Raw genomic sequence first — 57,061 nt, forward strand, 5'->3', positions numbered from 1 at the left:
CTTCGATGGCGTTAGACACCACTCAGAATGAAGGCCTTCTCCTCAACTACGTGTCACCAACCTGCTGACCGAGTACAGCTAGGCGAGCGCGCGCGGGCCAAGCAGGCTCTTCACCTCGCCGAAGAATCCGGCGGTCGTGTCGATGCGATGCGGCAGCTCGAAGACCCGAGCGGTGTCGTCGCGCACGAGGCGCAGTCTCACCTCGGTGTCACCGCGGTGACGATTCAGCACGGCATCGAGCTCGGCCACGACGTCGACGGTCGCCCGTTGCTCCCGGACGGACAGCACGATGGGCCCGGAATCGGTGCTCACGCCGAAGTCGGGGGTGCGCAGCAGGTTCGCCTGCAGTGTGATGCCATCATCGCGGTGGTTCACCCTGCCGGTGACGACGACGATCGTGTCGGCCACGAGCCCCTGCGCGAACTCTTGATACGACTTGCCCAAGAACATCACGGTCAGCTCGCCGCCGAAGTCCTCCAGCGTGATCATGCCGTACGGATTGCCCGACTGGCGGGCCACACGGTGCTGCACGCTCGTGATCAGGCCCGCGACCGTGACTTTTTCGCCGTCGTCTGGCGGGTTGTCGTTGAGTTCAGCGATACCGACTCCGGCGTGCTTGGCGAGCGCCACTTCGAGGCCGGCCAAGGGATGATCGGAGACATACAGGCCCAGCATCTCGCGCTCGAAGGCCAGCTTGTCTTTCTTCGCCCACTCCGGCCGCTCGGGAACGGCGGCTGCGGTCGTCTCGCCCTCGTCGAAGAGGCTGTCGAAGTCGAAGCCGATGTCTCCCTTGTCTTCCGCGCGCTTGTCTTTGACCGCCGACTCCACGGCCGCCTCGTGGATCTCCATGAGGGCACGACGGGTATCACCGAGTGAGTCGAAAGCGCCGGCCTTGATCAGCGACTCGATGGCTCGCTTGTTCGCCACGGGGGTCGGCACCTTCTTGAGGAAGTCGTGGAAGCCGGTGAAGCGCCCCTTGTCTTCGCGCGCCTGACGGATGCCCTCGACGACGTTGTGACCGACGTTGCGCACGGCGCCGAGACCGAAGCGAATGTCGTCGCCGACGGCGGCGAAGTACTCGATCGACTCGTTCACGTCGGGCGGCAGCACCGTGATACCCATGCGTCGACACTCGTTGAGGTAGACCGCCATCTTGTCTTTCGAGTCGCCGACGCTCGTCAGCAGGGCCGCCATGTACTCGGCCGGGTAGTGCGCCTTCAGATAGGCCGTCCAGTACGACACGACGCCGTAGGCGGCGGAGTGCGCCTTGTTGAAGGCGTAGTCGGAGAAGGGCAGCAGGATGTCCCACAGGGTCTTGGTCGCCTCGGCGGAGTAGCCGTTGGCGGCCATGCCCGCCTGGAAGCCCTCGTACTGCTTGTCGAGCTCCGACTTCTTCTTCTTGCCCATCGCCCGGCGCAGCAGGTCGGCTTGAGCGAGCGTGTAGCCGGCGAGCTTCTGGGCGATCGCCATCACCTGCTCTTGGTAGACGATCAGACCGTAGGTGGTGCCGAGCACCTCTTCCAGCGGCTCGGCAAGCTCCGGATGAATCGGCGTGATCGGCTGGCGGCCGTTCTTGCGCAGGGCATAGTTCGTGTGGCTGTCTGCACCCATCGGGCCCGGGCGGTACAGCGCGAGCACGGCGGAGATGTCTTCGAAGTTGTCGGGCTTCATCATGCGCAACAGCGAGCGCATGGGGCCGCCGTCGAGCTGGAAGACCCCGAGGGTGTCGCCGCGGGCCAGCAGCTCGTAGGCGGCGGGGTCATCCAGCGTCAGGTCTTCGAGCACCAGCTCGGTGCCCCGGTTCGCGCGAATGTTGTCGAGCGCGTCATCGATGATGGTGAGGTTGCGCAGCCCCAGGAAGTCCATCTTGATCAGGCCGAGCGACTCGCACGCGGGATAGTCGAACTGCGTGACGATCTGGCCGTCCTGCTCGCGCTTCATGATCGGGATGATGTCGATCAGCGGCTCACTCGACATGATGACGCCGGCCGCGTGCACGCCCCACTGGCGCTTCAGATTCTCGAGGCCGAGCGCCGTGTCGAAGACGCGCCGAGCATCCGGATCGGTGTCGATCACGGCGCGGAAGTCGTTCGCCTCCTTGTACCGCGGGTGGTCTTTGTCGTACATGCCCGACAGCGGCATGTCTTTGCCCATGACGGACGGCGGCATCGCCTTCGTGAGCTTTTCCCCCATGCCAAAGGGGAAACCGAGCACGCGCGAGGAGTCCTTCAGCGCCTGCTTGGCCTTGATCGTGCCGTAGGTGACGATCTGCGCGACGCGCTCGTCGCCGTACTTCTCGGTGACGTAGCGAATCACCTCGCCGCGGCGACGGTCGTCGAAGTCGACGTCGAAGTCGGGCATCGAGACGCGGTCAGGGTTCAGGAAGCGCTCGAAGATCAGCCCGTGCTCGAGCGGGTCGAGATCGGTGATACGCATGGCGTACGCGGCCATCGAACCGGCACCCGAGCCGCGGCCGGGGCCGACGCGAATGCCGTTGTCTTTCGACCAGTTGATGAAGTCGGCGACGACGAGGAAGTAGCCCGAGAACCCCATCTGCGTGATGACGCCGATCTCGTACTCGGCCTGCGCGCGGACGCGGTCGCTGATGCCGTGGGGGTAGCGCTTCTCGAGGCCCGCCCAGACCTCCTTGATGAACCAGCTGTCCTCGGTCTCTCCCTCGGGGACAGGGAAGCGGGGCATGTAGTTCGCGCTGGTGTCGAACTGCGTGTCGACCCGTTCGGCGATGAGCAGCGTGTTGTCACACGCCTCCGGATGATCGCGAAACAGTTCGCGCATCTCCCGCGCCGACTTCAGGTAGAACTCGTCAGCATCAAACTTGAAGCGATTGGGGTCGTCGAGGGTCGAGCCCGACTGCACACACAACAGCGCCGCGTGCGAACTGGCATCGCCGGGATGCGTGTAGTGCAGATCGTTCGTCGCCACGAGCGGCAGATCGAGCTCGCGGGCGAGCCGGATGAGGTCGCTCATGATGCGGCGTTCGATGCCGAGGCCGTGGTCCATGATCTCGGCGAAGTAGTTCTCTTTGCCGAAGATGTCGCGAAACTCAGCCGCGGCCTCGACGGCCTTGTCGTACTGGCCGAGTCGCAGCCGCGTCTGCACCTCGCCGCTCGGGCAGCCGGTGGTCGCGATCACGCCCTCGCTGTACCGACTCAGGAGCTCTCGGTCCATCCGGGGCTTGAAGTAGTACCCCTCGATCGAGGCGAGGGACGACATCCGGAAGAGGTTGTGCAAGCCGGTCGTGTTCTGGGCGACCATTGTGATGTGGGTGTACGCGCCCGCACCAGAGACGTCGTCTTCCCCGCCGCCTCCCCACTTCACGCGGGTCTTGTCGGTGCGATGAGTACCCGGCGTCAGATAGGCCTCGGTCCCGATGATGGGCTTGATGCCCGCCTCGGTGGCGGTGCGCCAGAAATCGAAGGCACCGAACATGTTGCCGTGGTCGGTGACGGCAATCGCGGGCATGCCCTGCGCGACGGCTTCTTCGATGAGGGGCTTCACGCGCGCCGCCCCGTCGAGCATGGAGTACTCGCTGTGCACATGCAGGTGGACGAACGAGTCAGAACTCACGGAACCTCCGTCGACGGCGTGGGCGGGCCACCAGTCTAGGTCGCGCTCGGGGTACTGCCGGGCGTGTCGCGAGGGGTGTCAGGATGCCCGAAGGACGTCGAGCGCGTGCTGCAGGTCTTCCGGGTACTCCGAGACGAATTCGACGCGCTCGCCGTGCGCGGGATGGGTGATCTCCAGGCGCATCGCGTGCAACCACTGCCGAGTGAGCCCGAGTTTGGCGCTGAGAGTCGGGTCGGCGCCGTACATCGCGTCACCCACGCAGGGGTGACGCTGCGCGGCCATGTGCACGCGGATCTGGTGGGTGCGGCCCGTCTCGAGATGCACCTCGAGCAGGGTGGCCGCGGGAAAGGCCTCGATCGTGTCGTAGTGGGTCACGGAGGGCTTTCCGCCGGCGACCACCGCGAACTTCCACGCCGAGCCCGGATGCCGGCCAATCGGGGCGTCGATCGTGCCCGAGAAGGGGTCAGGATGACCCTGCACGACCGCGTGATAGATCTTGCCCACCTCGCGGTCGTGGAACTGCCTCTTGAGCTCGCGGTAGGCGTTCTCGGACTTCGCCACCACCATCAGTCCGCTCGTACCGGCGTCGAGCCGGTGAACGATGCCTGCCCGCTCGGGTGGACCCGACGTAGCGATGCGAAAGCCCGCGCCCGCGAGTGCACCGAGCACGGTCGGGCCGTCCCAGCCGACGCTCGGGTGTGCTGCAACGCCGACCGGCTTGTCGATGACGACGATGTCGTCGTCATCGTGCACGATGCGCAGGTTCTCGACGACGACGGGGCGGATGCTCGGTTCTTCTCGGGGCTGCCAGGTCACCTCGAGCCACTGGCCGGCCGCGAGCCGGTCGGACTTGCCGACGATGCGGCCGTCGAGGCTCACACCCTGGGCATCAGCGATCTCGGCGGCCTGCGTGCGTGAAAAGCCGAGCAGCTTCGACAGGGCGACGTCGACGCGCTCCCCGGAACGGCCGTCGGGGACGGGCATCGATCGCGACTCGGTCACGACGACGCCCGTCCCCGACGGGATGCTGCGGTGCTCAGTTGCCGTAGCCCGGGTACTGCGGGTTCTGCTGACCCGGGTACACGGGGGCCGATCCCGGCGCGGAACCGGGCTGGCCGAAGGCCGGGGCGGAGGCCGGGGCGGAGGCGGGCTGGCCGTAGGCGGGCGCCGAGCCGGGAGCCGAGCCGTAGTTCTGCTCAGCGGGCTGCTGACCCCATGCGGGCTGCTCGTCGTGAGCACTCGGCTGCTGCTCGACGGGGCCGGAGGGCGCGCTGCCGCCCTGCGGCTGCGACGATCCATCGAGGTCGGCGAGCTGCGATTCGATGTACGAGCGCAGCTGCTGGCGGTACTCACGCTCAAAGGTGCGAAGCTGCTCGACCTGCTGTTCGAGGGTGGCCTTCTCGGCCGCAAGCGAGTCGACTACGGCGCGCTGCTGGCCCTCAGCCTCGGCGACGAGACGCGCGGCTTCCGCACGGCTTTCAGACAGAACGCGCTCGGCTTCGGCCTGGCCCTCGGCGATGAGCTCGTCGCGCTTCTGCATGCCCTCGCGCACGTGCTCCTCGTGCAGGCGTCGGGCAAGCTGCAGCAGGTTGGCCGTGTTCGTCGACTCGATGTCGGCCTGGCTCTGGCTGTCGTCGGCGGCCGGTGCAGCGGCGACCGGAGCGGGCTCCGGAGCCGCGGGGGCCGACGCGAAGGCGGGAGCGGGGGCGGATGCCGGCGCGGGGGCCGAGGCAGCGCTGCGCTGTGCTTCCGCGATGCGGGCGTCGGCCGCGACCAGGCGCTGGCGCAGCTCGTCATTCTCTTGGTTCAGGCGACGCAGTTCGACCACGATTTCGTCGAGGAAGTCATCGACCTCGTCTTGGTCGTAGCCTTCCCGGAACTTCGTGGACTGGAAACGCTTGTTGACGACGTCTTCGGGCGTCAGGGCCATGATCGTCACCTCGAACTTTCTGGAGCAATTGAATAACGGTGGGGTAACGCTAGCAACACTGCGTCACACCCGTCACATCTGCGGCATTCAGCGTACATCCGGCTGACCACCTGGCGCACAGTATGTCAGGGGCGCACCAGGTTCATCAGAATCCAGACGACAAACAGCACGATCATGAAGGCCAGATCCAGCTGGATGCTGCCGAGCCGCAGAGGCGGGACAACCTTCCGAACCGTGCGAATCGGGGGGTCGGTGATCGTGTAACTCAGCTCAGCCACGACCACCATGGGACCGCGCGGGCGCCAGCCCCGATTCAAGACCTGCACCCAGTCGATGATGAACCGCGCCCACAGCGCGATGAAGACGATCAGGAGCGCAAAGTAGAGAACGCTGAGAACGATCGTGACAAGCAGTTGCACGTCTCTAGTGTCTCAGGTCGCTGCTGAGAGCGCGCGTCAGTCGCGACCGACGAAGGAGGCGTCGACCTCGCTGTCAGTCTCGGCCGACTCACCGCTGACGGCCACGTGCGCAGGCGACAACAGGAACACCTTGGCCGTGACGCGTTCGATCTTGCCGTAGAGCCCCTGCGAGAGCCCGCTGGCGAAGTCGACCAGACGACGCGCCTCCGACTCGGTCATCTGCGTGAGGTTGATGATGACGGGGATGCCCTCGCGGAAGCTCTCGGCAATGACGGCGGCGTCTTTGTAGTGACGCGGGTGGACGGTCAGGATCTCGTTCATGTCGTGGGCGGCCGCGGCGGGACGCGCGGAGGCGGCCCGGCGCAGCGGGGTTACGGGCGCCTTCTGCGGCGCACTGGCGGTCGGAGCGGCGGTCGGGGCGGCGACGTGCGCGGGTGCCGCGGTCGCCGGGGTCTCGTCGTATCGCGCCTCTTCGTCGGCGAGGCCGAGGTACACCATGGTCTTGCGAAGCGGGTTGCTCATGACTAATCCTTCGTCGTCCGTGTGTTCACGAGGTTAGGGGGCGGCTGGTCGTTTGCCGGTGATTGCCGTTCCGATGCGAAGGTGTGTCGCGCCCTCGGCAATGGCGTCGGGAAAGTCACCCGACATCCCCGCGGAGATCGCCCGCGCGCCCGGGTCGAGGCGGCGCACCCGCTCGGACAACAGCCGCAGGCGGGCGAAGGCGGCCCGCGGAATCTCGTCGAGCGGGGCAACCCCCATCACGCCCGCGAGGCGTAGCTGGGGGTGCTCGAGAACGCGCTCGGCGAGCGTCTCGAGCTCGTCGGGCACGACGCCGCCTCGCCCGGGATCGTCCGTCAGGTTGACCTCGAGGAACACCTCGCACGGCTCGTCAGCCTTCGCCAGCGCCGTGACGAGCGATGGCCGATCGACCGAGTGGATGATGCGTGCGTACCCCAGAACGGCGCGCGCCTTGTTGGACTGCAGCTGCCCCACGAAATGCCAGGTGAGCGGTTCGTCGCGCAGCTCAGCCGCCTTGGGCGCCGCATCCTGATGTCGGTTCTCCCCGACGTGATGGATCCCGAGGCGCACGAGATCGCGGATGAGGGATGCGGGGTGAAATTTGGTGACCGCGATCACCGTCACGTCGTCGGGGCGACGGCCCGCATCACGGCAGGCGTCGGCAACTCGACCGAGCACGCGCTCGACGCGCTCGGCCAGCTCCCCCGTCGTGTCCATCGCCCTAGCGCAGGAACTCGGGCACGTCGAGGTCGTCGTCAACCTCGACGGCGGCGGCGTCCAGCGGATCGATCGGAGCGGTCGCACCGAGCGCCTCACCCGAACTCCACGTTTCGCCCGTCTCATCCATCCCGGCCTGCGGGGCCTCCGACTCGCTCCCCTCGGCCGCCAAGAAGCTGGAGCGCCGATCGGTGCGAATCGCCTGGGGTTCACCACCGTCGAAGCCGGCCGCGATGACGGTCACACGCACCTCATCGCCGAGCGTGTCGTCGATGACGGCGCCGAAGATGATGTTCGCCTCGGGATGCACGGCCTCCTGCACGAGACGCGCCGCGTCGTTGATCTCGAAGATTCCGAGGTTCGAACCGCCCTGGATCGACAACAGCACGCCGTGGGCGCCGTCGATACTCGCCTCGAGCAACGGGCTGGCGACCGCCAATTCCGCCGCCTTGATGGCGCGGTCGGCTCCCCTACTCGACCCGATTCCCATGAGGGCGCTTCCGGCGCCCTGCATGACGCTCTTCACGTCGGCGAAGTCAAGGTTGATGAGGCCCGGGGTGGTGATGAGGTCGGTGATGCCCTGCACACCGGCCAGCAGCACCTGGTCGGCCGTTGCGAAGGCCTCGAGCATGCTGATGCCACGATCGCTGATCTCGAGCAGCCGGTCGTTGGGTACGACGATGAGCGTGTCGACCTCGTTCTTGAGGGCCGAGACGCCATCTTCGGCTTGCGCCTGACGGCGCTTGCCCTCGAAGCTGAACGGCTTGGTCACGACACCGATGGTCAGTGCACCGATCGACTTCGCGATGCGTGCAACGACGGGGGCACCTCCCGTGCCCGTTCCGCCGCCTTCGCCGGCGGTGACGAACACCATGTCGGCACCCGCGAGCGCTTCCTCGATCTCTTCGGCGTGGTCTTCCGCCGCACGCCGACCCACCTCGGGGTCAGCGCCGGCGCCGAGGCCACGCGTGAGCTCGCGCCCGACGTCAAGCTTGACGTCGGCGTCGCTCATCAGCAGCGCCTGCGCGTCGGTGTTGATGGCGATGAATTCGACCCCGCGCAATCCGAGCTCGATCATGCGGTTGACGGCGTTGACGCCGCCGCCTCCGATGCCGACCACCTTGATGACGGCGAGGTAGTTCTGGTTCGTGGTCACGTCGGCCTCCGTTTAACCTTCAACCTCTACCTGAGGTGTAAGGTATCCTCAACTGCTGATCACCACGAACGGTACGGCCCGGGTGGCCTCCCGTGGCTCAGGCGGCGCGCGTGTCGCCTCATCCGTCCGCGTCGCGGACAACGAGGCTGTCGGGAGCAGAGACGTCGTAGATCCAGCGCGTGCCCTGGTCCGTCGCCGCGATTGCGGCGTCCAGCACACGGGCTTTCTGCGCCGAGCGCTCGGCGTCGCCCCAGATCACCACGTGGCCGCTTCCGCGCAACTCGAAGGTCACATCGTCGCGCGTCGTTGCCGTCACCGTCTCGACCCGTGCCGCCATATCGCGCGGGATGCTGATGAGCACGTCGGCGACCGCCGCAAAGGCACGCTCCCCCGCCTCGCCGCTGGCCAGCTCGATGCGCGGCAGGCCATCGGGGACATCGGTGACCGACTCAACGACGACGCCGGCCGCATCCACGAGCTCCCAGCCGTCGCCGGCCGGCAGGGCACCGACGGGGGTGCGCTCCACGATGCGAACGATCAGCGTGTTCGGCGGCACAATCTCGGTGGAATACGAGCGAATGAGTGCGAAGGAGGCCAGGTCGTCGCCGATCGCGGCGTCGGCCAGGAACGCGAGCGGAGTGCCGAGGTGCTCATCGAGCGCATCCGTGACAACGGCGGCGTCGAGCCGCTGGGTTCCGGTGACCTCGATCGTGGTGAGGGACATGAGCGGGCTGAACGTCACGGCAACCACGCCGGCGATCAGCGCACTGAACGACGCCACCGCACCCACGACGATGGCGCGTCGTCGGCGCGAGTGACGCGTGAACCGGCGCACTTCGCCGCGCTCGGCGCGACGCCGGTCGCGGGCCGCCTGGCGCTCCAGCGACCGCGCGTCGCGGCGCGCTCGCGCCGCAGCCCGCCGTAACTGCCGAGCGTCGGCCTCGGCGGGCTTCGCGTCGCGTGGCGGCGGCGCCGCCTCGCCAGCGGGCGGGGGTGCCGACCGACGAGGGGTCCCCGACGGGGGCGGGGGCGGGCCGGCGAGCCCCTCGGGACGTTTCACGGCCGCATCCGACCATCCAGCGCATCCCGAATCTGCGGGATGATGCGGTACACGTCGCCGCAGCTGAGCGTCATGACAATGTCGCCCGGCTGGGCGATCTCGGCCACCCGGCGCGCGGCGTCATCCCAGTCGGGGCGGTACGACACGTGCCCCGCATCGGCGAACGCGTCGGCGACGAGGGCGCCGGTGACCCCGGGGATCGGGTCCTCGCGCGCGCCATACACGTCGAGAACAATCGTGTGGTCAGCGCCGGTCTCGTACACGGCCGCGAATTCGGTCGCCATCGCCCGGGTACGGCTGTAGAGGTGGGGCTGGTGCACCGCGATGACGCGACCCGAGCCGACCACGCTGCGCGCCGTCTGCAGTGCCGCGGCGACCTCGGCGGGGTGGTGCGCGTAGTCGTCGTACAGTCGCACGCCATCGGCCTCGCCGTGACTTTCGAAACGGCGTTGCGTGCCGGCAAACCCATCCAGCGCACTGACCGCCTGTGCGAGCGGTACGTCGAGCACACCCAGCATGGCGATGACGCCCGCCGCATTGACCGCGTTGTGACGCCCGGGAATGGCCAGGCGCCCCGTCGCACTGCCCCCTTCGCCCTCCACCGTGAACGCGACGGGACCCTCCTCACCGATAGCAGTGAGCCGCAGATCGGCATCCGGCGCCGTACCGAAGGTGACGAGGCGAGGCCCAGAAAGCCCCGCCTCGTGATCGGCGCGCAGGCGGGCAGCGAGACGCCGAGTGGCCTCATCGTCGGCCGACAGCACGACGGTCTCACGCACGCGCGAGGCGAAGCGGTAGAAGGCGTCCTCGATGCCCTGGGCGCTGCCGTAGTGGTCGAGGTGATCGGAGTCAATGTTGGTGATGATCGCGAGGGCTGTGTCGTACAGCAGGAACGAGCCATCAGACTCATCGGCCTCGATGACGAACAGGTCGCCCGTTCCCCACGCCGCCGACGTGCCCGCCGACTGAATGACCGCGCCGTTGACGAAGGACGGGTCATGCCCGAGTTGACGCAGGGCCTCGACGGCCATACCGGTCGATGTCGACTTTCCGTGAGCCCCAGCGATGGCAACGAGCCGCTCGCCGCGCACAAGCCAGGCGAGGGCGTTCGCGCGATGCAGCACGGGAATACCGCGCTCGAGGGCGGCCACGTACTCAGCGTTGTCTTGCCACAGCGCTCCCGTCACGACGAGCGCATCGGCACCGTCAATGTGCGCGGCGTCGTGTCCGATCGCGACGGGGATACCGACCTCGCGCAGCGCCTGGACGGTTGGCGACTCGGCGCGGTCACTGCCGGTCACGCGGTGGCCACGGGCGTGCATCATGCGGGCGATGCCACTCATGCCGCTGCCACCGATTCCGACGAAGTGCAGGGCTCCGAGTTCGTCGGGCAGTACGAGGTCGAGGTCAGGTGCGATCATCGGCCATCACCCTACGCGGTTCGCGCGGCGGCCTCGCGCGCCAACGTGACGACAGCGCGCGCCGCGTCCGGTCGCGCGACCGTCGCGGCAGCAGCCGTCATGCGAGCGATCTCGGCGCGGCCCGTGAGCAGGGGTATCAGCGTCTCGGCGACCCACTCGGGGGTGAATTCCGCATCGTCCACGAGGAGCGCAGCGCCCGCCTCGCGCAGCTCGGTGGCGTTGAGCTTCTGCTCACCGTTGCCAACGGGGTACGGCACGAGCACGGAGGCCAGACCGACCGCGGCCAGCTCCGTGACGGTCGCCGCACCCGATCGGCACACAACGAGGTCGGCTGCTGCCAGCGCGAGGTGCATCTCGTCGCAGTACTCCATGACGTGGTAGCCGTCGAGTCCCGGATCGGTGCCGCCGCGTCCGGTGCCCGTGATGTGCACGACCTGCCAGCCGGCGCCGAGCAGTAGCACGATCGACGCCGACACCGTTTCGTTCAGTCGCGTGGCTCCGGTGGATCCGCCTGTGACGAGCAGGACGGGACGCTCAGCGTCGAGCCCCAGGGCGGCGAGGGCGCGGGGCCGCTCGGCGCGCCGGTCGAGGTTCGCGATCTCGGCACGCAGGGGCATGCCGACAACCGTCGCGCGTCGCAGGGGGGTGCCGGGGAACGTGGTCGCGACGACCCCGCCGAGCCAGCCGCCGAGCCGATTCGCGATGCCGGGCCGGGCATTTGCCTCGTGGACAACGAAGGGGATGCGCTCGGCCCGCGCGGCGACGTATGCGGGCGCGGCGGCGTAGCCCCCGAATCCCACCACCACGTCAACGGCGTGCTCGCGAAGGATTGCCCGCGTGCGGCGAACCGCGTCGCGGAAGCGGCTGGGAAAGCGCAGCGCGGAAACATCGGGTCGACGCGGAAACGGCACGCGCGGGATCGTGAGCAACTCGTAGCCACGCGCCGGCACCAGTCGCGCCTCCAGGCCTTCCGCCGTGCCGAGCACGGTGATCGCGACGTCGGGCTCATCGCCTCGCCAGGCATCAGCGACGGCGAGCAGGGGGTTGACGTGGCCGGCGGTACCGCCGCCGGCGAGAAGGACGGATGTCACCGTGACGCCTCCGTGAGGGGTGCGTTGCGGGTCAGCGACAAGACGACGCCGACCGCGAGCAGGGTCGCAACGAGAGAGGAACCGCCCGCCGAGATGAATGGCAAAGGCACGCCGAGCACGGGCAACATGCCGAGCACGACGGCGATGTTCACAAACGACTGCACGATGAGCCACGTCATGATGGCGCCCACGACAATTCGGCGGAACGGGTCAGCCTGGGCCCGAACGAGGCGCACGAAGGCGATGGCGAGAGCGACGAATACCGCCAGAACGACGAGCGCTCCGACGAGGCCCAGCTCTTCGCCGATGATCGCGAAGATGAAGTCGCTCTCGGCGTGCGGCAACCACGACCACTTGGCCGAGGAATTGCCCAAGCCCACACCGAACAGCCCTCCGGAGCCGAGCGCCCATGTTCCGTGCACCACCTGCCAGCACACGCCCTCGTAGTCTTCGGGCTGACAGCCATCGAGCCACACGGTGATGCGGCTGCTGCGAGACGGGCTGGAGAAGGCGAACGCGATGGCACCCGCGATCAGCCCCGCGACCAAGAGCGCCAGCTTTCCGAGCGGCGCGCCCGCGAAGTAGAGGGCACCCAGCACCATGGCGAGCATGACACCGGCGGTTCCGAGGTCGTCACCGATCAGCACCATACCGATACTGAAGAACGACAGGGGCAGGGCGGGGAAGATCACGTCCTGCCAGCTGCGCAGGCCGTCGGCTTTGTCGGCGAGCACGGCCGCGAGCCAGACGGCGAGGGCGAGCTTCAGGAACTCAGACGGTTGTGCCGTGAAGCCCCCGATGTACAGCCAGTTGCGGTTACCGCCGTACTCGTACCCGAGCGGAGTGAAAACGACGAGCGCTTGGAGCCCCACGCCGAGAATGACGAAGTGCCGCGCCCAGCGACGCCAAAAGATGGCTGGCAGTCGACCCACCATGAGCATGACGGGGATTCCGACGAGGGCGAAGAGGCCCTGGCGCACGAAGATGCCGAAGAAGTCGCCGTTTCCGCCGCTGCCCGAGATCACGAACGATGCCGACAGCACCATGACGAGCCCGAACAGCACGAGGAAGATGGTCACGCCGAGCAGCAGGATGGCGTCGCCGTTGTCGGTGCCAAAGAGCTTGCGCACCGCGACGACGGCCACCGGCGGCCGCCCGGCGGGCTCAGCGGGCGTCGGGCGAGGGGGTCGGATGCTCGTCATCCGGTCCTCCCTCCGTGTGACGTCGGACCGCGTCAGCGAATCGTCGTCCGCGGTCGGCATAGTCGGTGAACTGGTCCATGGATGCGGCTGCCGGGGCCAACAGCACCGTGTCGCCCGGCTGGGCGACCTGTGCCGCGAGCCGGACGGCTTCCGGCATCACCCCGTCAGTCTCCCCGGCCGTTACCTCCAGCACCGTGAGGTGGGGCGCGTGTCGGGCGAACGCCTCCCGCAGCGCTGAGCGATCATCGCCAATCAGAATGGCGGCGCGGAGGCGGTCTCGGTGGTCAGCAACGAGCGGTGCCAGGTCGACGCCCTTCGTGAGGCCGCCCGCAATCCAGACGACTGAGCGGTACGCGGCGAGCGCGGCGGCTGCGGCGTGGGCGTTCGTTGCCTTCGAGTCGTCGACCCAGATCACGTCGCCTCCCGCGGCGACGACCTCCGTGCGGTGGGCGTCGACGCGGAACGCACGCAGGCCGTCGCGCACCGCCCTCGGTTGCACCCCGACGGCCCGGGCAAGGGCGGCCGCGGCGAGGGTGTTCGCAAGACCGTGCGGCGTCTGTAGCCCCGCCTCGCGCAGGTCGGCGAGGGTGGCCAGTTCGAGGGCGCTGGTGTGCCGCTCGGCCAGAAAGGCGCGATCGACGATGAGGTCGTCAACCACGCCAATGTCGCTCGGCCCCGGGGTGTCTGAGCCGAATCCGATGGCGCGGCAGCCCTCGATCACGTCCGCCCCTTCGACCATGCGCATGGTTGCCTCGTCGCGGCGGTTGTACACGCAGGCGACGCGGGTGTTCTCGTACACCTTCGCCTTGGCGTCGCGGTACGCCTGCGCCGAGCCGTGCCAGTCGTAGTGGTCATCTGCCAGGTTGAGGCAAGCGCTCGCGAGCGGAACCAGCGCACCGGGACCGCTCGTCGGCAGCCAGTGCAGCTGGAAACTCGACAACTCGACCACGAGCACGTCGAAGCCGGCCGGATCGCGCACCGCGTCGAGGACGGGCACGCCGATGTTTCCGCAGGGAGCGGCGCGCAGCCCCGCCTCCCGCAGCATCGTGGCGGTCAGCTGGGTCGTCGTGGTCTTCCCGTTGGTACCCGTGATGAGCACCCACTCGGCAGCGGGCTCCACCTTGTCGCGCACCCGCCACGCCAACTCGATGTCTCCCCAGAGCGGGATGCCCGCATCCTGGATGGCGCGGATCAGCGGCTGGTCGGGGCGGAAGCCGGGCGAGACGATCGCGAGGTCCGCGCCGAGCGCGAGGACGGCATCCGCATCGCTCGAGTCGTCGCCGGAGAGTTCGACGAGGTCGACGCCGATGACCGGGAGGATGCGCGCCCGGTCAGCGTCGGGGGTGCGTGCCGCCACGGTCACGCGGGCGCCGAGTTCGGCGAGCGTGTCTGCCGCGGCGAAGCCCGTCACCCCGAGGCCGAGCACCACGACGCGGAGGCCCTGCCAGTCGGCGCGCCAGCTCGTCAGATGATCGAGCGGCCCCGTCACAGGTGGCTGATCCACTCGAGATAGAAGAGTCCGACACCGACGGCGACGAAGAGCCCGCCGATCAGCCAGAACCGGACGACGACGGTGACCTCGGCCCAGCCCTTCAGTTCGAAGTGATGGTGCAACGGGCTCATCAGGAAGATGCGCTTGCCGCCGGTGATCTTGAAGTATGCGCGCTGCACGATGACCGAGCCGGTGACGATGAGGAACAGGCCACCCATCAGGATCAGCAGCAGCTGCGTGTGGGTGAGGATCGCCAGCGCGGCCAGCGCCCCGCCGATGGCGAGTGAGCCGGTGTCTCCCATGAAGATCTGCGCGGGCGAGGTGTTCCACCACAGGAACCCGATGAGGCTCGCGGCAATCGCCGCGGCAACGATCGCGAGGTCGAGCGAGTCGCGCACGTCGTAGCACTTGAACGCCACGGCGGGATCCAGGCCCGCGTTCGAGCACGACTGGTTGAACTGCCAGAACGCGATGATGATGTAGCCGACGATCGACAGGATGGAGGCTCCCGTGGCGAGCCCGTCGAGACCGTCGGCGACGTTCACCGCGTTCGAGGTGCTCACGACGATGATGTTCACCCAGATCGCGAACAGGATCATCGCGCCCACCGAGCCGAAGGTGGCGAAGTCGAGCCACTCGATGTCGCGCACGGCGGAGATCTGCGTCGACGCGGGGGTCAGGCCCTGGCGGTCGGGGAAGTTGATCGCGACGAGCGCGAAGGCGGTAGCGACGATCACCTGGCCGGCGATCTTCGCCCACCCGCCGAGGCCGAGGCTGCGCTGGTTGCGCACCTTGGAGAAGTCGTCGATGAAGCCGACGATGGCGAGACCGGCGAAGATGCCGAGCACGAGCAGGCCACTCAGCGTGAACGGTTCACCGGCGACGAGGTGGCCGAAGACGTAGCCGAGTCCCGCGCCAAGCACGACGACGATGCCGCCCATCGTGGGCGTGCCGCGCTTGGTGTGGTGGGTCTGCGGCCCGTCCTCGCGGATGAACTGTCCCCACTCGATGCGCTTGAACAGGCGCACGAACACCGGCGTCGTGAACAGGGTGAAGGCCAGGGCGAAGGCGCCGGCAAACAGCAGGGCAATCACGTGACGGCTCCGATCAGCCGGTCGACGATCGGGGTGAGGTCGGTACGGCCTCCCCCGGTCACCAGCACAGTGTCTCCGGCGCGAACTCTGTCACGCAGGCCAGCGTAGGCCTCATCGGCCGTGTCGACGAGGAGCGACTCCCCATCCCACGAACCCTCGAGGCCCGCCGCGTTGTGCAGGTGGCGGGCGCCGTGGCCGATCACGATGAGTTGCGACACGTCGAGGCGCACCACAATGCGCCCGAGCGCATCGTGGGCCTCGAACCAGTCGGCCGGTTCCGTCTCGAGCTCACCGACGACGGCAAACGACCGCGCCGCGGTGCCACGCGTCAGCCCGGCGAGCACCTGCAACGACCGTCGCACCTCGGCGGGCGTCACCGCGCCGCGGTCGTCAATGACGAGAATGTCGTCGGGCGCCGTCAGACGCGCGCATCGACGAGGAACGTCTCGGATGCTGGCGGCCGCCTCGAGCGCGTCGGCGAGCGTCGCGCCGTCGGCGATTCTGTCGTCGATCGCGCGAATTGCCGCATCGACGGCGACCTCGCCGAGGGCATCGATCGTGACCTCTGCGCGTTCCTCTCCGTGCCGAAGCGACAGCACGGTGCCGGCGCGAGAGGCGATGACGTCGTCGACCGTGACGGCCATCACGCCCACCCCGCCTCGCGCAGAGCCGCGCGAGCTTCGTCACGGGCCGAGTACGGCGTTCGCACGCCCTGAATGTCGCGGTAGTCCTGGTGGCCGGGGCCAGCCCACAAGATCGAGTCGCCCTCGCGGGCACGGCTCACGGCGACGCGAATCGCCTGCTCGGGCGGGCTGACCTCGTGAATCTCGTCGGGCTGGTTGGCAGCCAGCGCCGCGCCCTCCATGAGGGTGCGGCGGATCGAGGCCGGGTCTTCAAAGCGCGGGTGGTGGTCGGTGATGACGAGGATGTCGCAGCCCTCGGCGGCGACCCTGGCCATCTCGTGGCGCTTGGTCGCGTCGCGGTCGCCGTCGGCGCCGAACACCATGATCGTGCGCCCGGTCGTGAGGCGCCGCACGGCGGCCAGAGTGTTCTCGAACGCGTCAGCACTGTGGCCGAAGTCGACGTAGACGGTCGGGCCGCGATCGCCCGACACGCGCTCGGTGCGGCCAGGCAGGTAGGCCTGCACCCCGGCCGACAGCACCTCCTGCAGCCGCGCGAAGTCGTGCCCGCCCTCCAGCAACATGACGATCACGAGTCCGGCGTTCGCCGCCATGTGCCGTCCGATGATCGGGATGCTCGTGGCGAGCATCCGCCCGTCGCGCGCGGTGAGCGTGAACGCCGTGTACTGCGGCGTCTCCTCCGTGACCACGACGCGCCAGTCGGCGTCGATGTCGTCGCGCGAGGTGATCGTGGTCGTGGGGATGTCGGCCGCCTCCACGACGCGAGCGCCCCACGGGGAATCGAGGCAGACAACACCACGCCGAGCACGATCCGGCATGAACAGCGGCACCTTCGCGGCGAAGTACTCGTCCATGTCGGCGTAGTCGTCGAGGTGATCGTGGCTGAGATTGGTGAAGCCGACGACGTCGTGCACGATGCCGTCGACTCGGTGCCGGCTGAGCGCCTGCGCGCTGACCTCGACCGCGACCGACGTGACCCCCGCCTCGCGCATGCGTGCGAGCAGGGCGTGCATCTCGGTTGCCTCCGGCGTCGTCAGGCGGCTGACGACCGTCAGGTCGCCGATGTGCCGCTCCGCGGTGGAGGTGAGACCCGCCGTTTCGCCGAGCTGCGTCAGCATCCCCTTCATCAGGTACACGCTGGACGTCTTGCCGTTGGTCCCCGTGATTCCGTAGAGCACGGCCGGGTTATCAGCGGTCTCGTAGACCCACGCGCTCAGTTCGCCGAGACGGCTGCGCGGATTATCGACCACCAGAACGGGAACGTCGAGCTCTCCGATGAGGTCGGCGCCCGCGGCGTCGGTGAGGATGGCGACGGCGCCCGCCTGGACGGCGTCGGCGGCGAACTCGGCGCCGTGACGGTGCTGCCCGCGCACGCCCACGTAGAGGTCGCCGGGGTGCAGGTCGCTCGTCGACAGCGTGATGCCGGTCACCGACACGTCGGCGAGTTCGCCGCGCACGTCGATTCCCGCGACATCGCGCACGAGCTGCTCGAGCGAACGGGGGCGAGGATGCTCGGGGCGCAGAACCGGAGGAATGCGACCTGACACGCGCGACCTCTTCTTTCGACTTCTCGTTCCTACCAGGTGGTGGGTAGGCGGGGCGGGGGCTGCGTGCTCGGCGCCACCCGGAAGGTCTTCAAGACCTGCGTCATGATCTGCTGGAACGGAGGCGCCGCAGCCGCGGCGACCTTCATCGTATCGGGCTTGCCGAGCGTCACAATGACCACGAATTCGGGGTTCTCGGCGGGGGCCAGACCCGCGACCGACACGATGCGCTCGCTGGTGTAGACACCGTTGACGGGAACCTCGGCGGTACCCGTCTTCGCGGCGACGCGGTAGCCGGGAACCGTCAACTGCGGGCCGACGAATCCCTCGGTGACCACCGACTCGAGAATCTGCACCGTCTGGTTCGCCGCCTGCTGCGAGATCACCCGCGTGCCCTTGTCCTCAGGCAGGTGCGTCACCTCGTCATCGCGCTCGCATCCGGTGACAAGGGTGAGTGGCTGCAAGACGCCGCCGTTCGCAATGGCCTGGTAGGCCTGCGCCATCTGCGCGCTCGTCACCGAGATGGACTGGCCGAACAGCTGCATGTAGGCGCCGTGTCCGTCGATCGACTCGGCGGGCCGCACGATGCCCGACTCTTCACCGAGGAACGACACCGACGTTGGCGAGCCGAACCCGAAATCGAGGAAGTACTGCTCCCGCTGCGCGAACGTCAGCCGTTCGCCGAGCAGGGAGGTGCCGACGTTCGACGAGTTCATCAGAATGCCGGCGGTCGTGAGTTTCAGGCCGTCGTGCGCCCACGCATCCCGAATCTGCCAGCCATTGATGGTGTTGTAGCGCGCCGGAACGGTCACGCGCTCCCCCGGCGTCGTCACGCCGGCGTCAAGCATCGCGGCGATCGAGATCGACTTCATGGTCGAGCCCGGCTCGTACGGCCACGAGAAGATGCGCGAGCCGAGGTTGTCGGGGTGCGTCGCGTTCACGTCGTTGGGGTCAACGGTCGGCCAGTCGGCCGCCGCGATGATGTGCCCGTCTCGCACGCGAACGACCATGGCGGTCGCCCAGTCGGCGCCCACCGCGGTGGCCTGTTCGGCCAGTCGCTGCTGCGCAAACCACTGGATGTCGGAGTCGATGGTCAGGTGCAACGTGCCGCCGTCGACCGGCTCCTGATGCACCACGGTGCTGCCGGGCAGGCGCACGCCGTCGGCCCCGCGCTCGAAGGTCGACGAGCCGTCGACCGCAGCCAGGCACTCATCGAGTCTCAGCTCGAGCCCGGTCTGCGGGCCATCGGTGCCCAGGAAGCCCACGAGGTTGCCGGCGACCTGGCCGTTCGGGTACGTGCGCGCGGCAATGCGCTCGGAGTACACCCAGGGGATGCGCAAATCACGCACCTGCTGAAACACGTCGGTGGGCACCCGCCGCACGAGATAGGCGTGATCGCTCTGGGGATTCACCTCGAGTGCCGCCTCGATGCGCTCCAGGAGGTCGAGCGGCTCGGTGTCGGTGATCTCCGCGATCGCCGAGAGCGCGTCCCACACGCTGTGCCGTTCGCGCTCGCCCGTCTCGCGGTTCACCAGGGTGTAGTCGCCGACGAAGCGCGGCGAAACCGTGATGTCGTAGCGGTACACCGAGTCGGCGAGGGCCACGCCGTTGCGGTCGACGATGTCGCCGCGCAGGCCCTGCAGCGTCTGAGGAATGGAGCGTCGAGCCTCCGCCTCGGTCGCGAGGTCGGCGGCGCGCACGACCTGGATGTCGACCAGCCGAACGACGAACGCCGAGACGATGATCACCATGACGAGCACGGTCGCGGCGACCCGGCGACGTGTGCGGCGATCCGAAGTCACGGGGCTCCTTCCGTGCGTGTGGTCAGTGGTGGCGAGAAGACGGGGTCACTGGGTGATCGGGGCGGGAAGGGGGTCGGGACCGGTGGGCTCTTCGGCGGAGGCTAGTGGCCCCGGCGACGACGGCGTCGGAGCCACGCCCAACGCCTCCCCCGCCGCCGCCGGGACCACGAGCGGCACGTCGACGAGCAGCACATTGCCGACGTTGCTGTCGCGCCCGCCGAGGACTCCCGACTGGGCGCTTGCGGCGACCGGCGTTCCCAGCACGGCCGCGTCCGCCAACCGAAGGTAGGCGGAGGATGAGTTGACCACCATGCCGAGCGACTCGGCTTGCGCGGCCAGATTCTGCGGAGACTCGAGGCGCGCCAGATTCTCGGACAGCACCTGCGAGCTGCGGTTGAGCTCGACCAGCTGCGCCTCGGCGGCGGTGATGCGATACGCCCCCTCCGACAGCTGGATGCTCAGCATGAGCTGGGCAAGCAGGATGGCGAAGACGCCGCTCACGGCGATGGTCGCCGCGAACGCCCGGGGACGCTGCCGGCGCTGCTCGCGTGTGGGGGCAACCTCGACCGGACGCAGGCGTCGCCGCCGCGGTTCGACCGCGGGGCCGGGTGCCGTGGCCGGAGCACCGAGAGGCCGGGCGAGCGCGCTCATGCCACGTCTCGCAGCCGCTCAGCCGCGCGCAACCGCACGGGAATCGCCCGGGGGTTACGGGCACGCTCGGCGTCATCGGCCTGCTCAGCGCCCCGAACAAGCAGGCGCAACTCCGGGGCATGCTCGGGCAATTCGACGGGAAGGCCGGCGGGTGCGGTGGATCGGCTGCGGGCCGCCAGCTCACGCTTCACGATGCGGTCTTCGAGCGACTGGTAGGCCAGCACCACGATGCGCCCGCCGACCGCGAGCGCGCTGATGGCGGCGGGAAGCGCCGCCTCGAGCGCGGCGAGCTCGGCGTTCACCTCGATACGCAACGCCTGGTACACCCGCTTCGCGGGGTGACCGGGACGACGGGCTGCCTGGGGGGTCGCGTCGGCAATGATGCGATTCAGCTGGTCGCTGCGCTCGATGGGCGCCTCGGCGCGGCGCTCGACGATGCGTCGGGCGTACCGGGCAGCCAGCTGCTCCTCGCCGTAGCGGTGGAAGATGCGCCGAAGGTCGGCTTCCGAATAACCGGCGAGGATCTCCGCGGCGGTGACGCCGGTCGTGCGGTCCATGCGCATGTCGAGCGGTGCATCCTGCGCGTACGCGAAACCGCGCTCAGCCTCGTCGAGCTGCATCGAGGAAACCCCGAGGTCGAATAGGACGCCCTGGACGCGGGCGATATCGAGCTCATCCAGCGCCTCCCGCACCCGGTCGTACACCGTGTGCACCGGGCGGAAGCGGTCGCCGAACGGCGCGAGCCGCTCGGTGGCGAGTCTCAGCGCGTCGGGGTCGCGGTCGAAACCAACGACGGTCAGGTGCGGAAAACGCCGCAGGGCGGCTTCCGTGTGGCCACCGAGGCCGAGAGTGGCGTCGATGAGCACGGCGCCCGGCGCATCAATGGCCGGGGCGAGCAGCTCGAGACAGCGCTCGAGCAGGACGGGAACGTGGCGGTCGGCGCTCATGGGAGGTATCGGCCGAGCGCGGGGCCCGGATCCCCATCCGTGCGACCTGGCACCGGGGAAGGTGCGCCAGGGCGGGTCACGGCTGGGAGTCGGAGCCACGCGATCAGAACAGGCCGGGAATCACCTCCTCCTCCATCGACGAGAAGGCCTCCTCCTGGGCGGCGTAGTACGCCTCCCAGGCGGGGGTCGACCAGATCTCGGCACGGTCACCCGCACCGATCACGGTGAGGTCGCGGTCCAGGTCCGCGTACTGGCGCAGTGCGGGCGGGATCGTCACGCGGAACTGCTTGTCGGGCTCTTCGGCGCTAGCCCCGGAGAGGAACATGCGGACGTAGTCGCGGGCGACCTTGCTCGTCAGCGGCGCGGTGTTGATGAGCTGCACCTTCTGCTGGAACACCTCGGGCGTGAAGACGTAGATGCAGCGCTCCTGGCCGCGGGCGAGTACGAGGCCGTCGGCGAGTGAGCCGCGGAACTTGGCCGGGAGGATCAGCCGGCCCTTGTCGTCGAGTTTGGGGGTGTGCGTGCCAAGGAACATGCGTCGCCCCCTTTCCTCTCCGGCCCGAGATCGGGAATTTCCTCCACATTACTCCACTTACCTCCACTTGGAAGGGTTTCGCCCCACTTTATTCCCCCAGAAACCCCTGTGTCCCCCGGACTGGGGGTGGGAGGCACGGCGCGCCCGAAACGCTCCGCATCGGCCGCGATCCGCGCGGGCACGCAAAAAACCGGGGCCGACCCAGTGGTCGGCCCCGGTGCGAAAAACGGTGGGGAGGGAAGTGGAGCGGTTTAGCGCTCGCCCTCCTGGCGGCGCTCCCAGCGCTCGTTCATACGGTCGGTCCACGACGACCGGCTCGGGCGCGATGCGGCGGGCGCCTCGGGCGCGGCTGCGGGCGCCGACCCCTTCGCGGGGGTGAGGGCGAGCAACACGCCGCCGAACATGAGAGCGAAGCCGAGCACGCCGACGAGCGGGATGCTGATGACCACGCCGGTGATGAGCACGCCGATGCCGACGACCGCGAGCAGGGCGCCGACCGTGACCAGGGTGTAATTGGGCTTACCCCGGCGACCCGATACCGCCGACACGAAATCGGCGTCGTTGCGATAGAGGTTGCGCTCCATCTCCTCGAGAAGGCGCTGTTCCTGCTCTGACAGCGGCATGGTGACCCCTTGGCTTGGTCGTGCTGGGCGCGAGGGTTCTCGCGGTCACATCATTCTAGGACCGCCCCCCTGGATAGGCTAGGCGGGTGGCTGAGAGATTGCGCCTAGTTGACCTGGTCCACGCTCGACTCGACCGGTTCCTCGACGACCGTCAGGCGCACCTTGACTCCGTCGCCGACGAGCTCGGCGTCTTCGTCGACGCCGCCCGCGACCTCCTGGCCGGCGGCAAGCGATTCCGCGCCCTGTTCGCCTACTGGGGCTGGCAAGCGGTGGCGGGCGCCTCGAAGCCGGACGACCTGCTGGCGACGTTGGATGAGCATCCCGATATCGACGCCATCATCGACGTCGCGGCGGCGCTGGAGATCTTCCAGGGCGCGGCCCTCGTGCACGACGACATCATGGACAACTCCGACACGCGACGCGGGCAGCCCGCCGCGCACCGCCGCTTCGAGGCCGCGCACCGCGAACGGGAGTGGTCGGGTAGCGCGAGCGTGTACGGAATGTCGAGCGCCCTCCTGCTCGGCGATCTGTTGCTCGGCTGGAGCGACGAGCTTCTTGACGATGGTCTCGCCCAGCTCGGCGACCGACGCGCCGCCCGCGCAGCACGCGATGAGTTTCGCACCATGCGCACGGAGGTCATGCTGGGCCAGTACCTCGACATCTACGAGGAGGTGGCGTGGCGTGAGGCGGAGGAGCGCGAGCAGCTGCCCCGCGCGCACCGCGTCGTGACCTACAAGTCGGCGAAGTATTCGATCGAGGCACCCCTCGCCCTCGGCGCGCTCATGGCCGGAGGCACCGACGGTCAGGTGTCGGCGCTGCGCGCCTTCGGCCTGCCGCTCGGCGTCGCGTTCCAGCTGCGCGACGACCTCTTGGGCGTGTTCGGCGACCCTGAGGTGACGGGCAAACCCGCGGGTGACGACCTCCGCGAGGGCAAGCGCACTGTGATCATCGCCCTGGCTCGGGCCGGTCTGCCCGTCGGACCGCGCGCGCTCATTGACGAACTGCTGGGCGATCCCGAGCTGACGCCCCATCAGGTGGCCACCCTGCAGGCCACGATCCGGGATAGCGGGGCCGTCGAGACGGTGGAGTCGATCATCGCCCGCTCCGTCTCCGAGGCTGTCGCCGCTCTGGAAGGCGCCCCGATCAGCCGAGCCGCGACGCGCGAGCTCATCGGCCTCGCCGACACGGTCACCCGACGCTCACGCTGACCACCAGGGCCGCGGACGCGGGATTCGTGCGGGTCCTCGTCTCGAGCTAAAAAGCCTCGGCCTGCGCGATGCGGCGCACCTCGGACTTCCGCCCCCGGCGCAGGGCATCGGTGGGCGAACCGTCGAGCTGATCGTGCGGGCTGAGCATCCACTCCATGGCTTCCTCGTCACTGAATCCCGCGTCGGCGAGCAGAGTGAGGGTGCCAGGCAGGCCGTGCAGCGGTTCACCGTCGACGAGGAACTCCTCGGGGACAACCACGACGCCGTCACGGCGCACCGCCAACAGGTGCCGTTCTTCCAGCAGGCGGTGAATCTTTCCCGGGCTCAGCCCGAGGAGGGCCACGAGGTCGGGGACGGTCAGCCAGCGGGTTGATTCAGCGCTCACCCCATCAGAGTGCCACGACAGAGCTGATCGAGCGACGGCATCCCCATGTTACGAGCGTGTTACAGAAAACCACACCTTCCCCAATGGTTGACATCAGTTGTACTGTGTAACAGGCGGAAGGGGGATTTCCGCTCGTACCCGTCGCCGCGGGGCGCCGAAACGGCCAGGGGGTTGTTGTCACCATGACCGTCCATCACCACGCACGCTTGAGCATCGACACTGACGTAGACGCACACACATGTACCGAGCAGAATCCGCACGCTGCTGACCGCGCTCGCGAGGTCTTCGCCGGCCTCGCACCGCGAACAGCGGATTCCGTCACCGGACGTACCGAATCGACGCCCCGCGGCACGAACGACCCTCGCCGATCCTCCGCTCGCGCGCTGGCATACAGCACCATGCCCGTCGTCGTCACCGGCGCGATCGTGCTCGGACTCGGGCTCACCGGCCCGGTCGACGCGGCGCAAGCAAACCGGAAGCCTCCCGCTCCGAAGCCGCAGCAGAATCCGGCCGCACCGAACCTGCGTGCCGCCATCGGCCAGATCGGCGCCGCCATGACCCCGGGCGCACTGGGCGTGCGTGCGATGACCACTGCCGCCGCGCCGGCGACCTACGTCGTGCAAGCCGGCGACACCGTCTCGGACATCGCTGGTCGGTTCGGGCTGTCGACGCCCGCCGTCCTCGCGATGAACGGCCTGAGCTGGAACTCCCTGATCTTTCCCGGGCAGGTCCTCACGCTGACCGACGCCCCCGCCCCCGCCCCGGTCGCCGCGCCGCCGGTCACGCAGGGCGGCTACTACGTCGTGGTCGCCGGCGACACCGTCTCGGGCATCGCCGCGCGCTTCGGCGTCACGACTCAGGCCGTTCTCGACGCCAACGGGCTCGGCTGGCGCAGCATCATCTACCCCGGTCAGCGGCTGCACATCCCCGGGGTGAGCCCGGCAGACCACGCGCACAGCAGCGCCGGGGATGTCGCCACCCACGAGTCGGTCGATGCTGACGCCGTGCTGTCGATGCCGGTCAGTGAGCGTCCGACCCTTCCGGGCGGGCCCGCCGAACACGAGGCACCCCCCGCTCCCGCTCCGGCCGCTCCTGCTCCCGCCCCCGCCGCTCCCCCGCCGGCCGCGGCGGCGCCCGCACCGGCGCCTGCCGCCCCAGCTCCTGCCCCGCCGATTGCGCCGCCGACGACGCCGGCGCCGGGCACCGTGACGGCGCTCAACGCCGACCAGCGTGCACACGCGCAGACGATCATCTCGGTGGGGCGCCAACTTGGCGTGCCCGACTACGGCATCGTGATCGCGCTGGCAACAGCGATGCAAGAGTCGTCGCTGCGCAATCTCTCGTGGGGTCACCTCGACTCGGTGGGCCTGTTCCAGCAGCGCCCGTCCAGCGGCTGGGGAACGCCCGCGCAGCTGCAAGACCCCGTCTACGCCACGCGGTTGTTCTACGGCGGGCCGCAGAACCCCAACGCCGGGCGCACACGCGGCCTGCTCGACATTCGCGGCTGGCAGTCGATGCCGTTGACCGTGGCCGCTCAGGCCGTTCAGATCTCCGCCTACCCCGACGCCTACGCCAAGTGGGAAGCGAGCGCCTGGGCCTGGCTGTCGCAACTGGGCTGACCCGTGTGGCGCGGCCCCTCGACACCTGACCCGCACCTACACTCGAGGGCGTGAGCGCCGCGCCCGGAGACCCGTTGATCGGCCGGCTCATCGACGGTCGGTACCAGGTGCGCTCGCGTATCGCCCGCGGCGGTATGGCCACCGTCTACCTCGCCACGGATCAACGACTCGATCGCCTCGTCGCGGTCAAGATCATGCACGGGCATCTGGCCGACGACAGCCAGTTCAAGGAGCGCTTCATTCAGGAGGCACGCAGCGCAGCCCGTCTCGCGCACCCCAATGTCGTCAACGTCTTCGACCAGGGTCAGGACCACGAATCGGCCTACCTCGTCATGGAGTACCTGCCGGGCATCACGCTGCGCGAGCTGCTGCAGGAGTACGGGGCGCTCACCCCCGAGCAGACGCTCGACATCGGCGAGGCGGTACTCGCCGGGCTCTCTGCCGCCCACAAGGCCGGCATCGTGCACCGCGACCTGAAGCCCGAGAACGTGCTGCTCGCCGACGACGGGCGCATCAAGATTGGTGACTTCGGCCTCGCGCGCGCGGCGAGCGCGAACACGGCGACGGGGGCCGCGTTGCTCGGCACCATCGCCTACCTCTCGCCCGAGCTGATCACCCGCGGCATCGCCGACACCCGCAGCGACATTTATGCGCTCGGCATCATGATGTTCGAGATGCTCACCGGTGAGCAGCCCTTCAAGGGCGAGCAGCCGATGCAGATCGCGTATCAGCACGCGAACGACTCGGTGCCGGCTCCCAGCACCGTGAACCCCGATGTGCCGGCCGAACTCGATGAACTGGTGCTGTGGGCCACGGCGCGTGAGCCCGCCAATCGCCCGGCCGACGCCCGCGCCCTCCTCGAGCAGTTGCGCGACACCTCCCGGTCGCTGGCGACCTCCATCGTCGCGACCGGACCGCAGCAGACGATGGTGCTGCCTCCTCTCTCGACCTCCGCCGCCGCGATGACGGCCGAGACCCAGGTGATCTCCCCCGCTGGCGCGCCGACGGCGCCGCCCGCCGACCCGGGCACGCCCAGTCAGCAGCTCGCTCTGGCCGCCCCGGCCCGACGTCGGCGCGGCATCGCCATCATGCTCGTCGTGCTGCTCGTCGCGGGCCTCGCCGCTGTGGCGGGGTGGTGGTTCTCGAGCGGGCCTGGCGGCTCGGTCACGATTCCCGAGCTGCGCAGCGTCGCCGAGGTCGACGCCCGCTCGGCACTCGCCGAGGCGGGCTTGCTCGCCGCCGACGACGTCGTGCGCGAATACTCGCTTGATGTGGATGCTGGGCTCGTGATCCGCACGGATCCCCCGGCCGGCGAGGCGGTTCCGCGCGAGACGGTCGTGACGCTCGTCGTCTCGGACGGCGCGGAGCCCACGACGGTTCCGGATGTGCGTGGTCAGCCCGAAGCGGACGCACGCGCGATCCTTGAGGAGGCCGGCTTCCTCGTCGCCGAGGAGCGCGCGGAACGCTTCGACGACGAGATCGGCGACGGCTCAGTGCTGGAGGTGCGGGACGCCGACGGCGCCGCGCTCGCTCCCGGCACCGACTCGTTCCGCGGCACCGCCGTGTCACTGCTTGTCTCGGTCGGCTCGATTCCCGAGGTGCGCGGCCTCACCCTCGAGGCTGCGCAGGCCGAACTCGAGCGGCGCGGACTCGCCTCGACGGTGGCCGACACGGTGTTCGACAACGACATTCCGGCGAACGCCGTGCTCGGCTACGGCACCCTGCCCGAGGTCATCGCGCCGGGCGACGAGCTACCGCTGATCGTCTCCCGCGGCCCCGACCTCGTGGACATTCCCGACGTGATCGGACTCAGCATCAACGAGGCGATCGACGCGCTGCGCGCCGCCGAGTTCGGCGTCGATGTGCGCACCAACGTGCCCGAGAGCTTCCTGTGGAACTTCACGACCGTGCAGAACGTGATTCCCTCGCAGGACGGCACCGCGATTCGACGCAGCACCATCATCATCGAAGCCTTCGTCTAGGCGCCGACGATCACGCGGGCGTCATCAGCTCGCGCTGAGCTCCTCCGCGACGAGGAACGCGAGTTCGAGCGACTGCATGTGGTTCAGGCGCGGGTCGCACAGCGACTCGTAGCGCGTGGCAAGCGTCGCCTCGTCGATCATCTCGCTACCGCCCAGGCACTCGGTGACGTCGTCGCCCGTGAGCTCGACGTGGATGCCGCCGGGGTGCGTGCCCGCCGCGCGGTGCGCCTCGAAGAAGCCCTTCACCTCGTCGACGACGTCGTCGAAGCGGCGCGTCTTGTAGCCGGTGGGGGTGGTCAGGCCGTTGCCGTGCATGGGGTCGGTGACCCACAGTGGGTTCGCGTCCATCCCCTTAATGGCCTCGAGAAGCGGGGGCAGAGCATCCCGGATCTTTCCGGCCCCCATGCGCGTGATGAAGGTGAGGCGACCCGGTTCGCGATCGGGGTCGAGCACGTCGATGAGGCGCTCCATCGTCTCGGGCGTCGTGGTCGGCCCGAGCTTCACGCCGATCGGGTTGCGGATGCGCTTGAAGAAGTCGACGTGCGCGCCGTCCAGCTCGCGGGTGCGCTCGCCGATCCAGAGGAAGTGGGCGCTCGTGTTGTACGGCAGGCCCGTGCGCGAGTCGATGCGGGTCATGGGGCGCTCGTAGTCCATGAGCAGGCCCTCGTGGCTCGAGTAGAACTCGACGCGCTTCAGCTCGTCGAAGTCGGCGCCGGCCGCCTCCATGAACTTGATCGCGCGATCGATCTCTTTCGCGAGGCCCTCGTAGCGCTGGTTGGCGGGGTTCGAGGCGAAGCCCTTGTTCCACGAGTGCACCATGCGCAGGTCGGCGAAACCACCCTGGGTGAAGGCGCGGATCAGGTTCAGCGTCGACGCAGCCGTGTGGTACCCCTGCACGATGCGGCGCGGGTCAGCCTGACGCGACTCCGGGGTGAAGTCGTAGCCGTTGACGATGTCGCCGCGGTACGCCGGCAGCGTCACGTCTCCGCGCGTCTCCGAGTCGCTCGAACGCGGCTTCGCGAACTGGCCGGCCATGCGCCCCATCTTGATGACGGGCATCGAGGCGCCGTAGGTGAGGACGACCGCCATCTGCAGGATCGTCTTCACGCGGTTGCGAATCTGGTCGGCGGTCGCACCCGCGAAGGTCTCGGCGCAGTCGCCGCCCTGCAGCAAGAACGCCTCGCCACGCGCGGCGCGGGCGAGCCGGTCGCGCAGATTGTCGACCTCGCCGGCGAACACGAGGGGTGGCAGCGTGGCGAGCTCGGCGGAGGCGGCCTCGGCGGCAGCGGCGTCCGGCCACTGCGGCTGCTGCTTAATTGGCAGGGTGCGCCAGTGGTCGAGCCCCGCAACGATGTCGGGGTCAGCGGCGATCACGGGTTCGGTCGGGTCGACCACAGGCGGTACTCCAGTGCAGAACGAGGGGTGGATGGCGCAGGGCGCGAGCGCGCGGTTCGAGCCTAGCCCAGCGATACGAGTGTGCCCGCCGCGGGTTAGCGGACGTGGGCGGGACGCTTGTCGCGCACGGTGGTGGCGTAAACATCGCGATACTCCTGGCCGGACAGGCGGCCGAGTTCGTACATGATTTCGTCGGTGATGGACCGCAACACGAATCGATCGGTCTCCATTCCCGCGAAGCGGCTGAAGTCGAGCGGCTCACCGAAGACGATGCCGGGTCGCAGCACCTTCGGCACGCGCGTTCCGATCGGCATGACCTTCTCGGTGTCGATCATCGCCACCGGGATGACCGGGGCACCGGACTCGAGGATCATGCGGGCAACGCCCGTGCGCCCCCGATACAGAATGCCGTCGGGGCTGCGGGTTCCCTCCGGATAGATTCCGAGCGCCTTGCCTTCGGCAAGCACGCGCAGGCCCGTGTTGAGCGATGCCTCAGAGGCCTTGCCCCCGGAGCGGTCGATCGGGAGCTGGCCGGAGGCCTCGAAGAACATGCGGGTCAACCAGCCCTTGATGCCCTTGCCGGTGAAGTAGTCGCTCTTGGCGAGAAACACCACGCGGCGGTCGAGCACCAGCGGAAGGAAGATCGAGTCAACGAACGACAGGTGGTTGCTGGCGAGGATCACGGGGCCGGAACGGGGAACGTTGTCAATGCCACGCACCCAGGGCCGGAATACGGTGAGCAGGATGGGGCCGATGACAAGGTTCTTCATCAACCAGTAGAACATCGTCGCTCCCCTCCGTCGGCCGGTGACAAGACTAACCCCGCGGCGCAGCGCCGATGGACTCGGCGTGAATGCGCGCGAGATCGGCCGCGCCCACCACGCCCGCGTCGTTGACCAGCTCGGCCACGACGAACTCTGGCTCGGGGTGGTAGCCGCGCGCCGGGAGGTGGGCGAGGTACGCCTCGCGGACGGGGTCGAGCAACGCATCACCGGCGATCGAGACGCCGCCGCCGAAGACGAACATCTCGGGATCCAACACGGCACTGAGGCTTGCGCAGGCCTGACCGAGCCACAAGCCGAGCTGACGGAGCGCGTGGAGCGCGCCGGGGTCGCCGTCCTGCAGGAATTGCGCGAGCATCCCGCCAGATAGCGTGCCGCCGGCCTCGTCTCTGGCGACCGCGAGAGCGTGTCCAATGCCGCCGGCGTCGGCGATCTCGTTCGCCATGCGCAGCAGTGCGCGCCCCGAACCGTACTGCTCAATGCAGCCGCGCGCGCCGCACCCGCAGGGCAGCCCGTCGGGAACGACGCGCAGGTGCCCCAGCTCGCCCGCGGTGCCGAAGCCGCCGCGCAGCAGGCGGTTGCCCGTCACGATGGCCCCGCCCACGCCGGTGCCGATTGTGAGCATCGTCATGTCGTGGGCGTCGCGTGCGACGCCGTAGCGAAACTCGGCCCACCCCGCAGCATTGGCGTCGTTGTCAATCGTGACGTCCATACCGAGACGGGCACGGAGGCGGTCACGAAACGGCTCGTTGCGCCAGGAGATGTTGGGCGCGTAGTAGACGGTCGACTGTGCGGCGTCGATGAAACCGGCGGCAGCAACCCCGGTCGCAATGACCGTGTGCCCGGCGCTCAGGCGCTCGACCATGCCGGCGACAATCTCGACGATCGCCGACGGATCGGTGGCGGGTGTCGGTTGGCGTTCTTCGGCGAGAATCGTGCCGTCGTCGGCAACGAGGGCACCCGCGATCTTCGTTCCGCCAATGTCGATTCCGATTGCATGCACGACTCGAAACTCTATCGGGACAGCAGTCAGCACGCGGCGAGGTGGCGCGGGTAGGGTGGTCGAATTGCCCCAGACCACACCCGGTGCCAGAGGAGCTGCCGTGAAAAAATTCGTCGTCCCGGCCGTCGTGACCCCCGACCCCGACGCGAACACCACCGACCTTCTTGTCGATCGCGTCGCGCAGGCGCCGGACGACGCGCTGTTCGCGCTGCCGACCGCCGACGGCGGCTGGAGTGACGTCACGGCTGCCGAGTTCCAGCGCCAGGTGATCGCGCTCGCGAAGGGCTTCATCGCCGCGGGCGTTGAGCCCGGCGAGAAGATCGGCTTCATGTGCAAGACCCGCTACGAGTGGACGCTCGTCGACTTCGCCGCGTGGTTTGCCGGCGCCGTTCTCGTGCCCATCTACGAAACCAGCTCGCCGAGCCAGATCCAGTACATCCTGGAGGACTCCGAAGCCCACCACCTCATCGTCGAGACGGCCGAGCACTACTCACGCTTCGACGAGATCGCGGGCGACGTGCCGAGCATCGGCCACGTGTGGCAGATGCACCTGGGGGCGCTCGACAAGCTCGCCGCCGAGGGCAGCGACGTCAGTGATGAGACCGTGGAGGCGCGCCGCACCGCGGCGGTGGGCAGCGACCTGGCGACGCTCATCTACACGTCGGGCTCGACGGGCGTGCCCAAGGGCGTCATGCTCACGCACTCGAACTTCGTCGAGCTGTCGCGCAACGCCCGGATCGCGATGAAGGAGGTCTTTGCCCCCGGGGCATCGACCCTGCTCTTCATCACCACCGCCCACGTCTTCGCCCGCTTCATTTCGATCATCTGCGTGCACGGAGGCATCAAGGTCGGTCACCAGGCCGACACGAAGCAGTTGCTACCGGCGCTGGGGTCGTTCAAGCCCACCTTCCTGCTTGCCGTCCCGCGTGTGTTCGAGAAGGTCTACAACTCGGCCGAGCAGAAGGCCGAAGCCGGCGGCAAGGGGAAGATCTTCCGCCAGGCCGCCGACACGGCCGTCGCCTACTCGAAGGCACTCGATTCCGGCTCTGTGCCCCTCGGCCTCCGGCTGCGTTTCACCCTGTTCGACAAGCTCGTGTACTCGAAGCTGAAGAACGCCATGGGTGGTCGCGTGCAGTACGCGGTTTCGGGTTCTGCTCCGCTCGGAACGCGCCTTGGCCACTTCTTCCGGGCGCTCAACGTGCGCATCCTCGAGGGCTACGGCCTGACCGAGACCACGGCGCCGGCCTCGGTGAACCTCGTCAACAAGTTCAAGATCGGCACGGTCGGCCCGGCACTTCCCGGCGTCGGAATCGCGCTCGATGACGACGGCGAGATTCTCATTTCGGGCGTGAACGTGTTCGCCGGCTACTGGAAGAAGCCCGAGGCGACCGCCGAGGTCATGACCGAAGACGGCTGGTTCCGCACCGGCGACATCGGCACCATCGACGACGACGGATACCTCACGATCACCGGGCGCAAGAAGGAGATCATCGTGACCGCCGGCGGGAAGAACGTCGCTCCTGCGGCGCTCGAAGACCCGATCCGGGCGAACCCCATCGTCGGCCAGGTCGTGGTCGTCGGCGACCAGAAGCCCTTCGTCTCGGCGCTGATCACCCTCGACCCCGAGATGCTGCCCGTGTGGCTGAACAACAACGGCGAAGACCCGCAGATGAGCATCGCCGACGCCGCTCAGCACCCGAAGGTTCTCGCCGAGGTGCAGAGCGCGATCGATGTCGCGAACGCCCGTGTCTCACGCGCGGAGTCGATTCGTAAGTTCGTCATCCTCGCCACGGAGTTCACGGAGGCCTCGGGTCACCTGACGCCCAAGATGAGCATCAAGCGCCACGTCATCACGAAAGACTTCGCGTCGGTGATTGACGGCTTGTACTCGGCGTCCCCCGAAACCCAGGGCATCTCGCTCGCGCAGTAGCGCTCACCGCGCTGTGGGCCGTCAGGGCCGCTGGAACCACTCGGCGGTCCTGATGGCACGCATCGCTTCGCGCTTCATGTCGGGCTCGAGTCCTTCGACGTAGACACGGCCCTCGAGGTGGTCGGTCTCGTGCTGCAGGGCTTGCGCGAGCAGCCCCTCCCCCTCGACGACGACGGGGTTGCCGTCGAGGTCGACTCCCTCGACGCGCGCCCACGGGTGCCTCAAACGGGGATACGCCAGACCCGGCACCGACAGACAGCCCTCGTCGACCGGCACGGCGTCACCGCGCACCTCGACGAGCTCGGGGTTGATGACGTAGCCGACGTTCCCGTCGACGTTGTAGCTGAATACGGCGAGGCCCACACCGATCTGGTTAGCCGCGACGCCGGCGCGACCCGGCACCGCGACGGTGTCGAGCAGGTCGTCGACCAGCGACCGCACTGCCGCGTCGAATGACGTGACGCGATCGGTACGGGAGCGCAGTACGGGGTCGCCAAAAAGGCGAATGGGGCGAACGGTCATCGTGTGAGCGTCAGTACTCGGTGTGCGGGATGCCCTCGACGACCAGTGCCGCGAGCTCGCGGGCAGCGTGGCGCGTGTATGGCTTCAGGTCTTTCCACTTCACGACCGAACCGGCCGCGAGCACCTCGTCGTAGGGGATACGGACGATCTCACGCACACGGGAGGCGAAGTGGGCTTCGATCTCTTCCAGCTTGACAAGGTTCGTGCCCTGCGTGGCGGTGTTGATCGCGACGACCGCGTTGCGCACCAGCTCGTCGTAGCCATTGGCCTCGAGCCAGGTCAGCGTTTCGCTCGCCAGTCGCGCCTCATCAACGCTGCCACCCGACACGATCACGACCGAGTCAGCGCGCTCCAGGGTCGGGCGCATGACCGAGTGCACGATGCCGGTTCCGCAGTCGGTCAAGACGATGGAGTAGTACCGCGCAGCCAGGTCGGCGACCACGTTGTAGTCGTCGGCGTCGAACGCTTCCGACAGCAGCGGGTCGGTGTCGCTGGCCAAGACGTCGAGTCGCGTGGCGTCACGCGAGACGAACGTGGAGAAGTCGTTGTAGGCGCCGATGGCGGCCGCGCGGTTGACGACGTCGCGCACGGTCGCGCGCGTCTGCTTGGCGACGCGCTCGGCCAGCGTTCCGCGATCGGGATTGGCGTCGATCGCGATGACGCGGTCCTCGCGAACCGAGGCGAGAGCCATGCCCAGCAGGGTCGTCACGGTCGTCTTGCCGACGCCACCCTTGCGGGTCAGCACGGGCACGAAGCGGGCCTCGAGGCCGAGCGGCCGCGCGATACGCGCATCCATCTCTTTGCGTTCGCGCACGCGACGCGAATCGCCAATGTTGACCTGGCGGAACGTGCTGAGGTACACGAAGCGCGGCCACAGGCCCTCGGGGCCGTTCGGACGCGAGCGCTTCGGGTCGAGCAGGCGATCGGCGGTGAGCATGCCGGCGGCCTCGGGCTCGGTGTCGCCGTAGAGGACGCGTCGAGACAGGTCGGCGGGCAGGTGTGCCGGGTCGATCTCGCTCAGGTCGGGCTCGGTCAGAGCGCTGGCGAGCTGCTCGTCGCCGAGCTGAATCGAGGTCGCGCCCGTCTGCAGCATCTCAACGATCTGCGGGTCAACGCCGCGGGCAGCGAGCTCGGCCGTCGGGTCGGGAACCTCCTCCGCGGTCGTCTCGGGCAGCGCCACGTCGATCGACAGCGACTCGGGAACCGCGGCAATGAACTCGCTACCGCCCCCGGGCTCAACGCCGTCGTTGACGGTGCGGGGCGTCGAGGCACCCACCACGTCAGTCGACACGTCGCCTGGTGCGTCGCGTTTCTCGGCCATGCGGCCTCCTTCCGAAGTTCGACACGCCAGTGTAGCGGGGCGGCCCCGCGCGTACGCCCCGACCGCTCAGCTGGCGACGACGACGAGCAGATCCCCCGCCTCAACCTGCTGGGTCGTCGGGATCGCGCGCCGCTCGATGCGTCCGGCGACCGGCGTCGTGATCGCGGCCTCCATCTTCATCGCCTCGATGGTCGCAATCGTGGCGCCCGCCTCGACCTCGTCGCCCTCGTCGACCTGCAGGGTCACGACACCACTGAAGGGCGCGGCGACGTGGCCCGGCTTCGACGGGTCAGCCTTCTCGGCGGACGCCGAGTCGACGGCGACGGAGCGGTCGCGGATGAGCACGGGACGCAATTGCCCGTTGAGCGTCGCCATGACGGTGCGCATGCCCTTCTCATCGGCCTCGCTGATCGCTTCGAGCCCCATGAAGAGGGTGACACCGCGCTCCATCTCGATCACGTGCTCTTCGCCCGGCTTCAGCCCGTACAGGTAGTCGGGCGTCGACAGCGCTGAAACGTCGCCGTACTGTTCGCGCACCTGCAGGAACTGTTGGGTCGGCTGCGGGAACAGCAGCTGGTTGAGCATCAGGCGTCGGTCATCGGTCGACCCGTCGAGTGCGGCGCGCTGATCGTCGGTGAGGTCGGTCAGGCCCGGCTTGACGGTGCGCCCCTCCAGAACCTTCGTGCGGAACGGTTCGGGCCAGCCGCCGGGCAGATCGCCGAGCTCACCGGCCATGAAGCCGATCACCGAGTCGGGAATGTCGTAGTTCTGGGGGTTCTGCTCGAAGTCGTCGGGGTCGGCCCCGGCGGCGGCCATCTGCAGCGCGAGGTCACCGACAACCTTCGACGACGGGGTCACCTTCGTCGGGCGCCCGAGGATGCGGTTGGCGGCGGCGTACCAGTCTTCGATGAGCTCAAAGCGGTCACCGAGCCCGAGCGCGATGGCTTGCTGGCGCAGGTTCGACAGCTGGCCGCCGGGAATCTCGTGGTGGTACACGCGCCCTGTCGGACCCGGGAGCCCCGACTCGAAGGGCTTGTACGCCCGGCGCACTGCCTCCCAGTACGGCTCCAGATCGCTCACGGCAGACAGGTCAAGGCCGGTGTCGCGCTCGGTGTGGGCGAGGGCGGCCACGAGCGCCGACAGCGCTGGCTGCGAGGTTGTGCCGGCCATGGGCGCACTCGCCGCATCCACGGCGTCCGCACCGGCGCGGGACGCGGCGAGCAGGGTCGCGAGCTGGCCGCCCGCCGTGTCATGGGTGTGCACGTGCAACGGCACGTCGAATCGCTCGCGGAGGGCCGCGACGAGCTTCTCGGCCGCGCCCGCTCGCAACAGACCCGCCATGTCTTTAATGGCGAGGATGTGCGCACCCGCGTCGACGATCCGTTCGGCCAGGCGCAGGTAGTAGTCGAGCGTGTACAGATCTTCGGCCGGGTTGAGCAGATCGCCGGAGTAGCACATGCCCACCTCCGCCACGGAGGTTCCCGTCTCCAGCACGGCGTCGATGGCGGGCCGCATCTGGTCGACGTCATTGAGCGCGTCGAAGATGCGGAAGATGTCGATACCGGTTTCCGCGGCCTCGCGCACGAAGGCATCGGTCACCGCGGTGGGGTACGGCGTGTAGCCCACCGTGTTGCGCCCGCGCAGCAGCATCTGAATGTTGATGTTGGGGAGCGCTTCGCGCATCGCGGCGAGCCGCTGCCACGGGTCTTCCCCGAGGAAGCGCAGGGCAACGTCGTACGTGGCGCCTCCCCACGCTTCGACGCTGAACAGTTGCGGCGTCAGGCGGGCCACGTGCGGCATGACGGCGACGAGGTCGCGGGTGCGCACGCGCGTGGCGAGCAGGGACTGATGCGCGTCACGGAAGGTGGAGTCGGTGACAGCGAGCGCTGTCTGCGCGCGCAGGGCCTCGGCAAAGCGCGCCGGTCCGAGGTCGCGCAGCGCGTCGCGCGAGCCGGCCGGTGCCGGCGCTGCGAGATCGACGGACGGCAGCTTGATCGCCGGGTCGATCACCCCATCCCCCGAGCCGTTGGGCTGGTTGACGGTGACGTCGGCAAGCCACGTCAGCATCTTCGTTCCGCGGTCTTTCGACGGGTTCATCGTCACGAGTTCCGGCCGCTCGTCGATGAACGAGGTCGACAGGTCACCGGCGATGACCGCGGGGTCGTCGAGCACCGCCTGCAAGAACGGGATGTTCGTGGTCACGCCACGAATACGGAACTCGGCAAGCCCGCGCTTGGCCCGGTTGACCGCCGTGGCGAAGTCGCGCCCACGACAGGTCATCTTGGCGAGCATCGAGTCGAAGTGCGGGCTGACCTGAGCACCGGCGGCAATGGTGCCGCCGTCGAGTCGCACGCCCGCCCCACCCGGTGAGCGATAGGTGGTGATCTTACCCGTGTCGGGGCGGAACCCGCTCGCCGGGTCCTCCGTCGTGATGCGGCACTGCAGGGCCGCGCCGCGCAGCTGGATCTCGTCCTGGGTGAGACCGAGGTCGGCGAGGGACTCCCCCGCGGCGATGAGCATCTGGGCGCGCACGAGGTCGACGTCGGTCACCTCTTCGGTGACGGTGTGCTCGACCTGAATGCGCGGGTTCATCTCGATGAACACGTGCTCGCCTGCTCGGTCACCCGCGGTGTCGAGCAAAAACTCGACGGTGCCGGCGTTCACGTAACCGATCGACTTCGCGAACGCGACGGCGTCGCGGTACATCGCCTGGCGGGTATCCTCATCCAGGTTCGGCGCCGGTGCGATCTCGACAACCTTCTGGTGGCGGCGCTGAATGGAGCAGTCGCGCTCGAAGAGGTGCACCGTCTCGCCGTGGGCGTCGGCCAGGATCTGCACCTCGATGTGCCGGGGCCGAACGACGGCCTGCTCGACGAACATGGTGGCGTCACCGAAGGCGCTGTCGGCCTCGCGCATGGCGGCCTCGAGCGCTGGCCGCAGTTCGTCGCGGGTCTCGACCCGGCGCATCCCTCGCCCGCCGCCGCCGGCGACCGCCTTGGCGAACACCGGGAAGCCGATCTCATCGGCGGCGTCGAGCAACACCTGGATGTCGGTGGTCGCCGGGCTGGACTTCAGCACCGGAACACCGGCGGCGATCGCCTTCTCTTTCGCCGACACCTTGTTGCCGGCCATCTCGAGGACCTCGCGCGGGGGGCCGATGAAGGCGATGCCGTTGGCGCGGGCCGCCTCGGCGAGGTCGGGGTTCTCGCTGAGAAACCCATAGCCCGGGTAGATGGCGTCGGCGCCGGACAGCTTGGCCACGCGAATGATCTCGTCGACGTTGAGGTAGGCCCGAACCGGATGGCCTTCCTCACCGATCTGGTACGCCTCATCGGCCTTCAGCCGATGGAACGAATTGCGATCTTCGTAGGGAAAAACGGCGACCGTCTTGGCGCCGAGCTCGACCGCGGCGCGAAACGCCCGGATCGCGATCTCTCCACGATTTGCGACGAGGATCTTCTGGAACATTGCGTCCTTTCCTGGCACGACGGCGCACCGTCGCGTCGGAGGTGGTGGCCGGGGACGTCCGCGAACGGTGCGGATGCACGCGTTCCATAGCCTAGTGAAGGTAGGGTCTTCTTCCGTGCACGTACTGAGCATCAGCTCCCTCAAGGGGGGCGTCGGGAAGACGACGGTGACCCTCGGGCTCGCCTCGGCGGCGTTCTCGCGAGGTTTGCGCACACTCGTCGTCGACTTCGACCCCCAGTCGGACGCCTCGACCGGCATGGACATTCAGATTGCCGGGCGCCTGACCATCGCCGACGTTCTCAGCTCGCCGAAGGAGCGCATCGTTCGGCAGGCCATCGCTCCCTCGGGCTGGACTCGCGGGCGACCGGGCAAGGTCGACGTTCTCATCGGCAGCCCGAGCGCAATCAACTTCGATGGCCCGCACCCTTCGATTCGCGAGATCTGGAAGCTCGAGGAAGCGCTCGCCCACATCGAAAGCGAGTACGACCTGGTGCTGGTCGACTGCGCACCGTCGCTGAACGCCCTGACGCGCACGGCCTGGGCCGCGAGTGACCGGGTCGTCGTGGTCACCGAACCGGGTCTGTTCTCGGTCGCCGCCGCCGACCGCGCTCTGCGCGCGATCGAGGAAATCCGTCGCGGGCTCTCACCGCGCCTGCAGCCGTTGGGCATCGTGGTCAACCGCGCTCGCGTGCAGAGCCTGGAGCACCAGTTCCGCATCAAGGAGCTGCGCGACATGTTCGGCCCGCTCGTTCTGTCGCCGCAGTTGCCCGAGCGTACGTCGCTGCAGCAGGCGCAGGGAGCCGCGAAGCCCCTTCACGTGTGGCCGGGTGAGAGCGCGCAAGAGATGGCTCGCAACTTCGATCAGCTGCTTGACCGCGTGATGCGCACCGCCCGAATCGGCGAGTACGCGCAGTCGTAGCGTCGCGGGCGCCCGCGGGGCGCGCGCTTAGCTCGCGCGGCTGGCGCGACGTGCGGCGAGTTCGTCTTTCGGGTCAGCGGCCGGGCTGGCGTCGAACTCGACCAACTCGGTTTCGACCTCCCGCAGCACCTTGCCGACGGCGATGCCGAAGACGCCCTGACCGCGGCTGACGAGGTCGATCACCTCGTCGTCTGACGTGCACAGGTAGACGCTCGCACCATCGCTCATGAGCGTGGTCTGCGCCAGGTCGTGGACACCCGCCTCGCGCAGCTGCTCAACAGCAGTGCGGATCTGCTGGAGCGAGATGCCGGTGTCGAGCAGTCGCTTGACGAGCTTCAAGACGAGGATGTCGCGGAAGCCATACAGCCGCTGCGTTCCGGATCCGGATGCACCGCGCACGGTCGGCTCGACGAGCTGCGTGCGGGCCCAGTAGTCGAGCTGACGGTATGAGATGCCGGCAGCGCGGGCCGCGACGGCGCCGCGGTAGCCGGCTTCGTCGTCGAGGTCGGGCAGGCCGTCAGTGAAGAGCAGTCCGAGGTCGTAGCGTTCGTCGCTGCGGCTGCTGTCCGTCATGGCGCGTACCTAACCTTCAGTCTTAACGTGACACTTGACGTCACGCCCTCCACCCTAGCGAGCGGGAGACGTTCGAGCCGCGACATCCGCCGTCGACACGTCGGCGTGTCGGGCCACTCTACGACTGTAGCCTGCCGAGGGCCGATCGGATCAGGCTTGATCGCACGATTTCGAGTTGGCTGGCGATCTCGCGGGCAAGCTCGGCAGCCTTCGCTCGGCTCGACGCGTCATTACGCCGCGAGACCGGGATGAGCGCGCTCTCGATGAGGCCCAACTCACGCTCTGCGGAGGCGCGGAAACCCCGCAGGTGGCGCGGTTCGATGCCCGAGCGCTGCAGCTCAACGAGGGCGCGCAGGACCTGGAGCGCGTCGTCTCCATAGGTGTCTGCAGGAGTGATCAGCGACGCGCTAATGGCATCGCTCAGGAGGCCGGGGCTCGCCTGCGCCTCGCGGACCAATTCGTCACGACTGTAACGGCGGGCGCTCGGCAACATCGACGGCGCCGCGGAGTCGAGCCCGACCGGGAGCCGCGGCGTGCGCCCCGCGTCGAGGTCATCGAGGTGCTCACGAATCACCTTGAGCGGAAGGTAGTGATCGCGCTGCATGGTCAGGATGAACCGCAGCCGCTCGACGTCGGCCGCCGAAAACTTGCGGTACCCCGAGTCGGTGCGCTGCGGCGACACGAGGTGACGCTCTTCGAGGAAGCGCAGCTTCGACGGGCTCAGGTCGGGAAACTCGGGGCTGAGTTTGGCGAGCACCTGGCCGATCGACAGCAGATTCGCTGTCGCCGGCCGTCGCGCCTCAGCGGACGACCGAGCGGGCATTAGGCGCCCTGCGGCTGGTCGTGGCGCGACGAGTAGAAGGTGAGATGGAACTTGCCCACCTGCACTTCGGCACCGTCAACGAGGGTCACCGTGTCATCGATGCGCTCGCCGTTGTAGAAGGTGCCGTTCAGTGAACCAAGGTCCCGCACCGCGAAGCGGGTGCCCGAGCGCACAAACTCGGCGTGCTTGCGGGAGACCGTGACGTCATCCAAGAAGATGTCGGCGTCGGGGTGACGGCCCGCCACCGTGAGATCGGTGTCGAGCAGGAACCGTGCGCCGGTATTGGGACCGCGCCGCACGATCAGCACCGCTGAGCCCGACGGCAGAGCGCTGATGATGTCGAGCTCGCCCGTGCGAACACCGGCTTCCATCGCCGCCAATTGCGCGGCGAACTCCGGCCCGTAGTGCACGGTCGTGTCCTGCGGGCGGTAGTTGCGGTCGCCGCCTGCGGTGTTGTCAGCCATCGGTGGTCCTCCTGCGTGCCAGCGTATCCGATGCGTCTGCGCTGTCGAGGGGGTGTGCACGGATCAGCACGCGCGTTTGCCGCAGGTATAGCAGGCCCGCCCACCAGTAGAGGAAGGCGCCCCACAGCGCGAAGGCCCAGCCGACGGGGTCGGACACGACCGCAATGGCGGGGAACGCCTGGCCAAGAACGAGGATGGGAAGCGCGTAGAACAGCGCGAACGTCGCCGTCTTCCCGATGTGGTGAACCGGGAGCGGGCCGAATCGGTGCTGAGCGAGCACGACGCCGAGCACGACGAGGAAGACGTCGCGCCCCACGATGATGACGACGAGCCACCAGGGAACCACGCCGCGAACGGCAAGCCCGAGGACCGCCGCCATGATGAACAGCCGGTCGGCGGCCGGGTCGAGCAGCTGACCGAGCTTGGTGATCTGCCCGAATCGGCGGGCGATAACCCCGTCTGCCCAGTCGCTGATCGTGGAGACGACGATGACGATGAGTGCGGCAACGTCTTCGCCGATGACGACGAGAACGAAGAACACGGGAACGAGCAGCAGCCGCAGGGCGCTCAGGGCGTTCGGAATGGTCCAGACGCGGTCGCTCACCACGGGCGAGGCGGGCGCGGGCTCGGACACGGCCTCAGTCTAGTGAGCGGCCTGCCGCCGCCCCGGAAATCCGGAGCACAGAGTTCGCTGTACACGCCGCGCCGTGGTGGCCACACGGGCGCACGGCGGGTTACCGTACCCGGCATGTCGTGCATTCGGTTCAACACCCCCGCGCAGAAGCGTCAACTCGCCGAGAATGCGCCCGCCATGATGCTCGGTACGGAGCCGGTCGCGCAGTTCCTCTCCCCCGCGGTGACCGACTCGAAGCGTGAGCGCGTTCGCCGCCTGGCACAGAGCGCCGACCCGCGCATCCGGGAAAGCGCGGCCCTGTCGTACCACGCACCGGCCGACGTGTACGAAGCGCTGGCGCGCGACCCCGAGGTCAGCGTGCGCAGCTGCCTGGCCCGCAACGAGCGCACGCCCTGCGATGTTTTGCGCACCCTTGCGGCCGACCCGGACGAGCAGGTGCGCGCGTGGGTGGCGATCAACTACTTCGTGCCAGCCGATGCGATGGAGCGTCTCGCCGACGACGAGAGCCCCACGGTGCGCGCGCTGGTGGCCTGGAAGTCGTCGCTGGCTGACGAGGCCCAGACCGTCGCCGTCTGACGGGATGCCCGCGGCGCGCTTCAGCGCCGTCAGCGCGACCGGAACTGTCCGGCAGCCGACAGGGAGTCGGGAAGCACGCGGGCGAGCGTGGCGATGATTCTCCAGCGCACGGTGGGGATCACGACGCTGCGACCACGGTCGATCGCGCGCAGCGACTGGCGGACGACGGTCGGGGCGTCGAGCCACAGCGCACGGGGGATGCCCGAGACGTCGACGCCCATCCGGTCGTGAAACTCGGTGCGCACAAAGCCGGGCGCCACGGCCGTCACGCTCACGCCGCGATTGCGATAGGTCAGGTTCGCCCAGCGGGCAAACGATACGCCCCACGCTTTCGCCGCGCCGTACGTTCCGCGCGGAGTGAAGGCGGCCACGCTCGAGACGATCACGATGCGACCCCCACCGGCGGCGAGCATCCGTTTCAGAGCGGTCTGCGTGAAGCGCAGCGGCACAGCGACGTGAATCGCGAGATGGTGCTGCTCGTCCTGCGCGGTCGTGGCCGCCAGGTCGCCGCCGATGCCGTAGCCGGCGTTGTTGATGAGCACGGTGACGGGATCGGTCGCGGAGGCGATCCGCGCATCCACTCGGTCGACGTCGGTGGGATCGTGCAGATCGGCCGGCAGCGTTTCGACCGCGACGCCGTACTCGTCGGCCAGCCGCGTCGCCACCTCCTCGAGCCGTTCCGCCGTGCGGGCGACCAGCACGAGGTCGTGTCCGCGGGCGGCGAGCTGGCGGGCGAATTCGAGACCGATGCCAGCGGTGGCTCCGGTGATGAGGGCGCGCGTCACGCTGCCGAGCCTAACCGCGCGCTCGGTCAGCGAGCGGCGTCGCCCACGCGGCGGGGCCGTTCGAGCCCGCCGGGTACTCCTCCAGCGGGACGGCGCCGTCCTGCCAGGCGGCCAGCACGGGATCGACGAGGGCCCAACACAGTTCAGCGGCGTCAGCCGGGACGCTCAACAGCGGGTCGCCCTCGAGAATGCCGTCGAGCACCTCGCCGTAGGCGGTGAGTTCTCCCGAACCGATATCGCTGTCGAGGTGCACCCGCTCGAGCACGAGCGGATCGCCCGGCCCGTTCAGGTCGAGGTCGACCGTGAGGTGCTCGGGCGTGAGCGAGACCGAGATGCGCGGTGCCTCGCCCGCCCCGCGAAAGCCGCGCGGGAGGTGCGCGACGGGGCGGAGGGTGAGCACCGCATCCTTGCGCGGTTGTCCGACAGCCTTTCCGCTGCGCAGGGTGATCGGCACGCCCGCCCATCGCGCGTTGTCGACCGTGACGACCAGCTCGGCGAGGGTCTCGGTGCCGCGTTCGGGCTCGACGCCCTCCTCCTCCGCGTACGCCGGCACCGCGTTCCCGTCGACCTCGCCGGCGGTGTAGCGGGCTCGGCGCGACGCACGGGCGGGGTCGTCGTCGAGCGGGCGCATGGCCCGTAGCGCCTGAACGAGCGACCCGCGCAGGTCGTCGGCGTCGAGGGCGGCGGGCGCCTCCATCGTCATGATGCCCGCCACCAGCAGCAGATGGCTCTGAATCATGTCGACGAGCGCCCCGGCGTTGTCGTAGTAGCCCGCACGACCCTCGAGGGCGAGGGTTTCGTCGTAGATGATGTCGATCGCCGACACGTTGTCGCGGTTCCACACACTTTCAAACAGGCGGTTCGCGAAGCGCAGGCCCAGGAGGTTCAGCACGGTCGACTTGCCGAGGAAATGGTCGACGCGGAAGATCTGGTCCTCCCGGACGCGCTCGGCAAGAAGCCCGTTGAGGTGCCTGGCCGAGTCGGTGTCGTGGCCGAACGGCTTTTCCACGGCGACGCGCACCCCCTCGCGGATGTCGCCGGGCTGCAGCGCCTCAATGGCCTGCACCGTCACGTGGGGCGGCAGGGCGAAGTACAGAATCGGCGGATGCTCGGCTGCGGCCATGAGGTCACGGAGGGCTTCGCGATCGGTCGCGTCGGCGGTGCGCCACCGCGCCGCGGCGACGGTGCGCTCGATGGCCTCGCGTGCGTCCTCGCTATCGGGCAGATCGCCGAGCGCGTCGAGCCCCTCCTCGAGGGCGCCCCGCACGCTCTCGCGCCACGCTGCGTCGTCACTGTCGCTGTGGCCGACGCCGATGAGCTCGAGTCGCCGGTCGGGCTCACGAGCGAGCACACCGGCGAGCCCGGGGACCAGCAGCCGCGTCGTCAGGTCGCCGGCTGCGCCGAGAATGATGAGTGTTTGCGTCGAGGCCATCGGGTCACCGTACCGAGGCAGTCTCGAAGATCGGTCTGCTTGGATGATTCTCATGGCCGAGCGTCTGGAAAACTACGCCCTCATCGGAGACTGTCGCTCGGCGGCGCTCATTGGGCGCACCGGGTCGATCGACTGGCTGTGCATGCCGCGGTTCGATTCGGCATCGCTGCTCGCCCGCATTCTCGGTGACGAGCGCCACGGCCACTGGTCGCTGAACCCCGTCGGCGCTGCCGAGTGCACGTCGCGCCGCTACGAGGACGACACCTTCGTGCTCGTCACGCGATGGGAGACACCGACGGGCGTCATCGAGGTCACCGACTGGATGCCGATCGACAACGGCGAGAGCGACATCGTGCGCCGCGTGAGGGGTATCGAGGGTGAGGTGCGCGTTGAACAGGTCTTGCGCATCCGTTTCGACTACGCCGACGCGATGCCGTGGGTGCGCCAGACCGGCACCGACGATGCCCCCGAGCTCACCGCCATCGCCGGCCCCGACGCCGTCGTGGTGCGCGGGCCGCAGTTCACGGCGATCGATCACGCGCACCGCGCCGAGTTCACGGTCAGCGCCGGTGAGACCGTCGACACGGTGCTCACCTGGTTTCCGTCGCACAAGACGCCCCGGCCCCCACAGTCAGTCGACACGATGCTCGAGCAGACACGGGCCTGGTGGCAGAACTGGGCGCGCACCTGCACGCCACCGGGCGCGTATGACAGCCACGTTCGGCGGTCGCTGCTGGTCTTGCGCGCTCTGACCCACGAGTCGACCGGGGGCATCGTCGCCGCGCCGACGACGAGCCTGCCCGAAGAGATCGGCGGGGGCCGCAACTGGGATTACCGCTACGTCTGGATTCGCGACGCTGCCTTGACCCTGGAAGCGCTCATGATCCACGGCTACCAAGAGGAGGCGAGCGCCTGGCGTGACTGGCTGCTGCGGGCGATCGCGGGTGATCCAGAAGACGTGCAGATCATGTACGGCCTCTCGGGTGAGCGCTATCTGTACGAGCGCGAGCTGACGAGCCTGCCCGGCTACGAGGGCTCCTCCCCCGTCCGGGTCGGTAACGGCGCGTACGACCAGTTCCAGGGCGACATTTTCGGGGAGCTGATGATCGCGCTCGAGGACGCCCGCGAGCTCGGCGTACACGAGGACGACGTCTCGTGGTCTCTGCAGGTGCGTCTGCTCGAATGGGTCGCGACGCAGCTCGACCGCGCCGACAACGGCATCTGGGAAATCCGCGGGCCGCTCCGCACATTCACCCACTCGCGCGCGATGCTGTGGGCGGCCTTCGACCGCGGAATCCGCGCGATTGAGAGATTCGATCTTCCGGGCCCGCTCGCCGAATGGACGGCGGTGCGCGAGCGACTGCGCGACGAAATCGACCGGCACGGCTTCGATGCCGAACGGGGCCATTATCGCCAGCACTACGACACGGTGGAGGTTGACGCGTCGCTGCTGCAGCTCGCTCAGATCGGCTACGTGGCGTACGACGACGAGCGGATGCTCGGCACGGTCGCCGAGATCGAGCGCACGCTGCTGCGCAAGGGGCTTCCGCTGCGCTACCGCACCGAGAGCGGGGTGGACGGACTGGAGGGCGACGAGCATCCGTTCCTCACCTGCGCGTTTTGGCTGGTCGAGCAGTACGCGCGGTCGGGCCGGCTCGCCGATGCGGAGGCGCTGATGGACCGGCTCGTCGGCATCACGAATGACGTCGGCCTGCTGAGCGAGGAGTACGACGTCGACGCCGAGCGGCATCTCGGCAACACTCCACAGGCGTTGTCTCACCTGGCGCTCGTGCGCGCCGCCGACGCGATCTCGGAGGCCCGGCAACCATGACCGATGCGCACGCCGCCGGCGGGGCCCCTCAGGCGCGCATCGACGCGTGGGCGTGGGCGATTCGGCTGTACGCGACGCGCTCGGCGGCGACCGCCGCCTGCAAGGCGGGGCACCTGAAGGTCAACGGTCACACCGTCAAGCCGGCACACCCGGTGAAGCCGGGCGACACCGTGCGGGCGCTGACGCCAGGCGGTGAACGCATCGTGGTGGTCAGGGGCATCATCGTGAAGCGCACATCGGCGTCGCGAGCGGCCGAGCACTACGACGACCGCACTCCCCCGCCCCCGCCCAAGGAAGAACGTGCCCTCCCGGTTCTGCGGGAACGGGGTGCGGGCCGCCCCACGAAGCGCGATCGACGCGAGATCGAACGACTCCGGGGACGCGGCTGACCGCACGCTCTACGTCGCCTGTGGGAACGAACCGCTGGCAGCCATCGCCCTCCAGACTCGATGGATGCGGCTTCGACGCTCGACGACGGACCACCCGGGAATCACGCGGCGGCGCCGCGGGCGCGGGTTTTCGTACACCGACCCAGACGGTCGTCCCGTCACCGACACCGCAACCCTGGAGCGCATCAGCGCCCTCGTGATCCCGCCCGCGTGGAGCGACGTGTGGATCTGCGTCGATGAGCGAGGACACCTGCAGGCGGCGGGAACAGATGCCGAGGGCCGTCGGCAGTACCGGTACCACCCGGCGTGGACGGAGCGGGCCGAGCGGCGCAAGTACGCGCGCGTGCGGGAGCTCGCCCGACATACCGTCCCCCTGCGCCGCTGCATCACGGCGGACCTGCGCGGCGACGATCCGCGCGCCAGGGCGACCGCGATCGCCGCTCGACTCATCGACGCACTGGGAGTGCGGCTCGGCGACGAACGCTATGCGCTCGAGCACGGCACGGTCGGGGCGCTGACCCTCGAACAGCAGCACGTCGCCATCGCGGGCGACCGGGTCACGCTCGACTTCCCGGCGAAATCGGGGGTGCAGTGGAACGCCTCCCTGCGCGATGCCGACTTGGCAGAGGCGCTGAGCCGCGTGCCCCGCGGCCGCCGGGTGCGCCTCACCGAGTGGCGGGAGGGCACGGAACGGCGTCGCGTGGGCTCCCGCGCGCTCACGGAGTACCTGTCGGTGGCGAGCGGCTGTGCGATCACGCCCAAAGACCTGCGCACGCTGCTCGGCTCACGAACCGCCGCCGAGGTGCTGGCCCGGTCGGGGCCGGTGCCGCGCGCCGATCAGGACACGGTCATCCTCGCCGCCGTCGATGCGGTGGCCGACGCCCTGCGCAACACGCGCGCCGTTGCCCGCTCGTCGTACATCGATCCGCTCGTGATCGAACGTTTTCGGCGCGGAACGGTCGCCACGCTCACCCGGTCGGGAGTGTCCGACCGGGCATACGCCGACCTCGTCAGCTGAGGCGCCCTACAGCCCCAGAGCGTCGAGGGATGCGCGGATCGCCTCGGCACTGTGGTGCAGCTGGCGCTCTTCCTCGGCCGAGAACGGCGTATCGATGATGCGCGAAACCCCGCGCCCATCGACGATGCTCGGCACCGAGAGCGCCACGCCACTCACTCCGCGGTAGTTGTCGAGCACGCTGGAGACGGGAAGGATGGCGCCCTCGTCGCGCAGGATCGCCTCGACGATGCGGGCACCGGAGAGTCCGATCGCGTAGTTCGTCGCCCCCTTCCCCGCGATGACCGTGTATGCCGCGTTCTTCACCTCGTCGGCAATCTCGTCCAGCTCTTCGACCGTGAGGCTCGCGCCCTTCTCATCGATCCACTCGCGGATCGGAATCGGACCGATACGGCTTTGAGACCACAGGGGAAACTCGCTGTCGCCGTGCTCACCGACGATCATCGCGTGCACGCTCGCGGCGCTCACCCCGAGTCGCTCGGCGAGCCGCCAGCGCAGTCGCGAGGAGTCGAGAACCGTCCCGCTCGAGAAGACCCGAGAGGGGTCAAGACCGCTGAAGCGCTGAGCGGCGACAGCCAAGACATCGCAGGGGTTCGTCACGAGCATGAACACGGCGTTCGGTGCGCGCTCGACGAGCCGCGGCATCAGGTCGCGCAAGATCTCGACGTTGACTCCCGCGAGGTCGAGCCGACTCTGGCCGGGATGCTGCTTCGCGCCCGCGGTGACAACAACGACGTTCGCCCCCTCGACCACGTCGAGGTCGGCCCCACCGCTGATCGCGCTGGAACCCGTGAACGGGGTGCCGTGGGCGAGGTCAAGAATCTCTGCGTTGACGCGCGCCTCGTCAATGTCGTACAGCACCACCTCCCGAGCGGTCTCGCGGATCAGGGAGGCGTACGCGAGGGCCGTGCCCACCGCGCCGGCCCCGACGATGGCCAAGCGGGAGTTATCGATGACTGCCATGTCATCCACCCTGGCCGAGGAGCCGCCCCGCTGTCGAGGGTCCTTCGACCTATTCGGAGGCCGCGTTCGGGTCGATCAGCGATTGCAGAAGCGACACGAGGATCCCCTCGGCCGCGTCGTGCGGGAGCGCCTCGATCAACGCGGTCAGGGTGGCCTGCTCGGCCGGCAGCTCTCCGGCTCGCAGGCCGAGGAGATTCAGAGCGTCGCTCGGATCGGCACTCGACAGCGCCGCGAGAACGGGCGTCGGATCAGCCGCTGGGCGGCCCCGCACCTCGTCGCCGGCGTCGGTGATGGTGGCGATCAGGTCGTCGGCGGCGTCGGCGGTGACCGGTGTGATCGTGAGGTGAGTGGTGGGCGGTAGACGGGTTCCGTCCGACTGCGCGAGCCCCGGCTGCTGCTGCAGCACGAAGCCGCGGCGGCGCACCGCGTCGGCGAGATGGTGAGGGTCAACCTGCGTGCGGGCATCGGTCGCAGTGTCGGCGGCGAGCGCGAACAACGGCCCGGTGGGTGTGCCCATGACGCGGACGCCGGGTATCGCGGTCACCGCGGTCACGAGGCGCTCGGTCGCGACGCGCGTGCGGTCGATCAACTCGCCGTAGCCCTCGGCACCCAGCAGGCGCGTGATCGCCCATGCCGCGGCCATCGGTCCCGCCGCCTTCGAGCCGAGCAGGGTGGGATTCACGACGGGATATCCCGGCCACCGGGTCGTCGCGAAGTACTGCGCAGCGTGACGGTCGCGACCTCGCTGCAACAGGATGCTCGCCCCCTTGGGCGCGTAGCCGTACTTGTGCAGGTCGGCCGACAGACTCGTCACTCCGGGAATTCGGAAGTCCCACTCGGGAACGTCCGGCCACCATGGCAGCGCAAAGCCGCCGATGCACGCGTCGACGTGCAGTGCGATGCCGTGGTCGGCGGTGTGCGCCGCGATCGTCGCGATCGGGTCGAGGTGAGCGAAGGGGTACGACGGGGCACTCGCGACGGCGATCGCGACGTCGGGTCCGAGTCGTCGCGTGAGCGCGTTCGGGTCGAGGGCTCCGGTGGCCGGGTCGACCGGGACGAGGTCGAGCCGCAGATCAAACAGGTGCGCTGCTTTCTGGAATGCCGCGTGCACCGTCACGGGCGCGAGCAGGCGCGCCCGTCCTTCGCCACCCTGCGCTCGCCACACGTCGCGGGCCGTCTTCACGGCTAGCAAGCAGCTCTCTGTGCCGCCGCTCGTGACCGACCCGACCACGTCGTCGTCGCCATGAAACAGGGGGCGGGCGAAGGCGATGAGGTCACGCTCAAGGGCGGCGACGGAGGGGAAGGCCGTCGGGTCGAGCCCGTTGACCGACTGCACGATCTCCGCGGCCGCGTGCGCCACGCGGTCGATGTCGGACCGCCCGGTGTCGTAGACGTACGAGAGCACGCGGCCGCCCTTGGTGGGCGCGTCGCGGGCCGTCAGCGCTCGCAGCTCGTCGAGCACCTCGGCTATGCGGTCGCTCACCGGACCGCCTCGGCCAGCACGTCGATATCGGCGCGACGCAGACGGTAGCGCCGCAACACGAGGATGCTCGCGATCAGCAGTGCCGCTGGCACGAGGCTGAAGGCGACGACGATGCCGATGATGGCGCTGTCGGGCTGGGCCACGGTCTGACCGCCGACCGATTCGACGTACCCGGTCGCCGCGAGTACCAGGGTGAGCGCGGTGGCCCCGAGGGCCATCCCGGCGGTCTCACCGGCCGTCCAGACTCCGCTGAACACGCCGGCACGGTCCGTGCCTCTGGCACCCGCGTCGTGGGCAATGACGTCGGGCAGCATCGCAAGCGGTAGTGCCTGCATGCCGGCGTACGCGATGCCCGCGAGCGCGACGGGAGCGTAGACCCAGGCTCCCGGCTGCCAGATGATGCCGGTGATCGCCAGCGCGGCGATCGCGTACAGCACGCTCGCGATGACGTACCCCCGCTCTTTGCCGATGCGGCGCGCGACGGCACCCCACACCGGAGTGACGAGCACCGCGGGGGCAATAAGGGCGAGAAACAACAGGGTGACGGCGTCCTCGCTGCGCAGCACGTGCGTGGCGACGTACTGGGCTCCCGCGAGCATCGTTCCCGTGGCGAGCCCCTGCAGCACGAAGGTTCCGAGCAGAGCGCGGAACGGTTGTGACTCGCGCAGTGCGCGGGCCGCCAGTCGATAGTGCACCGAGACGGGTACGCGGGCCGGCGCCGCGGCGGGGCTGCGGCGCGGGGCTGTCGCAGCGGCGGGGGTCAGGCCAGCGGCAATGACGAGGCCGGCGACGACCGCCATGAGCAGGTATCCCTGCGCCGGCGTGTCACCCAGACCGCGCAGCAGCGGCCCGCCAGCGCCGAACAGCAGAATGGCCACGGTGAGAACGACAACGCGCCAGGTGAGCAGCCGCGTGCGCTCGTCGTAGCGGTCGGTCAGCTCGGCCGGCAGCGCGATGTACGGCACCTGGAACAGGCTGAAGGAGGTCGCCGTCAGGGTGAAGGAGACGAGTACCCAGATGGCGGCCGTCGTGGGCCCCACGTCGACCGGGACAGCGAACGTGAGCGCAAAGAAGACCGGCAGCGTGAGCGCACCGAGCAGCATGAGACCGCGGCGCGAGCCGGAGCGCGCGAGCGATCGATCACTCAGCGAGCCGATGACCGGGTCGATGACGACATCCCACAGCTTTGCGAGACTGACGATGAGACCCGCGACCAGTGCCGTCACGCCGAGATTGTCCGTAAGGTAGTAGACGAGCACGAGGCCCGGCAGCGTGCCGAATCCGCCGGTGCCCAGAGAGCCGATCGCGTAGCCCGCGACCGTGCGGCGCGGAATGCGGGAAGAGGTGCGAGCGTCGCCCCGGTGCGTCATGTCCGGAGCATAATGCGCGAGCACCCCCGGTGCGACGGGGACAGGCCGTCGCAGCGGGGGTGCTCGCGGTGGTCGTCGTGCCTGACGACCTCGTGCTGAGGCGCGTTAGGCCGCCTGCTCGCCGATCGCGAAACGAACGTTGCCGTCTTCGGCGACCTGCGCGTCGAGCACCTTGTCGGCGAGGGCGACGGAGGCGTTGTGCTCGAGGAAGACACGGGCAGCGCCGTTCTCGACCACCTGGTCGCCGTCGTACGGTGCAGGCGCAACGGAAACAGCGAACTGAGTCGAGTCAGCCCCGCCCGAGTCGATGCGCAGACCGGCAGTGCCGGGGTCAGCCTCGCGCGACACGAGGTTCTCGATCACTGTGCTGGCGGTCGGGGTCAGGGTGAGCATGGCTGCTCCTTCCGGATCGCGGGTTATGAGCCAGCCACGATTCCAAAGTCGGGCGGGGCGTCTCAACCGCCGGAGGACGATACGGAGGGTTCTCCCACGAAGCTTTGCGCTCTTTGTACGCCTGGCCCGCCGTCAGCGGGGCTAGCCTGCCGCCATGTCGACACCACGCCCCGCGATGCCCGGCCGACGCCCTCCGGTCATGTCGTCGGGGCAGGTCACTCGCACGCTGTTGCTCGTGGCGCTAATCGCCATGGTCGTCGGCGGTCTCGCCTTCCAACTGGGTGCTGCGGACACGTCCTTCGACCGCCCCGGCGAGGTGATCTTGCTGTTCGTCGACGTCGCACCAATCGCGTGGTTTGCGGCGGCACCGATCGTGCTCACGACGCTGCGCTGGCAGGCACTGGATGCGCGGCTTCGGTGGGTCACCGTCGCCGCACTGATCGCGTCGGCCGTGGCGATCGCGGTGCGGCTGATCGTGCTGGACGATCCGCCGCTTGCGGCGATCGTTGACCCCTTCACGGCGGCGTTTCCCGTGTGGGTGCTGGCGGCAGTGCTGTTCATTCGCACCCGGGCACGACGGTTCGCCGCGGGAACGGACGAGGGCATCACGCTCGTGGGGATGGCGCTCGGCTTCGGTTCCGCCGCGGTGGGAGTGGCGCTCGGCGGTCTCCGCCTCGTCCTGGTCGGGCCCCTGGCGACTCCGGGGGTTCCGGTCGTTCCCCTCAGCGATACTCCGACGGTGACCTTCTTGACCGCGGCAACCTTCGCCATGGTTGGCGGCCTGTTCTGGCTGGTGGACCACACGCGGACGCCGCGCATCTGAGGCGACGGCGCCCGGCACGCTGACGGGAAAACGCGACACAATGGCGCGGTGAGTATCGACCGCACCGCCGCCCTCAGCGAGCTCCGTGCCGCCGTCGGGAACGCGCTGTCGACCGACCCGACCGAACTCGATGCGGCACGGTCCGACAAGTCGGGCCACCGCTCGGCCGCAGCGCCGCTCGCGATCGTGCACGCGACGTCGATCGCCGACGTGCAGTCGACCCTGCGTATCGCGAGCGCCCACCGGCTCCCGGTCGTGCCGCGCGGGGCCGGCACAGGACTCGCTGGCGGGGCGATGGCGGGCGGCGACCGTCTGGTGCTATCCACGGCGCGCATGACGCGCATCCACGAGATCGACACGGTCGATCAGGTCGCCGTCGTCGAGCCCGGCGTTGTCGTCGCGGACCTCGACGCGGCGGCACGACGCGAGGGTCTGTTCTACGCTCCCGACCCGGCCAGCCGGGCCTGGGCAACGATCGGCGGAACGATCGCCACCGGCGCGGGCGGCCTCATGTGCGTCAAGTACGGCGTCACGCGTGAGGCAGTGCTCGGAGTCGATGTCGTGCTCGCCGACGGCACACTCATGCGCCTGGGCCACCGCACCGTGAAGGGCGTCACTGGCCTCGACCTCGTCGGACTCATGGTCGGCAGCGAGGGCACCCTCGGCGTCGTCGTCGGCGCCACGGTGCGACTGCTTCCCGTGCCGCTGGGGTCAACGGTCACGATCGGAGCCGAACTGCCGTCGGTCGTTGCCGCCGGCACGGCCGCCGCGGCCATCATGGCCAGCGGTGTGCGCCCCGCCGCGCTCGAGATCATCGACCCGCTGGCGCTGCGCCGCATCCACACGTATCTCGGCCTGCCTGCGCCAGCAGAGTCCACCACCCACCTGCTCGTGCAGACGGACGGGCCGCAGGCGCTGGCCGACGCCGACGCCGCACTCGCCCACATTCGCGCGGCAGGAGGCACCGGCGAAACGTCGACCGACGACGCGAGCGCCGAGCGACTGCTCACCATCCGCCGCTCATTCCACGCGGCCATGGAGGCGCACGGAACCGTCCTCATCGAAGACGTCGCCGTGCCCCGACGGCGCCTGCCCGACATGTTCGCCGCGATCGAGCGCATCTCGCGCGAGTACGGGGTCGAGATTCCGACCGTGGCTCACGCGGGCGACGGCAACCTTCACCCCAACTTCGTGTACGTCGGGGATACGGTTCCGCCCGAGGTGTGGCAGGCAGCGCACGCGGTCTTCCGCGAGGCACTGACGCTGGGCGGCACCCTCACCGGCGAACACGGCGTCGGCGTTCTCAAGAAGATGCACCTGAGGGAGGAATTGGGCGAGCCGCAGCTGGCGCTGCAACGCCGCATCAAGGCAGCCTTCGACCCCCTGGGCATCATGAACCCCGACGCGGTCTTCTGAGGGTGCAGTTAGGCCATCACCACGGTGGCGCTGACCAGCGCGCGACCCCACTGCTCGGCGCGCTCGCACTCGCCCTCGACGAGCGGGCCCGCATAGCCCTCGACGTAGAACGAGGTGGGCCGCTGGGTGAGCGGCAATCCGGCCGACTTCGCGACGCGCCGCGCCGCGGCGGCCGCTGACCCCGGAAGGCCCCTCACCTGGGTCGCCTTCGTGTCGAACGTGGCCACTTGCAGGCGGCGTGCGTCGGCTTCGATCCGCGCCATCCATTCCCGGATGCCCGTGGCACTCGGAACCCCCGCCCCCTTCACGATCGCATCCGCACGCGTCTCGGGCCGGCTCAGCGAGAACGCGTGCGTGGGAGCACCAATCACGAGAAGGTCGATGCCATCGAGGCAGGTGGGCGCGTCGTCGACCCGGACGACGCGCGCATCGCCCGCCGTGCGCAGGCCGGCCGCGATCGCCTGCGCGATGCGCTCGGTGTTGCCCCAGTGCGACTCCACAACGACGAGAGAGGTGGTCATGCTTCGACGCTAAAAGCCACACCGGGGCGACGACAGGGGCTTAGGTCCCTTTCTCGCCGACGTGTCCGGCGCGACGATGGCTGCGCCCTGCGCGGTGCGACCGAGTCCTCAACGACGTGGGGGCCCGCCAGATGGCGAGCCCCCACGGAACGATCTGCGCCCGTTAGGCGATGCGGATCATCTTCTTGTTGACGAACTCGTCGATGCCGAGCGTTCCGAGCTCGCGGCCGGAGCCGGAGTTCTTCACACCACCGAACGGCAGTTCGGGGCTGTCGGCGAGCACGCAGTTCACGTAGACCATGCCGGCGTCGATCTGGTCGGCGACACGGGCGGCCTGCTCGTCGTCGGTCGTGAACAGGTACGAGCCGAGGCCGAAGGGCGTGTCGTTGGCGAGCTCGACCGCCTCGGCCTCATTTGCAACCTTGAAGACCTGCGCGACGGGGCCGAAGAACTCCTCGTAGTACGCGGAGTTGCCCTTCTGGACGTTGGCGAGCACCGTGGCCGAGAAGTAGGTGCCCTCGCGCGTGCCACCCACGAGCACCTCGGCACCGCCGGCGACGGCGCGCTCGACCTGGTCGGCGAGGTTATCGGCCGCCTGGGCACTCGACAGCACGCCGTACGCGGCCTCGCCCTTCATGGGGTCGCCGGGGCCCACCTCGCCCATCTTCGCAACGAACTTCTCGAGGAACTCGTCGTAGAGCTCCTCGACCACGATGAAGCGCTTGGCTCCGTTGCACGACTGACCGCTGTTGTCGACGCGCGCGTTGACGGCCATCTCGACCGTCGCGTCCATGTCGTCGGTCGACAGCAGGATGAAGGGGTCGCTGCCGCCGAGCTCGAGCACGACCTTCTTCAGGTGACGGCCGGCCTGCTCGGCCACCGCGGCGCCCGCCCGCTCGGAGCCGGTGAGCGAAACACCCGCGACGCGCGGGTCGGCGATGATCGTCGACACCTGCTCGTTGGTCGCATAGACGTTGACGTAGGCACCGGCCGGGAACCCGGCGTCGTCGAAGATCTGCTGGATCGCGGCCGCCGACTCGGGGCACTGCGCGGCGTGCTTCAGGATGATCGTGTTGCCGAGAACGAGGTTCGGACCGGCGAAACGCGACACCTGGTAGTAGGGGAAGTTCCAGGGCATGATGCCGAGCAGCACGCCCAGGGCGCTCTTGCGGATGAACGCGCTGCCCTCGCTGCCCTCGACCAGGTCGACCGGCTCGTCGGCGAGCAGGGCGGGCCCGTTGTCGGCGTAGTACTGGTAGATGTCGGCCGAGAAGTCGACCTCGCCCAGGGCGTCGCCGATGGGCTTACCCATCTCGCGCACGATGATCTCGGCGAGCTCCTGGCGGCGCTCGCGGTGCAGCTCGGCCACGCGGGTGATGAGGGCGGCGCGCTCCTCGCGAGTCGTCGACCGCGCCCAGTCGCGGCTCGCCGCCCAGGCGGCGTCGATCGCGGCGGCGATGTCAGCGTCGGTGGCCGTCGGGTACTCCTTGACGGTCTCGCCCGTCGCCGGGTTGATCACGGCGTACTTGCTCATGGGACTCCTCGAGTGTCGTCGGTGGTGGTCGCCGCCCGATCGGATGCGGCGACGGTGCACGCTATCGCCCCCACCCTAGGGCGTACTGACTATCCACCATGTCGACACGGAGGCGATTGTCGGCGCGCCTTTCGCCGGCGTGTATAGCGCTATCAGTCGATCGCCGATAACCAGGCGCGCAGGGCGGGCCCGTCGGCGTCGAGTCCGGGCGGAGCCGTCGGCGGCACGGCAGCAAACGCCGAATACCGCACGGGGTGACGCACCTGCGCGGGATGCCCCTCCCCCACGTCAACCAGCGGGTCGAGGCCGAGCGACTGCGCCAGAGCGAAGGCGGAGGGGATGTCGCCCACGCGACCGGCGGGGACACCGGCGGCGAGCATCCGCTCGACCGCATCGTCGACGGGCATGCTCGCGAGCGCGCCCTCGAGGGCGGCGATCAGCTCGGCACGGTTCCCGACGCGCGCGCCGTTGCTCGCGAACCGCGGGTCGTCGGCGAGCGCGGGCACGCCGAGGACGGCGGCGAGCGCGCGGAACTGTCGGTCGGAACCCACCGCGACCGCGAGCATCCCGTCGGACGCGCGCAGCGTCTCGTATGGCGCGATCGACGGATGTTGGTTGCCCATCGCGTGCGGAGCGTCACCGGTCGCCAGGAAGCTCGACGCCTGGTTGGCGAGCGACGCCAGCAGCGAGCTCAACAGGTCGACCTCGACGTGCTGACCGACACCGGTGGCGTCTCGGTGTCGCAAGGCAGCGAGGATGCCGATCACGGCGTCCTTCGCCGCCAGGAGGTCGACGAGCGCAACCCCGACCTTCCGGGGCTCGCCGTCGGGGTCGCCCGTGATGCTCATCAGGCCCCCGACCGCCTGCACGAGGAAGTCGTACCCGGGAAGGTGCGCGCCGGCTCCCGAGCCGAAGCCCGTGATCGAGCAATAGATCGCCCGCGGGTTGGCACTCAGCACGGTCGCGGCGTCGAGGCCGTAGCGGGCCAGCGAGCCGGTGCGGAAGTTCTCGAGCACGACATCGGCGCGCGCCGCGAGCGTGCGCGCCAGTGCCTGGTCGTCGGGCTCGGC

51 protein-coding genes (1 of these 51 cut by a window edge) are annotated in these 57,061 nt (G+C 68.9%); 11 read left to right on the forward strand and 40 right to left on the reverse strand.

Features of this window, described 5'->3' with window-relative positions; all coding sequences use genetic code 11:
* Nucleotides 1-78 precede the first annotated feature (78 nt).
* The 20 genes from dnaE to ACK4SC_RS06805 all read right to left on the reverse strand — a co-directional run bounded on the left by dnaE (nucleotide 79) and on the right by ACK4SC_RS06805 (nucleotide 22,432).
* On the reverse strand, nucleotides 79-3,540 hold the full coding sequence (gene dnaE / locus ACK4SC_RS06710; RefSeq protein WP_409616724.1) for a DNA polymerase III subunit alpha: 3,462 nt from the start codon (nucleotides 3,538-3,540) through the stop codon (nucleotides 79-81).
* A gap of 126 nt (nucleotides 3,541-3,666) precedes the next feature.
* Nucleotides 3,667-4,572: an RluA family pseudouridine synthase gene (locus tag ACK4SC_RS06715; RefSeq protein WP_409616725.1), complete on the reverse strand. Its 906-nt coding sequence runs from the start codon at nucleotides 4,570-4,572 to the stop codon at nucleotides 3,667-3,669.
* Nucleotides 4,573-4,624: 52 nt separating this feature from the next.
* Nucleotides 4,625-5,518 (reverse strand): DivIVA domain-containing protein, encoded by an 894-nt coding sequence (locus tag ACK4SC_RS06720; RefSeq protein ID WP_409616350.1) that lies wholly within the window; start codon nucleotides 5,516-5,518, stop codon nucleotides 4,625-4,627.
* A gap of 125 nt (nucleotides 5,519-5,643) precedes the next feature.
* Complete coding sequence (locus ACK4SC_RS06725) at nucleotides 5,644-5,937, reverse strand: YggT family protein (RefSeq protein ID WP_096421277.1); 294 nt, start codon at nucleotides 5,935-5,937, stop codon at nucleotides 5,644-5,646.
* A gap of 36 nt (nucleotides 5,938-5,973) precedes the next feature.
* On the reverse strand, nucleotides 5,974-6,459 hold the full coding sequence (locus tag ACK4SC_RS06730) for a cell division protein SepF (protein WP_409616353.1): 486 nt from the start codon (nucleotides 6,457-6,459) through the stop codon (nucleotides 5,974-5,976).
* A gap of 33 nt (nucleotides 6,460-6,492) precedes the next feature.
* The gene (locus ACK4SC_RS06735) at nucleotides 6,493-7,173 is read right to left on the reverse strand and encodes a YggS family pyridoxal phosphate-dependent enzyme (protein ID WP_409616356.1); all 681 of its coding nucleotides are present in this window, start codon (nucleotides 7,171-7,173) and stop codon (nucleotides 6,493-6,495) included.
* A gap of 4 nt (nucleotides 7,174-7,177) precedes the next feature.
* Nucleotides 7,178-8,329: a cell division protein FtsZ gene (ftsZ, locus tag ACK4SC_RS06740; RefSeq protein ID WP_409616359.1), complete on the reverse strand. Its 1,152-nt coding sequence runs from the start codon at nucleotides 8,327-8,329 to the stop codon at nucleotides 7,178-7,180.
* Nucleotides 8,330-8,447: 118 nt separating this feature from the next.
* Nucleotides 8,448-9,389 carry an FtsQ-type POTRA domain-containing protein gene (locus tag ACK4SC_RS06745; RefSeq protein ID WP_409616361.1) on the reverse strand — a complete coding sequence of 314 codons (942 nt, stop codon included), beginning with the start codon at nucleotides 9,387-9,389 and terminating at the stop codon, nucleotides 8,448-8,450.
* Entirely contained in the window at nucleotides 9,386-10,810 is a 1,425-nt protein-coding gene (murC, locus tag ACK4SC_RS06750) for a UDP-N-acetylmuramate--L-alanine ligase (protein WP_409616364.1), read from the reverse strand. Before murC ends, ACK4SC_RS06745 begins: the two co-directional genes overlap by 4 nt.
* Nucleotides 10,811-10,821: 11 nt before the next feature.
* Nucleotides 10,822-11,901, reverse strand: coding sequence for an undecaprenyldiphospho-muramoylpentapeptide beta-N-acetylglucosaminyltransferase (gene murG / locus ACK4SC_RS06755; RefSeq protein ID WP_409616367.1), 1,080 nt, complete (start codon nucleotides 11,899-11,901; stop codon nucleotides 10,822-10,824).
* Nucleotides 11,898-13,103 (reverse strand): putative lipid II flippase FtsW, encoded by a 1,206-nt coding sequence (ftsW, locus tag ACK4SC_RS06760; RefSeq protein ID WP_409616370.1) that lies wholly within the window; start codon nucleotides 13,101-13,103, stop codon nucleotides 11,898-11,900. The genes murG and ftsW overlap by 4 nt, the downstream gene beginning before the upstream one ends.
* Nucleotides 13,066-14,607 carry a UDP-N-acetylmuramoyl-L-alanine--D-glutamate ligase gene (murD, locus tag ACK4SC_RS06765; RefSeq protein WP_409616373.1) on the reverse strand — a complete coding sequence of 514 codons (1,542 nt, stop codon included), beginning with the start codon at nucleotides 14,605-14,607 and terminating at the stop codon, nucleotides 13,066-13,068. Before murD ends, ftsW begins: the two co-directional genes overlap by 38 nt.
* Entirely contained in the window at nucleotides 14,589-15,689 is a 1,101-nt protein-coding gene (gene mraY, locus ACK4SC_RS06770) for a phospho-N-acetylmuramoyl-pentapeptide-transferase (RefSeq protein WP_409616376.1), read from the reverse strand. The genes murD and mraY overlap by 19 nt, the downstream gene beginning before the upstream one ends.
* Entirely contained in the window at nucleotides 15,686-16,333 is a 648-nt protein-coding gene (locus ACK4SC_RS06775) for a glutamate ligase domain-containing protein (protein WP_409616726.1), read from the reverse strand. The genes mraY and ACK4SC_RS06775 overlap by 4 nt, the downstream gene beginning before the upstream one ends.
* The gene (locus ACK4SC_RS06780) at nucleotides 16,333-17,877 is read right to left on the reverse strand and encodes a Mur ligase family protein (protein WP_409616378.1); all 1,545 of its coding nucleotides are present in this window, start codon (nucleotides 17,875-17,877) and stop codon (nucleotides 16,333-16,335) included. The genes ACK4SC_RS06775 and ACK4SC_RS06780 overlap by 1 nt, the downstream gene beginning before the upstream one ends.
* 29 nt (nucleotides 17,878-17,906) lie before the next feature.
* Nucleotides 17,907-19,676: a peptidoglycan D,D-transpeptidase FtsI family protein gene (locus ACK4SC_RS06785; RefSeq protein WP_409616380.1), complete on the reverse strand. Its 1,770-nt coding sequence runs from the start codon at nucleotides 19,674-19,676 to the stop codon at nucleotides 17,907-17,909.
* A 45-nt stretch (nucleotides 19,677-19,721) separates the two neighbouring features.
* On the reverse strand, nucleotides 19,722-20,327 hold the full coding sequence (locus ACK4SC_RS06790) for a hypothetical protein (RefSeq protein ID WP_409616382.1): 606 nt from the start codon (nucleotides 20,325-20,327) through the stop codon (nucleotides 19,722-19,724).
* Nucleotides 20,324-21,274, reverse strand: a complete 951-nt coding sequence (gene rsmH, locus ACK4SC_RS06795; protein ID WP_409616385.1) for a 16S rRNA (cytosine(1402)-N(4))-methyltransferase RsmH — start codon at nucleotides 21,272-21,274, stop codon at nucleotides 20,324-20,326. Before rsmH ends, ACK4SC_RS06790 begins: the two co-directional genes overlap by 4 nt.
* Before the next feature lie 103 nt (nucleotides 21,275-21,377).
* Nucleotides 21,378-21,809 carry a division/cell wall cluster transcriptional repressor MraZ gene (gene mraZ / locus ACK4SC_RS06800; protein WP_409616388.1) on the reverse strand — a complete coding sequence of 144 codons (432 nt, stop codon included), beginning with the start codon at nucleotides 21,807-21,809 and terminating at the stop codon, nucleotides 21,378-21,380.
* Between the two features lie 251 nt (nucleotides 21,810-22,060).
* The gene (locus ACK4SC_RS06805) at nucleotides 22,061-22,432 is read right to left on the reverse strand and encodes a DUF3040 domain-containing protein (RefSeq protein ID WP_409616391.1); all 372 of its coding nucleotides are present in this window, start codon (nucleotides 22,430-22,432) and stop codon (nucleotides 22,061-22,063) included.
* Nucleotides 22,433-22,518: 86 nt separating this feature from the next.
* On the opposite strand from ACK4SC_RS06805, the gene ACK4SC_RS06810 reads away from it, so the two are divergent.
* The gene (locus ACK4SC_RS06810) at nucleotides 22,519-23,640 is read left to right on the forward strand and encodes a polyprenyl synthetase family protein (protein WP_409616394.1); all 1,122 of its coding nucleotides are present in this window, start codon (nucleotides 22,519-22,521) and stop codon (nucleotides 23,638-23,640) included.
* A gap of 46 nt (nucleotides 23,641-23,686) precedes the next feature.
* On the opposite strand, the gene ACK4SC_RS06815 is transcribed toward ACK4SC_RS06810, so the two are convergent.
* Nucleotides 23,687-24,025 carry an Rv2175c family DNA-binding protein gene (locus tag ACK4SC_RS06815; protein ID WP_409616397.1) on the reverse strand — a complete coding sequence of 113 codons (339 nt, stop codon included), beginning with the start codon at nucleotides 24,023-24,025 and terminating at the stop codon, nucleotides 23,687-23,689.
* A 398-nt stretch (nucleotides 24,026-24,423) separates the two neighbouring features.
* Between ACK4SC_RS06815 and ACK4SC_RS06820 the strand changes: the two genes are divergently transcribed.
* A complete protein-coding gene (locus ACK4SC_RS06820) occupies nucleotides 24,424-25,644 on the forward strand; it encodes a LysM peptidoglycan-binding domain-containing protein (RefSeq protein WP_409616400.1) in 1,221 nt (406 codons plus the stop codon).
* A gap of 50 nt (nucleotides 25,645-25,694) precedes the next feature.
* Nucleotides 25,695-27,626: a Stk1 family PASTA domain-containing Ser/Thr kinase gene (gene pknB / locus ACK4SC_RS06825; RefSeq protein WP_409616401.1), complete on the forward strand. Its 1,932-nt coding sequence runs from the start codon at nucleotides 25,695-25,697 to the stop codon at nucleotides 27,624-27,626.
* Nucleotides 27,627-27,650: 24 nt separating this feature from the next.
* Here pknB and ACK4SC_RS06830 read toward each other — a convergent pair whose 3' ends face one another.
* The 3 genes from ACK4SC_RS06830 to ACK4SC_RS06840 form a co-directional block, all read right to left on the reverse strand.
* Nucleotides 27,651-29,021, reverse strand: a complete 1,371-nt coding sequence (locus ACK4SC_RS06830; RefSeq protein WP_409616404.1) for a class II 3-deoxy-7-phosphoheptulonate synthase — start codon at nucleotides 29,019-29,021, stop codon at nucleotides 27,651-27,653.
* A gap of 95 nt (nucleotides 29,022-29,116) precedes the next feature.
* Nucleotides 29,117-29,806: a lysophospholipid acyltransferase family protein gene (locus ACK4SC_RS06835; RefSeq protein WP_409616407.1), complete on the reverse strand. Its 690-nt coding sequence runs from the start codon at nucleotides 29,804-29,806 to the stop codon at nucleotides 29,117-29,119.
* Between the two features lie 31 nt (nucleotides 29,807-29,837).
* A complete protein-coding gene (locus tag ACK4SC_RS06840; protein WP_409616409.1) occupies nucleotides 29,838-30,806 on the reverse strand; it encodes an ROK family glucokinase in 969 nt (322 codons plus the stop codon).
* A gap of 100 nt (nucleotides 30,807-30,906) precedes the next feature.
* On the opposite strand from ACK4SC_RS06840, the gene ACK4SC_RS06845 reads away from it, so the two are divergent.
* Complete coding sequence (locus ACK4SC_RS06845) at nucleotides 30,907-32,736, forward strand: AMP-dependent synthetase/ligase (protein ID WP_409616412.1); 1,830 nt, start codon at nucleotides 30,907-30,909, stop codon at nucleotides 32,734-32,736.
* 21 nt (nucleotides 32,737-32,757) lie between these two features.
* On the opposite strand, the gene ACK4SC_RS06850 is transcribed toward ACK4SC_RS06845, so the two are convergent.
* The 3 genes from ACK4SC_RS06850 to ACK4SC_RS06860 form a co-directional block, all read right to left on the reverse strand.
* Nucleotides 32,758-33,258 (reverse strand): peptide deformylase, encoded by a 501-nt coding sequence (locus ACK4SC_RS06850; RefSeq protein ID WP_409616415.1) that lies wholly within the window; start codon nucleotides 33,256-33,258, stop codon nucleotides 32,758-32,760.
* Nucleotides 33,259-33,268: 10 nt separating this feature from the next.
* Nucleotides 33,269-34,579, reverse strand: a complete 1,311-nt coding sequence (locus tag ACK4SC_RS06855) for an AAA family ATPase (RefSeq protein WP_409616418.1) — start codon at nucleotides 34,577-34,579, stop codon at nucleotides 33,269-33,271.
* Between the two features lie 66 nt (nucleotides 34,580-34,645).
* Entirely contained in the window at nucleotides 34,646-38,047 is a 3,402-nt protein-coding gene (locus tag ACK4SC_RS06860) for a pyruvate carboxylase (protein ID WP_409616421.1), read from the reverse strand.
* A gap of 115 nt (nucleotides 38,048-38,162) precedes the next feature.
* Between ACK4SC_RS06860 and ACK4SC_RS06865 the strand changes: the two genes are divergently transcribed.
* Nucleotides 38,163-38,966 carry a ParA family protein gene (locus tag ACK4SC_RS06865; protein ID WP_409616423.1) on the forward strand — a complete coding sequence of 268 codons (804 nt, stop codon included), beginning with the start codon at nucleotides 38,163-38,165 and terminating at the stop codon, nucleotides 38,964-38,966.
* Nucleotides 38,967-38,993: 27 nt separating this feature from the next.
* Here the strand turns inward: ACK4SC_RS06865 and ACK4SC_RS06870 are convergent, their stop codons facing one another.
* The 4 genes from ACK4SC_RS06870 to ACK4SC_RS06885 form a co-directional block, all read right to left on the reverse strand.
* Nucleotides 38,994-39,539: a MerR family transcriptional regulator gene (locus tag ACK4SC_RS06870; protein WP_409616426.1), complete on the reverse strand. Its 546-nt coding sequence runs from the start codon at nucleotides 39,537-39,539 to the stop codon at nucleotides 38,994-38,996.
* A gap of 118 nt (nucleotides 39,540-39,657) precedes the next feature.
* Nucleotides 39,658-40,362: a MerR family transcriptional regulator gene (locus tag ACK4SC_RS06875; protein WP_409616429.1), complete on the reverse strand. Its 705-nt coding sequence runs from the start codon at nucleotides 40,360-40,362 to the stop codon at nucleotides 39,658-39,660.
* Complete coding sequence (locus ACK4SC_RS06880) at nucleotides 40,362-40,733, reverse strand: FHA domain-containing protein (protein WP_409616728.1); 372 nt, start codon at nucleotides 40,731-40,733, stop codon at nucleotides 40,362-40,364. The genes ACK4SC_RS06875 and ACK4SC_RS06880 overlap by 1 nt, the downstream gene beginning before the upstream one ends.
* 85 nt (nucleotides 40,734-40,818) lie before the next feature.
* Nucleotides 40,819-41,460: a CDP-alcohol phosphatidyltransferase family protein gene (locus ACK4SC_RS06885; RefSeq protein ID WP_409616432.1), complete on the reverse strand. Its 642-nt coding sequence runs from the start codon at nucleotides 41,458-41,460 to the stop codon at nucleotides 40,819-40,821.
* A gap of 114 nt (nucleotides 41,461-41,574) precedes the next feature.
* Between ACK4SC_RS06885 and ACK4SC_RS06890 the strand changes: the two genes are divergently transcribed.
* Nucleotides 41,575-42,036, forward strand: coding sequence for a hypothetical protein (locus ACK4SC_RS06890; RefSeq protein ID WP_409616435.1), 462 nt, complete (start codon nucleotides 41,575-41,577; stop codon nucleotides 42,034-42,036).
* A gap of 29 nt (nucleotides 42,037-42,065) precedes the next feature.
* Here the strand turns inward: ACK4SC_RS06890 and ACK4SC_RS06895 are convergent, their stop codons facing one another.
* Both ACK4SC_RS06895 and ACK4SC_RS06900 read right to left on the reverse strand, forming a co-directional pair.
* Nucleotides 42,066-42,821, reverse strand: coding sequence for an SDR family NAD(P)-dependent oxidoreductase (locus ACK4SC_RS06895; protein ID WP_409616438.1), 756 nt, complete (start codon nucleotides 42,819-42,821; stop codon nucleotides 42,066-42,068).
* Between the two features lie 10 nt (nucleotides 42,822-42,831).
* Nucleotides 42,832-44,253 carry a glucose-6-phosphate dehydrogenase gene (locus ACK4SC_RS06900; RefSeq protein ID WP_409616441.1) on the reverse strand — a complete coding sequence of 474 codons (1,422 nt, stop codon included), beginning with the start codon at nucleotides 44,251-44,253 and terminating at the stop codon, nucleotides 42,832-42,834.
* On the opposite strand from ACK4SC_RS06900, the gene ACK4SC_RS06905 reads away from it, so the two are divergent.
* From ACK4SC_RS06905 to ACK4SC_RS06915, 3 genes are all read left to right on the forward strand, one after another.
* Nucleotides 44,231-46,084 carry a glycoside hydrolase family 15 protein gene (locus ACK4SC_RS06905; RefSeq protein WP_409616444.1) on the forward strand — a complete coding sequence of 618 codons (1,854 nt, stop codon included), beginning with the start codon at nucleotides 44,231-44,233 and terminating at the stop codon, nucleotides 46,082-46,084. The genes ACK4SC_RS06900 and ACK4SC_RS06905 overlap by 23 nt on opposite strands.
* Nucleotides 46,081-46,473 carry an RNA-binding S4 domain-containing protein gene (locus ACK4SC_RS06910; protein ID WP_409616446.1) on the forward strand — a complete coding sequence of 131 codons (393 nt, stop codon included), beginning with the start codon at nucleotides 46,081-46,083 and terminating at the stop codon, nucleotides 46,471-46,473. Before ACK4SC_RS06905 ends, ACK4SC_RS06910 begins: the two co-directional genes overlap by 4 nt.
* A gap of 64 nt (nucleotides 46,474-46,537) precedes the next feature.
* The gene (locus ACK4SC_RS06915; protein ID WP_409616449.1) at nucleotides 46,538-47,491 is read left to right on the forward strand and encodes a DNA topoisomerase IB; all 954 of its coding nucleotides are present in this window, start codon (nucleotides 46,538-46,540) and stop codon (nucleotides 47,489-47,491) included.
* 6 nt (nucleotides 47,492-47,497) lie between these two features.
* Here ACK4SC_RS06915 and ACK4SC_RS06920 read toward each other — a convergent pair whose 3' ends face one another.
* The 4 genes from ACK4SC_RS06920 to ACK4SC_RS06935 all read right to left on the reverse strand — a co-directional run bounded on the left by ACK4SC_RS06920 (nucleotide 47,498) and on the right by ACK4SC_RS06935 (nucleotide 51,697).
* Entirely contained in the window at nucleotides 47,498-48,451 is a 954-nt protein-coding gene (locus tag ACK4SC_RS06920; RefSeq protein WP_409616451.1) for an L-lactate dehydrogenase, read from the reverse strand.
* Nucleotides 48,452-48,500: 49 nt separating this feature from the next.
* Nucleotides 48,501-49,934, reverse strand: coding sequence for a pyridoxal phosphate-dependent decarboxylase family protein (locus tag ACK4SC_RS06925; protein WP_409616453.1), 1,434 nt, complete (start codon nucleotides 49,932-49,934; stop codon nucleotides 48,501-48,503).
* Complete coding sequence (locus tag ACK4SC_RS06930) at nucleotides 49,931-51,304, reverse strand: MFS transporter (RefSeq protein WP_409616456.1); 1,374 nt, start codon at nucleotides 51,302-51,304, stop codon at nucleotides 49,931-49,933. Before ACK4SC_RS06930 ends, ACK4SC_RS06925 begins: the two co-directional genes overlap by 4 nt.
* A gap of 105 nt (nucleotides 51,305-51,409) precedes the next feature.
* Nucleotides 51,410-51,697 carry a Fe-S cluster assembly protein HesB gene (locus ACK4SC_RS06935; protein ID WP_409616458.1) on the reverse strand — a complete coding sequence of 96 codons (288 nt, stop codon included), beginning with the start codon at nucleotides 51,695-51,697 and terminating at the stop codon, nucleotides 51,410-51,412.
* Between the two features lie 154 nt (nucleotides 51,698-51,851).
* Between ACK4SC_RS06935 and ACK4SC_RS06940 the strand changes: the two genes are divergently transcribed.
* Together ACK4SC_RS06940 and ACK4SC_RS06945 are read left to right on the forward strand one after the other, a co-directional pair.
* Nucleotides 51,852-52,520, forward strand: coding sequence for a hypothetical protein (locus tag ACK4SC_RS06940; RefSeq protein WP_409616460.1), 669 nt, complete (start codon nucleotides 51,852-51,854; stop codon nucleotides 52,518-52,520).
* A 48-nt stretch (nucleotides 52,521-52,568) separates the two neighbouring features.
* Nucleotides 52,569-53,936, forward strand: coding sequence for an FAD-binding oxidoreductase (locus ACK4SC_RS06945; RefSeq protein WP_409616463.1), 1,368 nt, complete (start codon nucleotides 52,569-52,571; stop codon nucleotides 53,934-53,936).
* Between the two features lie 8 nt (nucleotides 53,937-53,944).
* Here ACK4SC_RS06945 and ACK4SC_RS06950 read toward each other — a convergent pair whose 3' ends face one another.
* From ACK4SC_RS06950 to ACK4SC_RS06960, 3 genes are all read right to left on the reverse strand, one after another.
* Entirely contained in the window at nucleotides 53,945-54,457 is a 513-nt protein-coding gene (locus tag ACK4SC_RS06950; protein ID WP_409616465.1) for a flavodoxin family protein, read from the reverse strand.
* Nucleotides 54,458-54,620: 163 nt separating this feature from the next.
* Complete coding sequence (locus ACK4SC_RS06955; protein WP_409616467.1) at nucleotides 54,621-55,991, reverse strand: NAD-dependent succinate-semialdehyde dehydrogenase; 1,371 nt, start codon at nucleotides 55,989-55,991, stop codon at nucleotides 54,621-54,623.
* 152 nt (nucleotides 55,992-56,143) lie between these two features.
* Nucleotides 56,144-57,061 carry the 3' portion of a CaiB/BaiF CoA transferase family protein gene (locus tag ACK4SC_RS06960; protein ID WP_409616470.1) on the reverse strand. The gene runs 225 nt beyond the window's last position, so only the last 918 of its 1,143 coding nucleotides appear in the window; the start codon falls outside the window, past its right edge; it ends in the stop codon at nucleotides 56,144-56,146.

The organism is Microcella sp., from assembly GCF_046293215.1.
Classification (GTDB): Bacteria; Actinomycetota; Actinomycetes; order Actinomycetales; family Microbacteriaceae; genus Microcella.

Excerpts from the sequence above, each read along its gene's own strand:
- ACK4SC_RS06935 (WP_409616458.1), bottom strand. The coding sequence starts at position 51,697 with ATGCTCACCCTGACCCCGACCGCCAGCACAGTGATCGAGAACCTCGTG.
- ACK4SC_RS06855 (WP_409616418.1), bottom strand. The coding sequence starts at position 34,579 with ATGGCCGAGAAACGCGACGCACCAGGCGACGTGTCGACTGACGTGGTG.
- ACK4SC_RS06775 (WP_409616726.1), bottom strand. The coding sequence starts at position 16,333 with ATGGCCGTCACGGTCGACGACGTCATCGCCTCTCGCGCCGGCACCGTG.
- ACK4SC_RS06735 (WP_409616356.1), bottom strand. The coding sequence starts at position 7,173 with ATGGACACGACGGGGGAGCTGGCCGAGCGCGTCGAGCGCGTGCTCGGT.
- ACK4SC_RS06835 (WP_409616407.1), bottom strand. The coding sequence starts at position 29,806 with ATGTTCTACTGGTTGATGAAGAACCTTGTCATCGGCCCCATCCTGCTC.
- ACK4SC_RS06790 (WP_409616382.1), bottom strand. The coding sequence starts at position 20,327 with ATGAGCGCGCTCGCCCGGCCTCTCGGTGCTCCGGCCACGGCACCCGGC.
- ftsW (WP_409616370.1), bottom strand. The coding sequence starts at position 13,103 with ATGACGAGCATCCGACCCCCTCGCCCGACGCCCGCTGAGCCCGCCGGG.
- ACK4SC_RS06955 (WP_409616467.1), bottom strand. The coding sequence starts at position 55,991 with ATGAGCAAGTACGCCGTGATCAACCCGGCGACGGGCGAGACCGTCAAG.
- ACK4SC_RS06940 (WP_409616460.1), top strand. The coding sequence starts at position 51,852 with ATGTCGACACCACGCCCCGCGATGCCCGGCCGACGCCCTCCGGTCATG.
- ACK4SC_RS06715 (WP_409616725.1), bottom strand. The coding sequence starts at position 4,572 with ATGCCCGTCCCCGACGGCCGTTCCGGGGAGCGCGTCGACGTCGCCCTG.
- ACK4SC_RS06890 (WP_409616435.1), top strand. The coding sequence starts at position 41,575 with ATGTCGTGCATTCGGTTCAACACCCCCGCGCAGAAGCGTCAACTCGCC.
- ACK4SC_RS06720 (WP_409616350.1), bottom strand. The coding sequence starts at position 5,518 with ATGGCCCTGACGCCCGAAGACGTCGTCAACAAGCGTTTCCAGTCCACG.
- ACK4SC_RS06900 (WP_409616441.1), bottom strand. The coding sequence starts at position 44,253 with ATGGCCTCGACGCAAACACTCATCATTCTCGGCGCAGCCGGCGACCTG.
- mraZ (WP_409616388.1), bottom strand. The coding sequence starts at position 21,809 with ATGTTCCTTGGCACGCACACCCCCAAACTCGACGACAAGGGCCGGCTG.
- ACK4SC_RS06875 (WP_409616429.1), bottom strand. The coding sequence starts at position 40,362 with ATGCCCGCTCGGTCGTCCGCTGAGGCGCGACGGCCGGCGACAGCGAAT.
- ACK4SC_RS06805 (WP_409616391.1), bottom strand. The coding sequence starts at position 22,432 with ATGCCGCTGTCAGAGCAGGAACAGCGCCTTCTCGAGGAGATGGAGCGC.
- dnaE (WP_409616724.1), bottom strand. The coding sequence starts at position 3,540 with ATGCTCGACGGGGCGGCGCGCGTGAAGCCCCTCATCGAAGAAGCCGTC.
- ACK4SC_RS06820 (WP_409616400.1), top strand. The coding sequence starts at position 24,424 with ATGCCCGTCGTCGTCACCGGCGCGATCGTGCTCGGACTCGGGCTCACC.
- ACK4SC_RS06950 (WP_409616465.1), bottom strand. The coding sequence starts at position 54,457 with ATGACCACCTCTCTCGTCGTTGTGGAGTCGCACTGGGGCAACACCGAG.
- ACK4SC_RS06860 (WP_409616421.1), bottom strand. The coding sequence starts at position 38,047 with ATGTTCCAGAAGATCCTCGTCGCAAATCGTGGAGAGATCGCGATCCGG.
- ACK4SC_RS06880 (WP_409616728.1), bottom strand. The coding sequence starts at position 40,733 with ATGGAAGCCGGTGTTCGCACGGGCGAGCTCGACATCATCAGCGCTCTG.
- ACK4SC_RS06870 (WP_409616426.1), bottom strand. The coding sequence starts at position 39,539 with ATGACGGACAGCAGCCGCAGCGACGAACGCTACGACCTCGGACTGCTC.
- ACK4SC_RS06920 (WP_409616451.1), bottom strand. The coding sequence starts at position 48,451 with ATGGCAGTCATCGATAACTCCCGCTTGGCCATCGTCGGGGCCGGCGCG.
- murC (WP_409616364.1), bottom strand. The coding sequence starts at position 10,810 with ATGATCGCACCTGACCTCGACCTCGTACTGCCCGACGAACTCGGAGCC.
- ACK4SC_RS06930 (WP_409616456.1), bottom strand. The coding sequence starts at position 51,304 with ATGACGCACCGGGGCGACGCTCGCACCTCTTCCCGCATTCCGCGCCGC.
- ACK4SC_RS06905 (WP_409616444.1), top strand. The coding sequence starts at position 44,231 with ATGAGTGTTTGCGTCGAGGCCATCGGGTCACCGTACCGAGGCAGTCTC.
- rsmH (WP_409616385.1), bottom strand. The coding sequence starts at position 21,274 with ATGAGCGCCGACCGCCACGTTCCCGTCCTGCTCGAGCGCTGTCTCGAG.
- ACK4SC_RS06850 (WP_409616415.1), bottom strand. The coding sequence starts at position 33,258 with ATGACCGTTCGCCCCATTCGCCTTTTTGGCGACCCCGTACTGCGCTCC.
- ACK4SC_RS06730 (WP_409616353.1), bottom strand. The coding sequence starts at position 6,459 with ATGAGCAACCCGCTTCGCAAGACCATGGTGTACCTCGGCCTCGCCGAC.
- ACK4SC_RS06910 (WP_409616446.1), top strand. The coding sequence starts at position 46,081 with ATGACCGATGCGCACGCCGCCGGCGGGGCCCCTCAGGCGCGCATCGAC.
- ACK4SC_RS06915 (WP_409616449.1), top strand. The coding sequence starts at position 46,538 with ATGCGGCTTCGACGCTCGACGACGGACCACCCGGGAATCACGCGGCGG.